The sequence below is a fragment of the Gemmatimonadales bacterium genome, assembly GCA_036500345.1.
Taxonomy (GTDB): Bacteria; Gemmatimonadota; Gemmatimonadetes; order Gemmatimonadales; family GWC2-71-9; genus Palsa-1233.
Genome location: DASYCE010000001.1, coordinates 57,003 through 109,789, shown reverse-complemented (window position 1 = coordinate 109,789; position 52,787 = coordinate 57,003). Strand labels below are relative to the sequence as shown.

35 protein-coding genes and 1 tRNA gene (1 of these 36 only partly in view) are annotated in these 52,787 nt (G+C 65.8%); 20 read left to right on the top strand and 16 right to left on the bottom strand.

Annotation, left to right across the window (positions count from 1 at the left end):
- From VGM20_00465 to VGM20_00440, 6 genes are all read left to right on the top strand, one after another.
- The coding region (locus tag VGM20_00465) for a hypothetical protein (protein ID HEY4099327.1) at window positions 1-1,974 on the top strand (1,974 nt) is incomplete at its 5' end.
- On the top strand, window positions 1,971-4,658 hold the full coding sequence (locus VGM20_00460; GenBank protein HEY4099326.1) for a protein kinase: 2,688 nt from the start codon (window positions 1,971-1,973) through the stop codon (window positions 4,656-4,658). The genes VGM20_00465 and VGM20_00460, both read left to right, overlap by 4 nt.
- On the top strand, window positions 4,655-7,318 hold the full coding sequence (locus tag VGM20_00455) for a protein kinase (protein ID HEY4099325.1): 2,664 nt from the start codon (window positions 4,655-4,657) through the stop codon (window positions 7,316-7,318). The genes VGM20_00460 and VGM20_00455 overlap by 4 nt, the downstream gene beginning before the upstream one ends.
- Window positions 7,319-7,403: 85 nt before the next feature.
- Window positions 7,404-10,019, top strand: coding sequence for a protein kinase (locus VGM20_00450; protein HEY4099324.1), 2,616 nt, complete (start codon window positions 7,404-7,406; stop codon window positions 10,017-10,019).
- Complete coding sequence (locus tag VGM20_00445; protein HEY4099323.1) at window positions 10,013-12,664, top strand: protein kinase; 2,652 nt, start codon at window positions 10,013-10,015, stop codon at window positions 12,662-12,664. The genes VGM20_00450 and VGM20_00445 overlap by 7 nt, the downstream gene beginning before the upstream one ends.
- Window positions 12,661-14,631 carry an oligopeptide transporter, OPT family gene (locus tag VGM20_00440; GenBank protein HEY4099322.1) on the top strand — a complete coding sequence of 657 codons (1,971 nt, stop codon included), beginning with the start codon at window positions 12,661-12,663 and terminating at the stop codon, window positions 14,629-14,631. Before VGM20_00445 ends, VGM20_00440 begins: the two co-directional genes overlap by 4 nt.
- Window positions 14,632-14,682: 51 nt before the next feature.
- Here VGM20_00440 and VGM20_00435 read toward each other — a convergent pair whose 3' ends face one another.
- The 4 genes from VGM20_00435 to VGM20_00420 all read right to left on the bottom strand — a co-directional run bounded on the left by VGM20_00435 (window position 14,683) and on the right by VGM20_00420 (window position 20,147).
- On the bottom strand, window positions 14,683-17,412 hold the full coding sequence (locus tag VGM20_00435) for an ABC transporter permease (protein ID HEY4099321.1): 2,730 nt from the start codon (window positions 17,410-17,412) through the stop codon (window positions 14,683-14,685).
- Window positions 17,405-17,737, bottom strand: a complete 333-nt coding sequence (locus tag VGM20_00430; GenBank protein HEY4099320.1) for a PadR family transcriptional regulator — start codon at window positions 17,735-17,737, stop codon at window positions 17,405-17,407. The genes VGM20_00435 and VGM20_00430 overlap by 8 nt, the downstream gene beginning before the upstream one ends.
- Before the next feature lie 84 nt (window positions 17,738-17,821).
- On the bottom strand, window positions 17,822-18,421 hold the full coding sequence (locus tag VGM20_00425) for a hypothetical protein (protein ID HEY4099319.1): 600 nt from the start codon (window positions 18,419-18,421) through the stop codon (window positions 17,822-17,824).
- 190 nt (window positions 18,422-18,611) lie between these two features.
- A complete protein-coding gene (locus VGM20_00420) occupies window positions 18,612-20,147 on the bottom strand; it encodes a GMC oxidoreductase (protein ID HEY4099318.1) in 1,536 nt (511 codons plus the stop codon).
- 65 nt (window positions 20,148-20,212) lie between these two features.
- Between VGM20_00420 and VGM20_00415 the strand changes: the two genes are divergently transcribed.
- Window positions 20,213-21,805 carry an alkaline phosphatase family protein gene (locus tag VGM20_00415; protein HEY4099317.1) on the top strand — a complete coding sequence of 531 codons (1,593 nt, stop codon included), beginning with the start codon at window positions 20,213-20,215 and terminating at the stop codon, window positions 21,803-21,805.
- Here VGM20_00415 and VGM20_00410 read toward each other — a convergent pair.
- Window positions 21,691-22,725: a glycosyltransferase gene (locus VGM20_00410; GenBank protein HEY4099316.1), complete on the bottom strand. Its 1,035-nt coding sequence runs from the start codon at window positions 22,723-22,725 to the stop codon at window positions 21,691-21,693. The two genes, VGM20_00415 and VGM20_00410, sit on opposite strands and share 115 nt — an antisense overlap.
- Before the next feature lie 236 nt (window positions 22,726-22,961).
- On the opposite strand from VGM20_00410, the gene dnaK reads away from it, so the two are divergent.
- Window positions 22,962-24,872, top strand: a complete 1,911-nt coding sequence (gene dnaK, locus VGM20_00405; protein ID HEY4099315.1) for a molecular chaperone DnaK — start codon at window positions 22,962-22,964, stop codon at window positions 24,870-24,872.
- A 124-nt stretch (window positions 24,873-24,996) separates the two neighbouring features.
- Window positions 24,997-26,616, top strand: a complete 1,620-nt coding sequence (locus VGM20_00400; protein HEY4099314.1) for a trypsin-like peptidase domain-containing protein — start codon at window positions 24,997-24,999, stop codon at window positions 26,614-26,616.
- A 95-nt stretch (window positions 26,617-26,711) separates the two neighbouring features.
- Here VGM20_00400 and VGM20_00395 read toward each other — a convergent pair whose 3' ends face one another.
- Window positions 26,712-27,005 carry a hypothetical protein gene (locus VGM20_00395; protein HEY4099313.1) on the bottom strand — a complete coding sequence of 98 codons (294 nt, stop codon included), beginning with the start codon at window positions 27,003-27,005 and terminating at the stop codon, window positions 26,712-26,714.
- 145 nt (window positions 27,006-27,150) lie between these two features.
- On the opposite strand from VGM20_00395, the gene VGM20_00390 reads away from it, so the two are divergent.
- Window positions 27,151-27,233, top strand: a tRNA-Leu gene (locus VGM20_00390).
- On the opposite strand, the gene VGM20_00385 is transcribed toward VGM20_00390, so the two are convergent.
- From VGM20_00385 to VGM20_00370, 4 genes are all read right to left on the bottom strand, one after another.
- On the bottom strand, window positions 27,234-28,631 hold the full coding sequence (locus tag VGM20_00385; protein HEY4099312.1) for a hypothetical protein: 1,398 nt from the start codon (window positions 28,629-28,631) through the stop codon (window positions 27,234-27,236).
- A gap of 107 nt (window positions 28,632-28,738) precedes the next feature.
- Window positions 28,739-30,019 carry a cation:dicarboxylase symporter family transporter gene (locus tag VGM20_00380; protein ID HEY4099311.1) on the bottom strand — a complete coding sequence of 427 codons (1,281 nt, stop codon included), beginning with the start codon at window positions 30,017-30,019 and terminating at the stop codon, window positions 28,739-28,741.
- Window positions 30,020-30,026: 7 nt separating this feature from the next.
- Window positions 30,027-30,785, bottom strand: a complete 759-nt coding sequence (locus VGM20_00375) for an SDR family oxidoreductase (GenBank protein HEY4099310.1) — start codon at window positions 30,783-30,785, stop codon at window positions 30,027-30,029.
- Between the two features lie 128 nt (window positions 30,786-30,913).
- Entirely contained in the window at window positions 30,914-31,285 is a 372-nt protein-coding gene (locus VGM20_00370) for a hypothetical protein (GenBank protein ID HEY4099309.1), read from the bottom strand.
- A gap of 73 nt (window positions 31,286-31,358) precedes the next feature.
- On the opposite strand from VGM20_00370, the gene VGM20_00365 reads away from it, so the two are divergent.
- Together VGM20_00365 and VGM20_00360 are read left to right on the top strand one after the other, a co-directional pair.
- Entirely contained in the window at window positions 31,359-32,714 is a 1,356-nt protein-coding gene (locus tag VGM20_00365; protein HEY4099308.1) for a multicopper oxidase family protein, read from the top strand.
- Between the two features lie 5 nt (window positions 32,715-32,719).
- The gene (locus VGM20_00360; GenBank protein HEY4099307.1) at window positions 32,720-33,661 is read left to right on the top strand and encodes a hypothetical protein; all 942 of its coding nucleotides are present in this window, start codon (window positions 32,720-32,722) and stop codon (window positions 33,659-33,661) included.
- An 87-nt stretch (window positions 33,662-33,748) separates the two neighbouring features.
- Here the strand turns inward: VGM20_00360 and VGM20_00355 are convergent, their stop codons facing one another.
- A complete protein-coding gene (locus tag VGM20_00355) occupies window positions 33,749-33,988 on the bottom strand; it encodes a hypothetical protein (protein ID HEY4099306.1) in 240 nt (79 codons plus the stop codon).
- 108 nt (window positions 33,989-34,096) lie between these two features.
- Between VGM20_00355 and VGM20_00350 the strand changes: the two genes are divergently transcribed.
- The 3 genes from VGM20_00350 (at window position 34,097) to VGM20_00340 (ending at window position 41,565) form a co-directional block, all read left to right on the top strand.
- Window positions 34,097-34,492 carry a hypothetical protein gene (locus tag VGM20_00350; protein HEY4099305.1) on the top strand — a complete coding sequence of 132 codons (396 nt, stop codon included), beginning with the start codon at window positions 34,097-34,099 and terminating at the stop codon, window positions 34,490-34,492.
- Window positions 34,493-34,625: 133 nt separating this feature from the next.
- Complete coding sequence (locus tag VGM20_00345) at window positions 34,626-38,018, top strand: hypothetical protein (GenBank protein ID HEY4099304.1); 3,393 nt, start codon at window positions 34,626-34,628, stop codon at window positions 38,016-38,018.
- A 151-nt stretch (window positions 38,019-38,169) separates the two neighbouring features.
- Window positions 38,170-41,565: a hypothetical protein gene (locus tag VGM20_00340; GenBank protein HEY4099303.1), complete on the top strand. Its 3,396-nt coding sequence runs from the start codon at window positions 38,170-38,172 to the stop codon at window positions 41,563-41,565.
- 10 nt (window positions 41,566-41,575) lie between these two features.
- Here the strand turns inward: VGM20_00340 and VGM20_00335 are convergent, their stop codons facing one another.
- Entirely contained in the window at window positions 41,576-41,794 is a 219-nt protein-coding gene (locus VGM20_00335) for a hypothetical protein (protein HEY4099302.1), read from the bottom strand.
- Between the two features lie 147 nt (window positions 41,795-41,941).
- Here VGM20_00335 and VGM20_00330 point away from each other — a divergent pair, with 147 nt between their 5' ends.
- Window positions 41,942-44,560 (top strand): glycoside hydrolase family 3 C-terminal domain-containing protein, encoded by a 2,619-nt coding sequence (locus tag VGM20_00330; protein ID HEY4099301.1) that lies wholly within the window; start codon window positions 41,942-41,944, stop codon window positions 44,558-44,560.
- A gap of 59 nt (window positions 44,561-44,619) precedes the next feature.
- Here VGM20_00330 and VGM20_00325 read toward each other — a convergent pair whose 3' ends face one another.
- From VGM20_00325 to VGM20_00310, 4 genes are all read right to left on the bottom strand, one after another.
- Window positions 44,620-46,392, bottom strand: a complete 1,773-nt coding sequence (locus VGM20_00325; protein HEY4099300.1) for a hypothetical protein — start codon at window positions 46,390-46,392, stop codon at window positions 44,620-44,622.
- A gap of 248 nt (window positions 46,393-46,640) precedes the next feature.
- Window positions 46,641-47,015, bottom strand: coding sequence for a hypothetical protein (locus VGM20_00320; protein HEY4099299.1), 375 nt, complete (start codon window positions 47,013-47,015; stop codon window positions 46,641-46,643).
- Window positions 47,016-47,109: 94 nt separating this feature from the next.
- Window positions 47,110-48,774 carry a M1 family metallopeptidase gene (locus VGM20_00315; GenBank protein HEY4099298.1) on the bottom strand — a complete coding sequence of 555 codons (1,665 nt, stop codon included), beginning with the start codon at window positions 48,772-48,774 and terminating at the stop codon, window positions 47,110-47,112.
- A gap of 77 nt (window positions 48,775-48,851) precedes the next feature.
- Complete coding sequence (locus VGM20_00310; protein HEY4099297.1) at window positions 48,852-49,241, bottom strand: response regulator; 390 nt, start codon at window positions 49,239-49,241, stop codon at window positions 48,852-48,854.
- Window positions 49,242-49,330: 89 nt separating this feature from the next.
- Between VGM20_00310 and tig the strand changes: the two genes are divergently transcribed.
- The 4 genes in view from tig to yihA are tightly spaced (at most 13 nt apart) and all read left to right on the top strand, a layout consistent with a single transcriptional unit that may run on beyond the window.
- A complete protein-coding gene (gene tig, locus VGM20_00305; protein HEY4099296.1) occupies window positions 49,331-50,587 on the top strand; it encodes a trigger factor in 1,257 nt (418 codons plus the stop codon).
- On the top strand, window positions 50,584-51,198 hold the full coding sequence (gene clpP, locus VGM20_00300) for an ATP-dependent Clp endopeptidase proteolytic subunit ClpP (GenBank protein HEY4099295.1): 615 nt from the start codon (window positions 50,584-50,586) through the stop codon (window positions 51,196-51,198). The genes tig and clpP overlap by 4 nt, the downstream gene beginning before the upstream one ends.
- A gap of 13 nt (window positions 51,199-51,211) precedes the next feature.
- Window positions 51,212-52,465 (top strand): ATP-dependent Clp protease ATP-binding subunit ClpX, encoded by a 1,254-nt coding sequence (gene clpX / locus VGM20_00295; GenBank protein ID HEY4099294.1) that lies wholly within the window; start codon window positions 51,212-51,214, stop codon window positions 52,463-52,465.
- On the top strand, window positions 52,462-52,787 hold the 5' portion of the coding sequence (gene yihA, locus VGM20_00290) for a ribosome biogenesis GTP-binding protein YihA/YsxC (protein HEY4099293.1). 280 nt of this gene lie beyond the right edge of the window; only the first 326 of its 606 coding nucleotides appear in the window; it begins with the start codon at window positions 52,462-52,464; its stop codon lies beyond the right edge, outside the window. Before clpX ends, yihA begins: the two co-directional genes overlap by 4 nt.

The following is a 52,787-nucleotide window of genomic DNA, read 5'->3' as shown; positions in this document are numbered from 1 at the left end:
AGCACGGCACAGGCGATCGTGGCGAAGGTGATGACCGAGAAGCCGGCGAGGATCATCGCGCGGCGCCCTCGTGTGCCGGAATACGTCGAAGACGCCGTGCTCACGGCGCTGGAGAAGCTCCCGGCCGACCGCTTCGCGAGTGCCGCCGAATTTGCCGCCGCGATTTCGAATCGCAGCGGGAAGACGATGAGCCCGCGCGGCGTGCTGTCACACCCTGCTTCGCGCGCGCCGTGGCTGTGGCTCGCCGCAGTCGTGATCGTCGGAGTTGCCGGACTCTTCGCCGGAAGCCGTCTCGGCGGCCATCGATCGAGTGCCGGACCGGGCGTGCTCGGGCGCGCAACGCATCTCACCTGGGACGCCGGCCTCGAAGTGGAGCCGGCGCTGTCACCCGACGGCCACTCGATCGCGTACGCGGCAGGGCCGGCCTCGCGCTTTCGCATCATGGTGCGCGATGTGGCCGGCGGCCGAGCGATCCCTCTCACCGACGACACCTCGGCGACGCAATCGCTTCCAACCTGGATGCCCGATGGTTCCCGCGTCGTCTACCTCTCCGGCGGAAGCGTCTTCAGCGCTCCCGCAGGAGGCGGTCCCGCGCGCCCGGAGCTTCCAGCGACACCAACGACACCGATCGCGTCGGTGACATTCTCGCCTGACGGGAAGCGGATGGCATTCGCGCGAGGCGATTCGCTGCTGGTACGCGAGGCAGACGGATCGGTGCACGGCCTCGCCCGAATGGCCGAGCCAACGCTGTGCAGCTGGTCACCGCGTGGCACACTGATCGCCTGCGCTTCGGGTGACGCGCTGTACGTACAGGATGGATCGGCGTTTGCCAACCTTTCGCCGGCGCGGATCGTGCTCTGTCGCGTGAGCGACCACCAACTGATCACCGTCACCGATTCGACAACGCTCAACACCAGTCCGGTCTGGTCGCCCGACGGCGCGTGGCTGTACTTCATTTCCAATCGGGACGGACCGCGCGACATCTACGCTGTCGCAGTGCGCGGCAACGGCCGCGTCGATGGTACACCGGTCCGGCTGAGCGCGGGGCTGGGAGCGCACACCATCGCCATCTCCCACGGCGGGGCTCAACTGGCGTACTCACTGTACGCCGCCCGCACCACCGCCTGGTCGATGCCGGTGCCAACGGGGCCGGGAGCGACGACCGCCAGCGCGGTGCGGATCACCAATGCCAACGAATACATCGAGCAACTGAATCCGTCGGACGATGGCAAATGGCTGTATTACGACTCGGACCTCACCGGGAATGACGACATCTTCCGCATTCCGGTGGCGGGCGGGAGTGCCGAACGACTGACGACCGATCCGGCGGACGATTTCTGGCCGGCTCCGTCGCACGATGGCAAGTCGTTCGCGTTCCATTCGTGGCGGTCAGGATCGCGTGACATCTTCGTCCAGCAGCTCGATGGGAGCGGTGTCGAACGGGTGACCCACTCTCCCATGCAGGAGGCGCAGCCGAACTGGGCCCCTGACGACCGTGCGATTGCGTTCGCCGACCTCGCGGCTTCCGGCGGAATCTGGATCGTCCGGCGCGGGCCCGATGGACACTGGGGCGAGCCGGTACATCGAGTTGACCACGGCATCAATCCGACCTGGTCACCCGACGGGCGCCTGCTGCTCTTCGGCATGGAACGGGCAGGCGGGAGCTTGCAGGTGGTGCCGGTCGATTCGGGGCCGGTGCGGACCGTCATGGATGTCGCGATTCCGGGCAACCCGCACGCCGATATTGCCCGATGGGCCGGCAGCAACCGGATCTTCTTCACAACTCACGATGCCAACGGGAATGCCTTCATCGATGCGATTGCAGCCGATGGAGGCGCCGTCCAGCAGCTGGTTCGCTTCGACCCGGAGCATACGTCGACGCGCGGGACGTTCGAAGTGCGCGGCGGCCGGATCTACTTCGCGTCGGACGAGCGGCAGAGCGATATCTGGCTGATGGAGATCCGGCGGCCGTGACCCAGCCCATCGAGCAGTTGAAACTCTCGCTCGCCGATCGCTACACGATCGACCGCGAACTCGGTCAGGGCGGAATGGCCACCGTCTATCTCGCGCACGACATCAAGCACGACCGCGATGTCGCGATCAAGGTGCTCCATCCCGACCTCGGCGCGGCACTCGGCGCCGAACGATTCCTGAGCGAGATCCGCACGACGGCACGGCTGCAACATCCGCACATCCTGCCGCTGCTTGATAGTGGCGATGCAGGCGGCCTGCTCTACTACGTGATGCCGTATGTCGCCGGCGAGACGCTGCGCGGCCGCCTGTCGCGGGAGCGCGTGCTGCCCATCCCCGACTCCGTGCGGATCGCGACCGAAGTCGCCGACGCGCTGAGCGCGGCGCACGCGCTCGGCATCATCCACCGCGACATCAAACCCGAGAACATCCTGCTCCAGGGTGGGCACGCCCTCGTCGCCGATTTCGGCATCGCGCTGGCGGTGCAACACGCCGGCGGCCAGCGGATGACACAGACCGGTCTCTCCCTCGGAACGCCGCAGTACATGTCGCCCGAGCAGGCGATGGGCGAGAAGACGATCGACGCGCGCAGCGACATCTACGCCCTCGGCGCGGTGACGTATGAGATGCTCGCCGGTGATCCGCCGTTCACCGGCTCGAGCGTGCAGGCGATCGTGGCGAAGGTGATGACCGAGAAGCCGACGCCGATCCACACGGTGCGCGACACAGTGCCTCCAGGGGTGGAAGACGCGGTGCTCACCGCGCTCGCGAAGCTCCCGGCCGATCGGTTTGCAACGGCGGCGGAGTTCAGCGCCGCGCTCGCGAGCACCGGGGCGAGGCCGTCGGCGACGCGGCGTCCATCGAGCGGGTCGATGTCGCCGCGCAATCCGACGATGATGCTGGCTGCGATTGCCGTGATTGCGCTGATCGTGGCAGCAGCGGGCTGGTTGCGTCCGGTGGCGCCGCGACAGCAGGTGACGCGCGTCGCGATGGCATTTCCGACGGGCGAAGAGCCGCACCCGCTCTACTACGGCTTTGCGGTTGCGGTGTCACCGGACGGTTCGCAGCTCGCCTACGTCGGTCCGGGAGCGACAGCGAACAAGACGCAGCTCTGGATCCGGCATCTTGACGCGCTGAACGGGACGCCCGTTCCCGGGACCACGGGCACCGGGTCAGTTGAATGGTCGCCCGACGGGCGCTCGATCCTGATCGGCGTGAGCGGCGGTACCGGCCTGCTCAGCTACGTCGTGACGGCGAACGGCGGACAGGTTGTACCCCTCGCAGGCGCCCGTGAGGCAACGTGGGGTGCGAGCGGAGCGATCTACTACGCCCCGCGCGGCGGCAAGGGCATCATTATCCGCCGGGAAGTAAGCGGGCGGCTCGACACGCTGCTCAAGCCGCGCGCCGACACGGGCTACTCCGCCCGTCCGCTCACGATCTTTCCTGACGAGAGCGGCATGCTCTATGTCCCGGAGCTGGCTTCTCCGGACGATACCACGCCACTCACCATCAAGGCGATCTCGTTCAGCACGGGCAAGAGCGCGGTCGTGGAGACCGGCGTGTTCGGGCGGGTCCTCCCGTCAGGTCAACTGCTGCGCGTGACCAGTGATGGCGACGTGTTCATCGAACCGTTTGACGTGAAGCGCCTGCAGGTCACCGGCCGCGGGACACTGGTGACGCGCGTCGCCCTCGGCAGCAACTCGGGTAATCGTGTCTACCCGCAACTCTCGGTCGGCAACGACGGGACGATGATCTATCTCACCGGCGCAGTGGGACGTCAACAGTTGATCTGGCTCGACGGAGATGGCCGCCGTGCCGGGGCCACTGACATCGCGGGGTTCCTGTGGGGCCTGTCGCTCTCGCCCGACGGGTCGCACGTGGCATTCTCCGAGGGCGAAGGGATGGTGAGGGGGCCGGCGTGGAATCAGAACGTGTGGGTCGAAGATCTCCGCACCGCGGCACGCACTCGCCTGACCGCGTCTGCCACCAACCTGCGTCCGACCTGGTCGAGTGATGGCAAGGACGTGCTGTGGGCTCGCATCGGAGGTCCCGAAAAGCAAAGCCTCGATGAGCGCCCGGCCGACGCCTCTGCACCCGAACGGATGATCCTGTCGCGCGCCCAGTTCGGTCACTCCGTGGGCGACGGCCGCTGGCTTCCGGATCACCACGCGCTCATGGTATCGACCTACGGCGACGAGGCAACCGCGCGTGACATCTACTCGATCGTCGCCGGAGGCGGTGCGGGTGCCGTGCCGCTCGTCGTGATGCCCGACAATCAGACCAGCGGCGTCCCGTCGCCAGACGGATCGATCTTCGCCTATCTCTCTGATGAAGGGGGAACGCCGGAGCTGTACGTGCAGCCGCTCACGTCGACGGGAGCGAGGCTCCGCATCTCGAACGGTGGCGCCAGCTCCGGTCGCTGGTCGCGTGACGGGCGGACGCTGTATTACTGGGACGAGCGCGGCAAGTTGCTGGCGGTGTCGATTCAATCGAAGCCGACACTGGCCGTGACAGGCACCCGCGAGATAAACGCGTCGGCGGTGCTGTCGACCGCTGGTGGATCGAATACGGGCCTGTACGACGTCGCCCCGGACGGCCGCATACTGATGGCCGAGGACGTGCGGGGGTCGTACGAGGTAATCCTGGTGCGCAACTGGCTGGCTGGTGTCGCGAAGGAGGCGCCGTGAGTGATTCGCGATTGCACCTTCAGTCGTCGCTCGGCGGCGCCTATACCATCGAGCGCGAACTTGGTCAGGGCGGGATGGCCACGGTCTATCTCGCGCACGACCTCAAGCACGACCGCGATGTCGCGATCAAGGTGCTCCATCCCGACCTCGGCGCGGCACTCGGCGCCGACCGGTTCCTGAGCGAGATCCGCACCACCGCACGGCTGCAGCATCCGCACATTCTGCCGCTGCTTGACAGTGGCGATGCGGGCGGCCTGCTGTATTACGTGATGCCGCTGGTGACCGGCGAGACGCTGCGTGCCCGGCTCGAGCGCGAACGCCAGCTTCCCGTGGACGCCGCCGTCGGCATCGCGCGGGAGGTCGCCGACGCGCTGGGGTATGCTCACTCGCACGGCGTGATCCACCGCGACATCAAGCCCGAGAACATCCTGCTCCAGGGAGGGCACGCCCTCGTCGCGGACTTCGGCATCGCGCTGGCCGTGCAGCAGGCGGGCGGCGCGCGGATGACGCAGACCGGCCTGTCGCTTGGGACGCCGCAGTACATGTCGCCCGAACAGGCGATGGGTGAGAAGCAGATCGATGCGCGGAGCGACATCTACGCGCTCGGCGCCGTCACCTACGAAATGCTGGTCGGCGAACCGCCGTTCACCGGACCGAGCGTCCAGGCGATCGTCGCGCGGCTGGTGACCGAGGAGCCCCGGCCGATCACGGTGCAGCGGAAAGCGGTTCCGCTGGAGGTCGAAGCAGCGGTGCTGCGGGCACTGGAAAAGATCCCCGCCGACCGGTTCGCGACGGCGTCCGAATTTGCCGACGCGCTGGCCGGGCGTGGAACAATGACCGGCACGAGCACCAGGCGCCTCGCCGTTGCTCCGCATGCGATCCCGTCGGAGCGGCGATTCATCGTGGCGAGCATCATCGCAGCGGTCGCGATCGTGCTCGCGGCGTGGGGGTGGTGGAGCGGGCATCGCTCGCCGAACGCGCCGATCGAGCGGCGCTACGTGTCGCTTGGCGACAGCGCCAAGCTCCAGATCGAAATCTCCATCGGCCCGCCACTCGGGCTGTCGTCGGATGGATCGATGCTCGCCTTCATCGGCGATACGGCGGGGCGCATCTGGCTCAAGCGTCGTGACGTGCTTGATCCGACACCGATCCCCGGGACCGAGCACGCCAGCGATCCGGTCTTCTCCCCGGACGATCAGTGGATTGCGTACATCGCCGGGCGCGAGCTGCGGAAGGTGGCGGTCGCCGGCGGCCCCAGCGTGACGCTGGCTGACTCCGCCGGCAGCGGGTACGGTATCGCGTGGCTCGAGGACGGCACCCTCGTGTACACAGACGCGTCGCTGCTGGGAATGCGGCGCGTGTCACAGAGTGGTGGCGCGGTGTCGGTCCTGCTGAACGACGCGGCATTGCAAGGGAATGCGCCAATGCTTCCGACGCCGCTGCCGGGGTCGCGCGGCGTGCTCTTTGTCGATTGTGCGTCGAACTGCGTGACGATGAGTCTCCATTTCTTCGATTTCAAGACCGGCAAGGAGCACCTTGTCGTCGACAACGCCTCCAGAGGATGGTATCTGCCGACCGGGCAGCTGTTTTATCTGCGCGCCGACGGCGTCGGCATCGTGGCGCCGTTCGATCTCGCCCATCAAACGGTGCGCGGCACCGGCAGGCCGGTGCTGCAAGGGGTCTCGGTGTTCGGCAACGGCGTCATGCTGGAACTCTCGCGATCCGGTACCGTGGTCTACGGCGTCGCCAACGCCAGCAGTGCGGTGTTGACGATGCACTATGCCGACGGCAAAGGGGCGGACCGTGTCGTCGATTCGACCTGGGCCGGCGAGTTCAATTCATTCGCGATCTCCCCGGATGGTCGGCGCGTGGCCGTGGGCGTCAGCACGCCCGGCGCGGGGCTGGATATCTGGATCAAGCAGCTACCCAGCGGTCCGTTCGCACGGCTCACGTTCAGCGGTCATGACCGCCGTCCAGCGTGGTCGCCCGACGGACGGCAGGTCGCCTTCATCCGCGACAGCGTCAATGGTGGCGACGTGTATGTGCGCGCTGCCGATGGCGGCGGCGGCGAGCGGCGGTTGACGCGCCTGAATCGGCCGCTGCAGGAAGTCACCTGGTCACACGACGGCCAGTGGCTGCTGGTCCGAACCGATAACTCGTCCGCCGGAAATGGTGACATTCTCGCGGTGCGCACCACGAGCGACTCGGCACCGGTGCCAGTCGCGGCAAGCCGGTTCACCGAGCTGCAGCCCGCCCTCTCGCCGGATGATCACTGGCTTGCCTATGTGTCCAACGACGCCGGCCGCAACGAGGTGTATGTCCGGCCGTTCCCCACCGGAGACGGCAGTCACTGGCAGGTATCGAACGGAGGCGGCGGATCACCGGTGTGGTCGCACGATGGGAAAACGATCTACTTCGTTGATGACCACTCCCGGCTGATCGCCGCGAGCGTGAATACGGCTCCGACGTTCGGCGTGACCGGTCTCACGCCGCTCTTCGACGCCACGCGCTTCGATTATGTCGGATATCACCAGGTGTTCGAGCTCACTGCAGAAGGAGACTTCGCCTTCCTCGACCGGCTCGGGTCAACCGCCGGTGCGAGCATGCCGCTGGTCGAGATCGACAACTGGTTTACCGAGTTGCGGCGGGTTGGGCACTGAGATGGATGGCCGAGGACGTCCCGGCCGAAGTAGCTTTGAGCACACCTTCCAGACCCAGCATTTCTTCCTTCCGACGGGGTGATCCCTGCCAGAAGCCGACGCACTCGACCGCCTGACCGCTGCGCTGTCCGATCGCTATGCCTTCGAGCGCGAACTCGGCGCCGGCGGGATGGCCACGGTCTATCTCGCGCACGACCTGAGGCACGACCGGAAGGTGGCGATCAAGGTCCTCCGACCTGAGCTCGCCGCCGTGATCGGTGCCGAGCGGTTCCTCAAGGAGATCAAGACCACCGCCAACCTGCAGCACCCGCACATTCTCGGACTGATCGACTCGGGGACCGCTGAAAGGCTGCTCTGGTATGCCATGCCGTACGTCGACGGCGAATCGCTGCGTGATCGGCTGATGCGGGAGAAACAGCTCCCGGTCGCCGACGCCGTCCGCATCGCTACCGAGACTGCAAGCGCGCTCGACTACGCCCACCGCCACGGCGTTATCCATCGCGACATCAAGCCCGAGAACATCCTGCTGCACGATGGAAGCGCGCTCGTCGCCGACTTCGGCATCGCGCTCGCCGCCAGCACCGCAGGCACCCGAATGACCGAGACCGGCATGTCCCTCGGCACGCCCCACTACATGTCCCCGGAACAGGCGATGGGTGAGCGCGAGATCACCGCGCGCAGTGATGTCTATGCGCTCGGTTGCATCACGTACGAGATGCTGGCGGGGGAACCACCGTTTACCGGTCCGACAGCGCAGGCGATCATCGCCCGCGTCATGACCGAAGAGCCGCGGTCGTTGACGCTGCAGCGAAAGACGATCCCGTTGCACGTCGAGGCGGCGGTCCAGCAAGCACTGCAGAAGCTTCCGGCCGATCGGTTCGCGAGCGCCGCGGAGTTCGCCAGCGCCCTTCACACGCCGATCACGGCGCCGAGCACCGCGGCGGCGCGGCCTGGTCGGCGGCGCCGGCATCTGGCGTGGCCCGCCGCGACCGCCGTCGCGGTGACGGCTGCGATCTGGTTCGCGCTGCATCGGAGCTCGCCGTCCGATCAACTTCAGCTGGCACGGCAGCTGACATTCGACGGCAACGTGACGATCGCTGCCATTTCGCCCGACGGGAACTCGCTGGCGTACGTCACCGACGACTGCCTCGGCCAGGCGTACACCTGCAACCTGACGCTCCGGGTACGCGATGTCGACGGCACCCAATCGGTCGCCGTCGAGAAGTCGTGGCGAGCGATCTCCGACGTGAAGTGGTCTCCGAATGGCGCGATGCTCGCCATACGCGGCTCGCCCGATTCGACCGACGAGGCGATCTATCTCACCGACAAGCTCGGCGGCTCACTCCGGCCGTTGCGCGTGCACGCGAGCGCCATGGCGTTCACCCATGACAGCCGCCTCCTGGCAGTTGCCACCGGCGCGGACCGCCAGACGCTTGCCCGGTACGACGTGGTGTCGCTTGGCCAGGTCGACAGCGTCGCCATTCCGCCGAGCTGGCACGTCGCTGACATGAGCTATTCGCCGACCGGCGATCGATTGATCGCGTACGTCTCCGCCACGAGCCGCAACGACGCACTCTACGCGCTGCTCACGCCGAAGGGCGACGTGATCGATAGCGTGCAGGCGACGGACGCGCGGTCGTACGTCCGGTGGGCCGGCGACGGCGCGGCGATCCTGCAATTCGAGTTCTCTCCAGGCATCGCAGACGATCTTTACCGGATTCCGATCGACGCACGTCATATCCATCCGGAGCGCCGTACGATTGCCCTGGGCCAGGCGCCGACGGGATACCGCGGTGCCCTCGATGTCGCGCCGACAGGGCGCGCCGTCATGGTCCTCGCGCAGACGAGTCAGCAATTGCTCCTCTTCCGCAGTGCCGGCGCACCGCCGGCGTGGCAATCACTCACCGATCGGACGGGCTACTTCGAACCGTGGTCGATCTCGCCCGACGGCCACTTCGTCGCTGTCACGGCAACCGACAACCTCAGCGACAATCTTGCCCTGCTGCCGCTCGACAGCGGCGTGGCGGCGAGAACCGTGACCGCCTCTCGCGGCGAGCACGAATTCCCGGAGATTTCTCCCGATGGAAAGCAGGTGGCATACGTCTCGTGGGTGCAGATTCCCGGACGTCTGGTGGTCATTGATGCCAACGGCGGGAGCGAGCGCCAGATTCTTCCGGGGACCAGCACCAACTTCGCATGGCTGGCCGCCGATTCGATCGTCGCAATGCGTGCCGATACGTTCATCGTCGTCGACACCACCGGCAAGGAGATCCACCGGATGGTCATACCCGGCGCACCATCTGCGGGGCAGACGACCGAACGCCTTGTGAAGGATCCAGCCAGCCAACGCGTGGCGTACTGGTCGGACGTCACGTCGGCGGTGGTCGTTGCCGATCTTGCACGCGGGACCGCTCGCACCATCGCGCACCATCAGACACCGTTGCTCCCGGTCGGCTGGAATCACGACGGCTCGGTCTACGCCTACGACATCGAAGATCCGGCCGAAGCGTTATCGGGTCAGCGACACCGCCGACTGGTGCGCATTCCACCCGACAGCGCGAAGCTCGTTCCGGTGGTCGATCTGCCTGCCGAGTGCGTCACCGTTGTAGTTGATACCGACGCCCGCCACATCATCTGCAACGTGCACCGTATCAAGCCGGATGTCTGGCTCGCCGACAAGGCGGGACGATCGAGATGGTAGACTCCACTTCGACTGCGCTCAGCGGAGCCCTCGCCGACCGCTACACCATCGAGCGCGAACTCGGCGCCGGCGGGATGGCGACGGTCTATCTCGCGCACGACATCAAGCACGATCGCAAGGTCGCGATCAAGGTGTTGCGACCCGAACTCGCCGCCGTCATCGGCGCCGAGCGGTTCCTGTCGGAGATCAAGACGACGGCGAACCTGCAACATCCGCACATCCTGTCGCTGTTCGATTCGGGGACGGTCGATGGAACCGTCTTCTACGTCATGCCGTTCGTCGACGGCGAATCGCTGCGTGATCGCCTCGCCCGCGAGAAGCAGCTGCCCATCGCCGATGCGGTGCGGATCGCGAGCGAAACCGCCGACGCGCTGCAGTACGCTCACCAGCACGGCGTGATCCACCGAGACATCAAGCCGGAGAATATCCTGCTGCACGGCGGGCACGCGCTGGTCGCCGACTTCGGCATCGCGCTCGCCGCGTCGAAGACCGGTGGCGCCCGGATGACCGAAACCGGGATGTCCCTCGGCACGCCACAGTACATGTCGCCCGAGCAGGCGATGGGCGAGCGCGAGCTCGACGCCCGCACCGACGTCTACGCCCTCGGCTGCACCACCTACGAGATGCTCACCGGCGAGCCGCCGTTCACCGGCCCCACCGCGCAGGCGATCGTGGCAAAGGTGATGACTGCCGAGCCGGTCGATGCGGCAACGCTGCGGAAGAGCATCCCCGCGGATGTCGCCGACGCGGTACACACCGCGATGCAGAAGCTCCCCGCCGATCGCTTCGCGTCTGCGGCGGAATTCGCAGCGGCACTGCAGGGACAGGGCGGCCCGCAGCGCACCACCACGATGCGAGCGGCAGCCCGGCCGGCTGCCCGGCCAGGAGGATTGGTGGCCGCGCTCGCTGGGGCCGTGGTCGTTCTCGCTGCGCTCCTGCTCTGGCAGCGTGGTCGCTCGCCCGCGGCAATCTCGGTCGGTTCCGTGCGATTCGTTGTCACTGGGGACAGCATCGGCCGGCCGGTCGCTTCGCAGTCGTGGCCGGCGATCGTATCGCCCGACGGCAAGGAACTGTTGTACGCCGGTGCGACCGGCGATGGCAGCTACGCCTTGTTCCTTCGGCCGGTGGACGATCTCGCCGCCCACATGATCCCGGGAACGGAGCACGCGCTGCAGCCGGTCTTCTCTCCCGATGGTCGCTGGATTGCGTTCGAAGCCGACGGAAAGATCAAGAAGGTGTCGCTCGACGGCGGCGCGGCGGTGGCACTCGGATCCGACAACGCCGGCGACGGGATGGCGTGGACGTCGCGCGGGATCGTCGTCGCGACCGGGGATCACGGACTCAAGCTCCTGCCGGTTTCGGGGGGAGCATTCCAGCCGCTGACCCGCGTCACCGACACCGCGCGCGACACGCACATCTGGCCCATCGTCCTCGACGACGGCACCACCCTGCTCTTCTCGGTCTGGCACGGCGGCAATGCCGCGAATACTCCGATCGAGGAAGCCTCCGTCACCAATGGAGTAACGCGTCCCGTCGGCGTGAACGGTGTGCGCGCGCTGGGCATGGTGGGCAACGTGCTGATCTACCTGCAGCTCGACGGCAACGTGATGGCGGTGCCGCTCGATCGCCGGAGCTGGCACGCATCCGGGACGCCGGTTCCGCTCCTCGACTCGATCCCGATCTGCCAGACGTGCAATGGCGACGCACCGATCACCCTCAACACTCGTGGCGACGTCGCCTACATGCGGGGCGCCGAGCACTTCACGCTCTGGTGGAGCGGAGCGGACGGGCCCGTCCGCCAGATCGTTCCTGATCCCCGGTTCTACCTCCATCCACGTCTCTCGCCCGACGGCAAGCGCATCGCGGTCGAGATCACCAACGCCGGCCTGCACGACATCTGGGTCCTCGACGTGGCGACGGCCACGCTGACGCGGATGACGCATTCGGGAAACAATACCCAGCCCGAGTGGACAGCCGACGGATCGCATCTCGTCTTCCTGCAGACCACGGACAGCACTGCCGGTGCGGCCGTGGCCGAACAGCCGACGAATTTTCTTGGCGATGCAACGGTCATTGCCCCGAGCGTGCCCGAGCGTACTGATGCCATTCCAACGCCCGACGGGCACAGTATCCTCACCTTTGATCGTGCCAGTCTTGTGACCCGGCTGGTGATTCACCGCATTGGCGACAGTATCGCCGCCACCTGGGATGCCGTTCACGGCCAGGTATTCGACGGCCAGTTTTCGCCGGACGGCCATTTCTTCGCGTACATCTCGGACGAATCTGGTGCGTTCGAGGCGTACCTGCGCACCTGGCCCGATTCGAGCGCAAAGGTGCAGGTGTCGTCGGGCGGCGCCGCGGAGATGCGGTGGAGTCCCGATGGCCGCACCCTGTACTATGTGTCGGGCAACAAGCTGATCGGCGCCACCATCACGACGACGCCTGCGCTGGCGGTCACCTCGCGCAAGGATGCGGCAACCGGCCTCTTCTCCGTCGGTGCGTACAGCTCCGCCAATTTCGATGTCGGTCACGACGGTAATCAGTTTCTCACGCTCCGCCCCGCGGATCGCAATCTTGGATTGGTGGTCGGGTTGCACTGGGATGCATCGGTGCGCGCCCGCCTTGCCGGAAACGGATCGCCATGACGACGAAGCCTCGCGAACTGACCGTGCGCGCCCTGGTTCTCGGTGCGCTGATCACCACCGGCTTCACCGCCGCCAACGTGTACCTCGGCCTCAAGGTCGGACTGACCTTCGCGTCGTCGATCCCCGCGGCGGTTATCTCGATGGCGGTCCTCAGCGCATTCAAGGATTCGTCGATCCTCGAGAACAACATCGTGCAGACGGTCGCGTCAGCAGCGGGAACGCTCTCGGCGATCATCTTCGTCCTGCCGGGACTGGTGATCGTCGGCTGGTGGACCGGCTTCCCGTTCTGGCAGTCGTTCCTGATCTGCGTCAGCGGTGGCGTCCTCGGCGTGCTCTTCACCATTCCGCTGCGCCGCGCGCTGGTGACCACATCGGATCTTCCCTATCCCGAAGGCGTTGCCGCAGCCGAAGTGCTCAAGGTCGGCTCGGGCACGCGCGGCGAAGTCGAGGACGCGAGTGGCGAAGCGCGCGAAGGGTTGAAGGCGGTGATTCTCGGGTCGATCGCATCGGGCGGGCTCGCCGTCCTGACTGCGACGCGTATTGCTGCAGCCGAAGTCACCGGTTTCGTGGCACTTGGCGGCGGCGCATCGACCGGATACGACGTGGCGTGGTCGCTCGCGCTCCTCGGCGCGGGGCACCTCGTCGGGCTTTCGGTCGGTGTCGCGATGCTGGTGGGTCAGATCATTTCCTGGGTGATCGCCGTGCCGATTCTCACGGCGCATCAGCCCGCTGCGGCCGGGATGACGCTCGCCGCGCACACGATGAGCACCTGGAGTCATCAGGTCCGCTTCCTCGGCGCCGGCACGATCGGCATCGCCGCGATCTATACCTTGCTCACGCTCGCGAAGCCGGTAGTCGGCGGACTGGTGAGCACGCTGGCGGCATCGCGCACCACAGCCACCGGCGACGACAGCGATCGGGATCTTTCGCCATCGTGGATCATCCTGCTGGCGGTCATCTGCCTTGCGATAGCCGGCGTGCTGTCGTACACCTTCGCGAAATCGACCAACCTCGCGCCGAGCGCCGGACGGCTGACGTTGATCGCAGTGCCGCTCGTCTTCCTGATCGGGTTCATCATTGCCGGGGTCTGCGGCTACATGGCAGGGCTGATCGGTGCATCGAATTCACCGATCTCCGGCGTCGGCATTCTTTCCATCGTGGTATGCGCATCGCTCTTCGTCGTAGCGGTGCATCCAACTGACGTCACGCGACCTGCGCTGATCGCGTTCTCGCTCTTCATTACGGCGATCGTCTTCGCGTGCGCAACGATCTCGAACGACAATCTCCAGGACCTCAAGACCGGCCAGCTCGTCGGTGCGTCGCCGATGCGCCAGCAGATCGCGTTGATCGTCGGCGTCGGCGCGGGCGCGGCGGTGATCCCGTCGGTGCTCAACCTGCTCGCCAAGGCGTACGGCTTTGCGGGAGCGGCCAACGTCGGCGTCGTGGCACCGAATCCCCTCCCCGCTCCGCAGGCGACGCTGATCTCCGCGCTGGCGCAGGGAGTGATCGGCGGACATCTCGACTGGACGATGATCGGGATCGGCGCGCTGGTGGGCGTCGGCCTGATCATCCTCGACTCCCTCCTTGGCACGATGAAGAAGCTGCGGATCCCCCCGCTCGCCGTGGGGATCGGGATCTATCTCCCGATGTCGGCGACGTTCGCGGTGATCATCGGCGCATTCATCTCGCACTGGTTTGTGCGAAAGGCGCAGCAGACACCCGATCCCGGTCGCACCGAACGGCTCGGCACGCTGGTGGCGTCGGGGTTGATCGTCGGCGAGAGCATCTGGGGCGTGGTCAACGCGGGACTGATCGTGGCGACGTCGAAGGACGCGCCGATCGGGCTCGTTCCCGAGACATTCGCCGCCGCGCCGTGGCTCGGCGTGATCGGATTCATCGGTCTCGTCGTGTGGCTGTACCGCTGGATGCTCCAGCGCGGGCGCGCGGCACCGGCACCGTCGCGATAGTCCCGCCGCGTCGCCGGTCGTGAATCGACCGGCGATTTCACAAGACGATTGCTATTCCGCTCGCAGCGCGAGGTTGGGGTCGACCCGCGTCGCTCGGCGAGCCGGCGCAATACACGCGAGCACCGCTGCCAGCACGACGACTCCGACGGCAGCGCCGAGCGCCGCGAGATTGTGGGCGTCGACATCATAGAGCAAGCTCTGCAACACGCGGCCACCAACCCACGCAGCAACCAATCCTGCCAGCGCACCGATCGCCACCGGTGCCACCGCCTGCCGCGCGATCAGTCCGCGAATTGTTCCGGCCTGGGCACCGAGCGCCAACCGGATCGCCAGTTCCTTCCGGCGTTGTGCCACGCTGTGCGCCACGAGCGCGTACGTCCCGATCACGGCGAGCATCAGTGCCAGCCCGGCGAAGATCATCAGCAGGGTGAACTGGTAGCGCTGCGGTGCAGTGGCCGCCGATCGCAGCGATCCGAGCGGCTCGATCGCCGAGATCGGCGCGTTAGGCGCCAGCTTCCAGATTGCCGCGCGGAGCGGTCCCGCAATTTCGTTAATCGGCAGTGTGGTCCGCAGCACCAGCGAGAATGACGGCGGCTCGTACTCCCAGTACGGCTGGTAGGCCACCGCCGGCGCCGCCGACGTCAGCGTACCGTCGAGCGCATCGGCCGCCACGCCGACGATGGTCGGACTCTGGCCATTGAACGCAATCGCCTCTCCCACCAGCGTGCGCGGATCGCGCCCCGGCCAGATCAGGCGGGCGGCTGCTGCGGAGATGATCACCGACTCGTGCATCGTCGCTTCGACAGAGTCGTTCTTCGGCGGCCACCCCGCCGGCCGGTCGGCCTCACCGAGATTGCGTCCGGCGATCAGCGGGATCTGCATGGCGGAGAAGTAGTCTCCGCCGACGAAGCGGACATTGACGGTCGGTTGCTGTGCGCGCGGATACTGCTTGCCGGGAATTCCCGCGCCGTCAATCCACGTCTCGCCTTCGAGCGGCAGATGCGATGTAAGGCCGACGGCGCGCACACCTGGGATCGCCGCAATGGCCGGGATCAGTTGCTGGAAGATCTGGTCACGTGCGGTGTCGTCATAACTGTTGATCACCACTCGCGCGACGACGCCATGTTCGGTCGAAAAGCCCGCAGGCCGGTCCATCAGCCTGTAGAGGGAGACGCCGAGCAGTCCGGCGACGGCGATCAGCAGCGTCGTGAGTGTCGCCTGGATGGCGATCAATCCCTGGCGCGACCGCACACCCGCCACTCCGGCGGTGGTCGCTGTACTCGCCCCCTTGAGCGATTCCTGCGGGTGGCCACGCCCGACGCGCAGCGCCGGAATCAGCGCCGTCAGCAATCCCGCCACCGCCGACATCAGCAATCCCACCAGCAGCACGCGCCAGTCGACGTGGACCTGATCGAGTCTCGGGATATCCTGCGGCGCAAGCGCGAGAAGACTCCTGATCCCGGCGGCGGCGCACGCGACGCCCAGCACGCCGCCGATCACGCCAAGGAAGAGCCCTTCGCTCAGGACCTGACGGGCGAGCCGTCCAGGCTCGGCGCCAAGTGCGATGCGGATCGCCCAGTCGCGGCGCCGATCGACCACCTGGGTGACCCACAATCCTCCCAGATTGACGCTGATGATCAGCAGCACGGCGGCGACCGCGCCGAGGAGCAGCCAGAGTTCCTGCCGCGACGCGCTGGTGGCGTAGTCGAGGATGGGAGTGATCTGGCCCTGCAGCATCATTCCGGGCGCCGCGTCGGGGGCATCGACTGCGAGGTGCCCCTGAATCACGTCGAGTTGGGCCGACGCCTGGGTGATGCTCACCCCCGGCTTCAGCCGTCCGATCGCGGTGAAGTTGAAATTCGACCAGGCACGCGTGAGATCGCCGCCAGAGGTCGGCCCGAATTCAAACGTCTGGAAGAATTCGGTCGGCTTGCCGGCGGTGGTCATCCCCAGCTCGCTGCCGCCGATGCGGAACGTGGCGGGGAGGACGCCGATGATCCGCACGGCACTTCCCGGCGCGCCCACCGTGCGACCGATCACGCCGGGGTCGGCGCCGAAGGTCGATCGCCAGAGCGCATCGGTGATGACCGTCGGCCGTGTACCGTCGTTCGCGTCGGCGGGGACGAAGAATCGTCCCAACTCGGGGGTCGCTTGCAACACGCCGAAGAAGTTCGGCGTCACGCGGACTCCGGTGAGCACCCGCGGGTCACCCTGTCCGGCGAGGGTGAACGAGGCGCTCTGCAGCGCCGCAATTCCCTCGAAATCGTCGGCGCGTTGCCGCCACGAGAGAATCGCCGACGGCGTGTCGAGGAACATGAACTTGTTGACGCCCGGACTCTGCGGCGAGCGTTCGCCGACGAGGACGAGCTGCTCCGGGTGCGGGAACGGCAGCGGCTTGAGCAGCACGCCGTTCACCACCGAGAAGATTGCGGTGGTGGCGCCGACGCCGACCGCCAGCATCAGCACCACCAGCGCACGAAATGCGACAATCCGGCGGCGGGTGTTCATTCTCCACCACTCCCGTGTGACAGGTGGCATATCGCTGTGCCGCGCCTGCGCTCCGAGCGCGATGCGACGCGTGCGCCCCAGTTCGCGGAGCGAGCGTGCGTCGAAGCGCGCCAGCAGTTGACGCTCCGCCTCGTCGGGACCGACGTGGCGGGCGAGCTCGTCGAACTCCGCGTCGAGGTGCGGCGCCAGCTCATCGATCAACTCCGCTTCATGCTGCGGGGCGAGTCCGAGCTCCGGTGCGCGCTGCCGCAGCATGGTGCGCCAGTCAGGCATTGCCGAGACCGGCGATGCTGGTCACCGCGGCGACAAAGGCGTTCCAGTGTTCGCGCTGCGCTTCGAGCGCACGCCGACCGGCGGCGGTGATGCGGTAGTACCGGCGGCGGCGCTCGCCGGGCTTCTCGACCCACCGCCCGCCGATCCAGCCGCGCGCTTCCATCCGGTAGAGGAGCGGATAGAGCGACGCGACATGAAAGGTCAGGACACCTTGAGATCGGGAGGCGATAAGCTTGCTCAGCTCATAACCGTGGCGCGGCTCATGTTCGAGGAGCGAGAGGATCAGGAACTCGGCGCTCCCCTTCTTGATCTCCGGTGTCAGCATCGCGTGGGGTCCCTATATGTGTGACTCCAACATATGGGAGTCGCGTTGGACCATGCAAGGGGGACGCGGGTGCCCGCAGATCCCTTACAAAGCCGCCAGCGCGGGGAAATGGCGGCGAGAACGGACCTGACAGGGGATAAGTCGGGGTCGAATCGAGATGCAAAGAGCTTTCTGCGGGATGAAGTGAGGGCGAATGGCCGTGAAGAGACCTTTCAGCGGGATGAAGTGCGCCCGAATCGCCATGCAATGAGCGTGAAGCGGAATGAGAAGCTCGCGAATCGGGATGAAGTCGGCGCGAACGGCCATGCAAAGGGCTTTCAGCGGGATGAAGTGCGCCCGAATCGCCATGCAATGAGCGTGAATCGGAATGAGAAGCTCGCGAATCGAGATGAAGTCGGCGCGAACGGCCATGCAAAGAGCTTGCATTGAAATGAGAAGCGCTTGAATCGGGATGAAGTCAGCGCGAACGGCCATGCAATGAGCGTGACGCGGAATGAGAAGCTCGCGAATCGAGATGAAGTCGGCCCGAACGGCCATGCAAAGGGCTTTCGGCGGGATGAAGTGCGCCCGAATCGCCATGCAATGAGCGTGAAGCGGAATGAGAAGCTCGCGAATCGAGATGAAGTCGGCGCGAATGGCCATGCAAAGGGCTTTCAGCGGGATGAAGTGCGCGCGAATCGCCATGCAATGAGCGTGAAGCGAAATGAGAAGCTCGCGAATCGCGATGAAGTCGGGTCGAACGGGCGTGCAAAGGGCTTTCAAGCCAACGAGAAGGTCGCGATGCAGCCGAAGTCGGACGCGATTGAGGATGAGAAGGACGCGATCGGGGATGAGAAGGTCGCGAATCGCCGTGAGAAGCTCTTTGGAGCCGCTTTCAGCCCTTCAGATGTTCGGCGAGCCGTAGCGCCAGGGCGACCACCGTCAGCGTCGGATTCGCGACCCCTGCCGTCGGAAAGACTGATGCCCCAAGCAGATAGAGCCCGTCTTCGCCGTGCACCCGCAGGTTCGCGTCGACCACCCCCTCCGCTGGATCGTCATGCATTCGCGTCGTCCCGGCGTGATGATGCGCCTGGGGCTCGATCGGCCGGTCAGGATGCTCGGTGGTGCGCCCTGCCCCGGCCCGCTCCAGTTCCCGCGCAATCGCCGCCCGGATCCGCACCCGATGCGCCTCGTCGCGCTCCCGCCAATTCCAATGCAACGCCGCACGGCGGAGCCCGAAGCGATCGACATCGTTCGCGAGTACGACGCGATTGTCTCGGTGTGGAAGCTGCTCCAGGTCGATGAGAAGCCGGTAGTGCGCCCCGCGCATCTTCCCCGCCGACCCGCTGATCCCGCGGACCACGTTGCCGATCACCCGCCGCGCTCCCCGGAACGGCACCAGCCGGCGCGCCATGCCGCGAGACGCCGGCCTCGACAGAATCGCCGGATCCGCCGGAGCCTGCAGCCGAACACTCGCGTTGGGAAGCTGCAATTCGCGCAGGAGATCGGGCGCCAGCGCGATCCGTCCCATCACCGCGGGAGCGCCGTCAACCGGATGCGGCTGGTAGAACGAGCTGTCGCCCTCCAGCGCGGGTTCCTTCGAATGCAATTCGAGCGAATGGTCGATCGGGTGCTCCATGAAGCCGCGGCCGACCCAGTCGGCGCACGGCCGCGCGTTGGTCGCCGAGAGGAGGAGCAGTCTCGCGTTCTCGATGGCCCCTGCGGCGAGGACGAAGCGTGACGCGGTCACCATTCCGGTCGTTCCGGAGAGCGTGCTCCATCGCATCGCGGTGACTGGTCCGGTATCGCTCGCGCGAACCAATCCAGTCACTGTCGCGCCGTGCAGCAGCTGGACCGATGTCGACGCCGCAATCAGGGACCTGCGCGCGTCTCGCAACGCCGACGCGGTGCCGTACTGATAGACTGCTGTGTGGAGTCCGCTGTCGCGAAACGGCAGCAGCGCGGCGTCGCCGGCCCAGCGCTCCGCCGTGTACTCGAACGGACCTAGGCCGCAGATCGCCTGCGCGTCGCTGTAGTATCGCGTGAGATAGTCCCGCGCGAACGGCCAGCCGCTCCATTCCCATGCGCGGCGTTCGAAGTCGATCTCGTCGAGCGGGAGGTACTTGGCCCCCGGCTCCCCGCCTACTCCGGTGTTCCATCGATGCGTCGTCCCGCCGATGCCACGCGCCCGGGTATTCCGGAGCTCGCCGTAGTCGCCAATCGAGTCGGCATCGTTCAGCGCATCCGTCTCCGCATCGATGGTGTGCTGCCCGCTCTCCACGAGCACCACGCGCAGACCGCTGTCGATGAGTGCAGCAGCAAGGACCAATCCCGCGGCACCTGCGCCGACAATGCAGAGGTCGGCGTCGATCGTCGATCGGTCCGGCATGGTGCGCGCGTCGACTTCCATCAATCCCCCCTTTCGCGGCAACAGTTCGTCGGATCTCCGCCCATATTGCACCAGGCAGTCCGGCGGGAACACCCTGGGAGCATGCGATGCCCGATACACAACGGCTGATGGTTCTCGCCATCGACGCTGCGTCTCCCGCGCTCCTCAAGCGGTGGACAGCCGATGGCACTCTCCCCAATCTCGCCCGGCTCGAGGCTCGCGGCCTGCGCGGCGATCTGGCTGCAATCTGGCCGTTTCACACCGGTTCCACCTGGCCGTCGTTCTACACCGGCTGCAATCCCGCGCAGCATGGGATCTACTGGCTGCAGCAGCTGCAGACCGGGAGTTATCGGACGCGAGCGATGGGCGCCGCGGAATTCGGACGGCGAAAGGCGCTCTGGGAAACGCTGAGCGACGCCGGACACGACGTCCTGGTGCTCGATGTCCCGCTCTCGCGACTTTCACCGGCACTGCGCGGGCGGCAGGTCGTCGAGTGGTGCAGCCACGATGCGATCTTCGGCCTGCAGACCATGCCGTCAGAGCTCGCGACGCGCATTCTCACCACGATCGGCAACCACCCTGCCCCCGCGCCGTGCGACGCCGCGCATCGCACGCTCGCCGAATACCAGCACTTCGCCGGCGAGCTGGTGCACGGCGCCACGTCGCGCGCGCGACTGACACGAATGCTGATGGCGGATGCGCCGTGGGATTTCGCGATCCAGGTTTTCAACGAGGCGCACTGCGCCGGTCATCAACTCTGGCACTTCCACGATCCTCATCACCCCGCGTTCGATCCGGCGGTCGAAGCTGTCAGCGGCGACCTGCTTCGATCGGCGTATGTGGCGATCGACGCCGCGATCGGCGCCGTCGTCGCGGATGCGCGCCCGGACACCACCATCGTCGTCGTCACGCTGCATGGGATGTCGCACTACACCGGATATAGCCGGCTTCTTCCCGCGATCCTCACCGGTCTCGGCGCGAGCACGCCGCGCGGAAGCGAGCAGCCGGCGGCGTCGTTGACGATCGGAGAGCGATTCACGCGCGCCGTACGTACGATTTACCACCTGATCCCCGAGTCGATCCGCCGGCCGTTCTACGAGTTCCGCGCGGAGGTGGGGACGCGAGTGCTCAACCGGGACACGCCGCTGCCGATCGATCCGAAGCGGTCGCGCTGCTTTCATGCCGACATGGGGCCGCTGGTGGGCGGGATCCGGCTCAACCTGATCGGCCGCGAACCACTCGGCACGCTCGCTCGCGGCAGCGAAGCAGATGCTTTCTCCGACGAACTGACCGCGCAACTTCTCGAACTCGTCGACCCCGACACGAAGCAACCGATCGTGCGCCGAGTCCTTCGCACCCGCGAACTCTTCGACGGCGAGTATCTCGAGGACCTTCCCGATCTGCTGGTGGAGTGGGATCTGTCGCGTCCGGTCGGATCGAGTGCCGTTGGCGACGGCGCCGCATCGACGATCCAGGCGTTTTCGCCTCGCGTCGGACTGCTCACGCTGGCCAACGCCTACTGCCGTACCGGCGAACACACGCCGGAGGGAATGTTCATCGCGTGCGGACCCGGAATCGCCCCAGGTCAGCTCGATCGCATCGTCTTGACGCTCGACCTGGCGCCGACGTTCTCCGCATTGCTCGGCGTCGAGATGACGGGCGTCGACGGAAGCGTGATCCCCGAACTGCTCGGCCGCTGATCAGCATCGGTCGCGCTCCGGAGGCGAAGGATGAGCCTCATCGCCTTCGGAACGTGGCGCAGCAGAATCGGAGTGAAGCGCAACGGATAGCGGCAGAGGAGGCGCGCCGAGAGGAGCGCCGCCCGCCAGGCCTTCCGTTCGAGCGTGTAGCGGTGGAGCAGGTCGAGAAGCGGCAACCAGACGTAGCGGTAATGGATGTCGCTCCATCCCGCCCTGAGCGCGCGCCGCATGGCACGATCGGCACCAATTCGTCGCGCCTGTCGCGTGTACACCTCGCCGACGGCAGCGAGCATCCGCAGGTGATTGCTCGACATGTTCGCGTTGTGCAGCCGATAGTCGGCGACTGTCTCGCCATGACAACGGATCTCGCTCACCCATGCGATGGCGAGATACGCGTCGTAGTCCTCACCGCAGCGAAGGTCCTCCGCGAAACCGCCAACCGTGAGGAGCGTCGATCGCCGCCACATCACCCCGACCGGCGGGCCGACGATGTTGGTGCGGAGGAGGTCGATGTACCGCTCGGTGTCGGAGATGCGGCCTGCGTCAAATCGCATCCGGGTTCCGGATGCATCGATCACATGGCGAAGGCCCCAGACGAGACCGCAACGCGGGCTCGATTCGAGCGCCGCAGCCCCTGAAGCGATGGCGTTGGGGAGCAACCGGTCGTCGGCGTCGAGAAAAATGAGAAATTCGCCGCGGGTGCGCGTCAGTCCCGCGTTCCGTGCAGCCGAGAGGCCGCGGTTCTCCTGCCGGACGTAGATGATCCGGTCGCGGTAGGGCGCGATCACCTGTTCGAGGAGCGCGGTGTCTGGCGCTCCGTCGTTGACGACGACAACGTCGGCGGCCGGCACGGTCTGCCGGAAGACGCTTTCGAGCGCGTCGGCGATGAAATGCGCCTGGGCGTAACAGGGAATCACCACTGAAACGAGTGGCTGCGTTCCCGGCCGAGGGGGGATGGGGGTCGGTTGATCCATGAGAGAGCGGCGCGGTCCGGCCGCAGGGCAAAGGTATCCGCGAACGGCTCCCGGGACCATTGGAGGGGAGAGTTTGTGCCATTCTGGCGGAATCTTGCGGCCTGAGCGTTGCTTTAGACCCGCGCGATCGTCTCCATCAGGCCAAATCGGCCATTCCGGGGACCTCAAGGAGAATCAAACTCATGGCATCGAAGATCATCGGGATCGACCTCGGCACCACCAACTCCGTCGTCGCAGTCATGGAGGGGGGCGACCCCGTCGTGATCCCCAACGCCGAAGGGGGCCGAACGACCCCGTCGGTCGTGGCATTCACCAAGGACGGCGACCGCCTCGTCGGGCAGGTGGCGAAGCGGCAGGCTGTCACCAATCCGAAGCAGACCGTCTTCTCGATCAAGCGCTTCATGGGGCGCCGGATGAACGAGATCACCGAGGAGACGAAGCGCGTTCCATACAAGGTCGAGGCCGGCCAGAACGGGCTCGCCTCGGTCGAGATCGCGGGGAAGAAGTACACCCCGCCCGAGATCTCGGCGATGATCCTCCAGAAGATGAAGCAGACCGCCGAGGACTATCTCGGCGCGACGGTCGACAAGGCGGTGATCACCGTTCCGGCGTATTTCAACGACGCCCAGCGCCAGGCGACCAAGGATGCCGGGAAGATCGCCGGCCTCGAAGTGCTGCGGATCATCAACGAGCCGACGGCGGCGGCACTCGCCTACGGCCTCGAGAAGAAGAAGGACGAAAAGATCGCGGTCTTCGATCTCGGCGGCGGGACGTACGACATCTCGGTGCTCGAACTCGCCGAAGGGGTCTTCGAGGTCAAGTCGACCAACGGCGACACCCACCTGGGCGGCGACGATTTTGATGAGCGGCTGATCGAATGGCTGGTCACCGAGTTCAAGCGCGACCAGGGGATCGACCTGTCCAAGGATCCGATGGCGTTGCAGCGCCTCAAGGAAGCCGCGGAAAAGGCGAAGATGGAGCTGTCGAGCACCTCGCAGACCGACATCAACCTGCCGTTCATCACGGCCGATCAGTCGGGGCCGAAGCACCTCAACCTGAGCCTCAGCCGGGCGAAGTTCGAGCAGCTGTGCGACGACCTGATCAAGCGGACGATTCCGCCGATGGAGCAGGCGCTCAAGGATGCCGGGATCAAGCCGGGCGAAATCGACGAAGTGATTCTCGTCGGCGGGTCGACGCGCATTCCGAAGATCCAGGAGATCGTCAAGGAGTTCTTCGGCAAGGAGCCGAATCGCTCGGTCAATCCCGACGAAGTCGTCGCGATCGGTGCGGCGATCCAGGGCGGTGTTCTGGCCGGCGAGGTCAAGGATGTCCTCCTCCTCGACGTAACGCCGCTGTCACTCGGGATCGAGACGCTGGGTGGCGTCACGACGGTCCTCATTCCGCGGAACACGACGATCCCGACCAAGAAGTCGGAGGTCTTCTCGACGGCCGAGGACAATCAGACGACGGTCGAGATCCACGTGCTGCAGGGCGAGCGGCAGATGGCGCAGGACAACCGGACAATCGGCAAGTTCCAGCTCACGGGGATTCCGCCGGCACAGCGCGGGATGCCTCAGGTCGAGGTGACGTTCGACATCGACGCCAACGGGATCCTGCACGTCTCGGCGAAGGACAAGACGACCGGGAAGGAACAGAAGATCCGGATCGAGGCGTCGAGCGGGCTGTCAGATGCCGATATCGACAAGATGGTCAAGCAGGCCGAGTCCAACGCCAAGGCCGATTCGGACCGGCGGCAGGAGATCGAGACGCGGAACCAGCTCGACGGGCTGGTCTACAAGGTCGAGAAGGATTCGAAGGAGTGGGTCGATCGCCTGGCGGCGGATGCCAAGGAGCGGCTCGACAAGGCGGTGCAGGCGGGGAAGGATGCCCTGCGGACCGGCGACTCCGCAGCAATCCGGACCGCGCTGGATGAACTGAACGTGGCGTACTCCGCCGCGGGCGCGTCGCTCTATCAAAATGCGTCGGCAAGCGGCTCCGAACCGCCTCCGGGTGGGGAGGGGACGCAATCGGCGCCTCCGAAGGACGACGCGGTCGAGGCGGACTACGAGATAGTGGACGAGGAAAAGAAGTGACACGCCGCTGATTGCGGCGCGACCGGAACGATTCCTCACGCATCAACGTATTATTCGAGTCGTCAGGCCGGGCGTCGCACGACGCCCGGTGATGCACCCGAAACCCTGAATCGGAAAAGGAATCATGTCCACGCGTTCGCGAAATTGGATCAAGTTTGGCGCCCTCGTGGCGCTCGCGTTTGTGCTCGGCCTCTTCTTCGCCGGGCTTCTTGATTTCCCTCGCACCGGCCTCGCCCAGGAACGCGCTGCTCACACTCCGATCGTCAAGGTCGATGCCCCGCGGATTCCGGCGGCGCGCGCCCTGGTTGATCTGAGCGATGCGTACGCGGCGGTTGTCGATGCGGTGCGCCCGTCCGTTGTCTACATCCAGTCAGAATCGCCGATGAGCGCGGACGACCAGTCAGAGATAATGAGCCAGCTTCCCCCGGGCTTTCAGCAGCTGGTTCCTCGCGGACAGCTGCAGCAGCGTCGCCGGCAGGACCAGCCACCCGAGCTGGAGCACAGCAGCGGGTCGGGATTCATCGTGTCGAGCGACGGATACATCCTCACCAACAACCATGTGATCGAAGGCGCGAGCAAGGTGACGGTTCGCCTGCTCGACGGCCGTGAATACACCGCCAAGATCGTCGGCACCGACAAGGACACCGACATCGGCGTCCTCAAGATCGACGCCTCGGGGCTCACCCCGGCGGCGCTCGGTTCGTCGGATGCGACGCGCGTCGGCGAGTGGGTGCTGGCGATCGGTAACCCGCTTGGCGGCGACCTCACCTTCACCGTGACGCAGGGAATCGTCAGCGCCAAGGGCCGCGCCAATCTCGCCCTCGGCGATTTCGACAACGGCAAGCTGATCCAGGACTACATCCAGACCGACGCGGTGATCAACAAGGGGAATTCCGGCGGCCCGCTGGTGAACGTCCGCGGCGAAGTGATCGGGATCAACGCCGCGATCGCGTCGCAGACCGGCTACTACACCGGCTACGCCTTTGCGGTACCGATCGATCTCGCACGCAAGGTGATGGACCAGCTCGTCACCCGCGGCCGCGTCGAGCGCGCAGGGCTGGGTGTGTACGTCCATGATGCCAACGGCGAGGACGCCGATTACCTCGGCCTCCCGTCGATCTCCGGCGTGCGGATCGAGTCGTACTCGGGCTCTGATTCGCCGGCGAAGGCCGCGGGGATCGTACCGGGTGACGTGATCGTCTCGATCGACGGCCAGCCGGTGCACTACACGTCGCAGTTGCAGCAGATCGTCGGCTTCCGCCGTCCGGGCGACGTGGTCAAGGTCGAGCTCTATCGCAAGGACGGCAAGCACAGCGTCTCGGTCAAGCTGACGAGCGTTGACCAGCCGACCAACGTGGCGGATGCGTCGGCGTCGCCCGATTCGCCGAAGACCACCGAGGTCACCGCGAGCAAGAGCATGCTCGGCCTGGTGACCGAACCCCTCACCGCTGCAACGGCCGAGCAGGATGGTCTGCCGAACACGGTCCGCGGGCTGCTGATCGACAGCGTGGTGGATGGCTCGGTGGCGTCAACGCACACGATCTGCAGTGCCGAAGATGTCCAGCAGCAGCAATGCGGCACGGCCGACGTGATCACGGCGATCGAAGGGAAGCCGGTCAGGAACGAGGCCGACCTCAAGGCGGCGCTGAACGGCGCAGTCCACAATATTGTCACGCTGGAATTGACGAGCGTGGGTCCGGACAAGAAGCCGACCACCCGAATCGATCGGTTCCGTATCCACTGATCGCCGCTGCACGATCGAATGAAGAGCGCCCGCCAGTGATGCACTGGCGGGCGCTCTGTTTCCGGCGAGCGAACAACGGATCGCGAACCAGGCAACTACTGCGGCATCGCGATTCCCTGCTTCTTCGCCGTCTTCCCCCACCAGCTCCAACCCCAGCCAACGCTCTTGCCGCTGATGAAGATCACCGGGCTCATCTTGCGCCACGGAATCGAGTCGGTTCCGGCGACGTCGCTCCGGGAATAGAACTGCACGTCCCAGGTCCTGCCGGCGGTGAGGTAGCTGAGATTGCGATGCGGCGCCGAGCCGATGACCGAGGCTGCGGAATCCTTCGAGATGCCGAGCGCGAGCTTGTCGAGACGGGCGTCGCCACACGCGGTGAGCAGCGTCACAGCTGCAATTGCCGGAGCGATCCATCTACGAGAGACCTGCATCGTCATTGATCCACGTGGTTGAGTCGGGGGAAAAGATAGCGCGGCAGGAGGCCGATCGCCGCGAGACCGGCGGCGGGGCCCGGCGCTAACTTCCTGCCGACCGGCGAACGTGGCGGAATGGTATACGCACCAGCCTTAGGAGCTGGCGGGGGAGACCCCATCCGGGTTCAAGTCCCGGCGTTCGCATCAGCTGCCGTGCCTGGTGAGCAGCACCTTCTTGACCCACCCCTCCGCGGCCGAGCCCTGCACGTGGGCGAAGCCGTTCTGATCATCGCCGAGGTAGACGAGTTCGTCGCCCTTCTTGAGCGTCGTCGCGACGGCGGCGCTGTCGTTCGATTCCTTGAGCAGCTTGATGTTGTCGATCTTCGGCGTGAGGACGTCGCCGGCTGCGAAGACCGGGCCTGTGGCGGGTGGCGTCGCGACTGTCGGCGCAGTGCCTGAGACCGCCGGATTCGCGACGGGTGCGGCCGTACCGCCAGTCGGCTGCGCGATGGAGTTGCTCTGAGCCGGGGCACCGCGCCCGCCGGTCGCGACGGTGCCGCGTCCCTGAGCGCCAGGGGTCCCGGGCGCGAAGCACCCGCTGGTTGCCTGTCCTGTCGGAAGGGCTCGCGCCTTGAACGCCACGCCGAAGTCGACGACCTGCGGCCCCTTCGTCCCGGGAATTGTCGCCTGCGCGAAACGGATGGTCGCTCCGCCGGCGACTGCGGTCTCGGAGACGTCGGCGACGCGGAACGATCCCTGGCTCGGATTGCCGGGTCGAGCGGCTCCCGAGGGTGGGAAGGTCAGAGTGATCTGGGTCGTGGGAAACTTGTAATCGCGCTCGCTCGCCGATGGTGCAACGGTCGGACTCGGTGCGCCACCGCCGCGGCCGGGCGAGCCAGTGCCGGCACTGTCTCCGGCTCCGCTCCCATTGCCCGTCGCACCACTGCCGCCGCGTCCACCTCCGGCGCCGGCACCTCGCCCGCCACCTCGCGCCCCACCGGCGTTCGGCGTCGCAGCGCCGCGAACCGGTGCTCCACTCGCGGCTCCGCCGTCGCTGGCGCCATTGCCGCGGCCGGCGCCGGCAGTCGGTCCGGTGCCAGTTGCGTTGCCGGCTCCGCGCCCGGCTGAGCCCGCGGGAGCTGCTCCCCGACCAGCCGTGCTGCTTTGACCGGGGCCACCTCCGACGGACGCGCCGCCGCCTCGACCGCCGGCGCTCGGCGGCGCGTTCGAGATCGCGAAGGTGACCTGCCACGGCAGGAGCCCGCGCGCATCGCAGAGGATGATCTGCCGCCCGGCCGCCGTGGTCGCCACGAAGGCCGACCCGGAATAGCGCGCCAGCTGCACCTGCTTCGTGCCGTCGCTCGAGACCCACGGGGAGAGGACGGCGCTGAACGATCCGTCGGCGACGTTCTCTTCGGCGGCGTTTTCGACGGCGCTGTTGACCTGCCGATTGACCTCCTGCGACACAGCCTTCGACCCTGCATTCGCCGCATCCTGGGCCGCCTTGCGTGCCCGATCGAGCACGGACTGCGCGGGCAGGTGGCCGGGAACCGCGATCGCGGTCGTGGCGAGGATCAACAATGCTGGGCGGGCGGTCGACATTCGGATGCCTGGGGATGTGGAGGGGCTGCCGCTGGGCGGAATCCAGGCGGCGAGTGCCATGATGCTACCTCTATCCCATACGTCCGCAAGCAGCGGGAGCCGTCATGTCACGATGGTGCGCGTTGCGATGACACCGGGCTCGGAGTGTTTGCGGGGGGCGCTTCGTATCTCGCGACAATCGTGGTCGCGACGATATCGCCAGTGGCGTTGAGCACGGTGGCGAAGAGGTCGGGGATCGCGTCGACGGCGATCAGGATGCCGATCCCCGCGACCGGCAGTCCGATCGCGGAGAAGAGGGGTGCCAGCATCAGGAAGGCTCCGCGCGGAACGCCCGGTGCTGCCATCGCGAGGAAGACCCCGGCGAGCCCCACCGTCACGAGGTCGCGGCTGTGCAGGGGAATGCCGTAGAAGTGTGCCACGAAGAGGGTCCCGATCGGCCACGACACCGGTGCCGCAATCTTGAAAATCGAAACGGCGAGTGGCAGGACGAATCCGGTCACGCGATCCGGTATTGCGAGCTCGCCCTCGGCCCCTTCGACCAGCGCGGGCAACGATGCCAGCGACGACGAGGACGAGAACGCGATCAGTTGCGCCGGAAGCGCCGCCCGGCCGAACCGGGTGATCGACACGCGCGCCGCGATCGCCACCGCGGGATAGAGGAGGAGGATCATCACGACGGTGATCAGCGAGTAGGCGACGACGTAGAAGCCGAGCGCGCCGGCGACTCCGGCGCCGCCCTGGGCGGCGAGCGGGAGCATCAGCGCGAAGATGCCGATCGGCGCGAGCGCCACCACCCAGCGCACCATCACCAGCATCGCGTCGCTCAGTGCGCGGAAGAATCCCAGCAGCGTTCGATGGGCGTCGCCGCCGAGTTTCGCGATCGCGAGGGCGAGGAGGAGGGTGAAAACGATCAGCGGCAGCATCGCGCCCTGTGCCGCCGCCGCGATCGGATTGACCGGAATCAACGTCTCCAGCCAGCCGATGAAGGTCGGTGGCGGGCCGCTCGTGGCGATCTGACCGGCAGCTTCGGCAGCGCCCGCCGGTATCGCCAGCGGTGTCCCGGAAGATGCCGGCCACCATGAGAAGACCAGTGCCGAGAGCGGGACGGCGACCACGGCGACGCCGAGGAGGAGTGCGAGGAAGGTGAGGAGGGTGCGGCGGCCGATCCGTCCAATGGTGCGAACATCCGATACCGACGCCACGCCGGTCACCAGCAGCGCGATGACGAGGGGAATCACCGTCATCCGGATGGCGTTGATCCAGAGAACGCCAATTGGCGCGATGATCGTCACGACATCGGCGAGATGCGGATTGTGTGACGCGGCGATCGCGATCCCGCAGGCGAGTCCAGCGCCAAGACCGACGAGAACTCGGGTCCCTTCCTTCATGGCATCCTCACATCATCAGGTCGCCGCCGTTGATGTCGAAGGAGACGCCGGTGAGATATCCGGCGGCCTCCGACGCAACGAAGACGATGAGGTCGGCAACCTCGAGTGCGGTGCCGAGGCGTGGAATCGGAAAGGAGCGAGCGAGGCGCTCAAGCTGTTCGGCGGTGGCACTCTCGCGAGTGAGCTCGGTATCGATCATCCCGGGACAGATCGCGTTCACCGTGATGCCGAAGAGACCAAGCTCCTTCGCCGCCGCTCGCGTAAGGCCGAGGAGGCCGGTCTTCGTCGCGGTGTAATGCGCGCCGCCGAGGGTGCTCACCATACGCCCCGCGGTGGACGACATGTTGATCACACGGCCGTACTGCTGCTGCTTCATCGCCGGGAGGACGGCACGGGTCAGCAGGAACGGTGCGGTGAGATTCGCCTCGACCGCCTGACGCCATTCGGCGGCGCTGATCTGTTCGAAGCGGGTGGTAAGCGGCAGGGCGGCGTTGTTGACCAGGATGTCGATGCGACCGAAACGGTCGAGGGTGCGCGCGGCGATGTCGGCGGGGACGCCATCGACGGTGACATCACCGGGCACTGCGAGCGCGCGAGATCCGAGTTCGCGCGCCAGTGCATCGGCGCGGGCGGCGTCGCGCACGTTGACCGCCACGGACGCTCCGCGCGCGAGGAGGCGGGCCGCGGCGGCATGGCCGAGGCCGCGCGCAGCGCCGGTCACGATCGCGACGCGACCAGCAAAGTCCTGCGGAATGTCATCGGTCATTGAGCGCCGTGAGACGAGGCCTGGAGCAGGTCGATGCGCACGGCGAAGTATACGGATGAAACGAACACCGCACCACGGCGTGCCGTGGTGCGGTGCAGCGGATCAACAATCCGCGGTGATCGATCGAGTCAGGGGTGCGGTCGCGCTCGGCGATAGTCACCGGCGTTTGGCATCTGCTTCCGGTTGAAGCGGTTGTCCTTCCAGCTGTTTTCGTGCGGCGGGAAGAAGTATCCCTTGTTGGTGTGATAGACCGTCACCGGGCGACTTCCCCGAATCTGCGATGGGTAGTAGGCGCCGTTGTAATCGTAGACGACGGTCGGCGACCAGCCGAGGTAATCGGTGTGCCAGTCACCCCAGTAATCGGGGTAGTACCCGTAGACGTCGACTGGCGAGCCGTACCCGGCGCTCACGCCAACGGACGTGCGATATCCCGGGCCGCAAGCCGGCAAGGCGAAGAGCGCGGCAGCGAGCGGGATTGCAAGCAAAGATGAACGTCGCATAATTCGACTCCGTGAACGGGACTTCAGCGGGTGGGACGCCTCAGCCCGCATGGCAACCACACCGGGTGGATCAGTGAATCGCCGGATGTTTGTCTCCGCGTGTGGCGCGGCGGCGCTCTCGTCTCGCCGCGGCGCGGTTCCGGGCGATCTGTCGTGGATGCTGCGAGCCCCCGATCATACCCTCCGTATTGCACCGCTCGAGCTCGAGCTCGCTCCGGGAAAGCGGGTCCGCACCACCGCCTACAACGGATCGGTGCCGGGACCGCTGCTGCGGCTGCGCGAAGGGGTCCCCGTCACGATCGCGGTGACCAATGACAGCGCGCAGGAAGAGTTCGTGCATTGGCATGGGCTGAAGATTCCGCCGGTCGCGGATGGCGCGCTTCAGGAAGGATCTCTTCCGATCCCGCCGCACGGCGGAACATTGCAATACGAGTTCACGCCGAAGCCCGCCGGATTCCGCTGGTATCACTCGCACGCGTTTGCCGGACGCGATCTCTCGCGTTCGACATACAGCGGGCAGTTCGGTTTTCTCTACATCGACCCGTCGAACGATCCGGGCGCATTCGACCAGGAGCATTTCCTCGCCCTCCATGATTGGGCGCCGTATCTCACCGGCGGCGATGACGGATTCGAGAGCGTGGCGTACCGCTACAGCTCGATCAACGACAAGCTCCTGGGCCACGGAGAGCCGCTCCGCGTACGCGAAGGCGAGCGGGTGCTCCTTCACCTGCTCAACGCGAGTGCGACCGACTCGCACTGGATCGCGCTCGCCGGCCACCAGCTCACCGTGGTGGCAATGGACGGCAATCCGGTACCGACGCAGCAGACGCTCGATGTCGTGCGGATCGATCCGGGTGAACGGATCGACGCCGTCGTGGCGATGACGAATCCGGGGGTCTGGATTCTCGGTGAAGCGACGGAGGAAGTGCGCAGCGCCGGCATGGGGATTGTGGTGGAATACGCGGGACGAACCGGTGCGCCGAAGTGGCTCCCGGCCGCGAACAAGGTTCGCTGGAGCTACACCCTGTTCGGCAGCACCACGCCGGCAGAACTCGCCGCGGCAACGCCGGTGCCGCTCGTCTTCCAATCGGTCTTCCACGGGCACGGCGCGTTCGAGGGATGGTCGATCAACGGCAAGTCGTTCCCGCGCACCGACACCATCCGGCTGACGCGTGGCGAGCGATATCGCCTGATGTTCGACAATCGGTGCGCGGAGGACCATCCGTTGCATCTGCACCGGCACACGATGGAGCTCGTCTCGGCGGATGGGAAGCGCACGTCGGGGCTCCTCAAGGACGTGATCGTGGTCCCGGCGTATTCCAAGGTCGAGGCAGACGTTGTCGCCGACGATCCCGGCAAGGCGCTCTTCCATTGTCACCTGCAGGACCACATGGATTCCGGGTTCATGACGCTGTTCGACTACGCCTGACGCCGATGCGAGCAGCCACCTTCGTCCAGCGCGCGATCGGGGGTGGCATCGCGTTGATGCTCGCGGCCTCGATGCCGTGCGCGGCGCGGGCGCAGGCGCCATGGGAGATCGAGGTGTACGCCGCCGCCACCGCACCGCGGCGGTCCCTGATGATCGAGCTGCACAGCAACTACAACATCAGCGGACCGTCGGCGCTGGGGTCGTGCGGCGGCCCTCCCGTCGTTGACGATGAACGCGCGGCGACCGCCCCGGGTGTGAGCCGATCGAGCGCACCAGCATGCGCTCCCCCGCCCTTCTTCTCGATCGTTCCGCCGCAATCCGGGATCGCCTCCACAACGCAGGCCGCCGCACAACCAGCCGTGATCCATTCGTGGCATGAAACGGTGGAACTCGTCGCGGGAGTCGGCGACTGGGCCGAGCTCGGCGCCTACGTTTTTTCGAGCGCGGACGACAGTGGCGGCTTCCATGTCGCCGGTGGAAGTTTCCGCGCCAAAGCACGGATTCCAGTCCGTTGGCGGTGGCCGGTCGGTCTGGCGCTTTCGTCGGAGATCGAGCACGAACGCTCGATATTCTCCGCAGATACATGGAGCTGGGAGATCCGTCCGGTGATCGACAAGGCGCTCGGCCGATGGTATCTGAGCGTGAACCCGACAGTGGTCCGCACCCTCGTCGGGCCGGGGACCGGCAACGGATTGCAGTTCTCGCCGAGCGCGAAGGCGTCCTTCGATTTCACGCGCGGAATCAGTGCGGGGCTCGAGTACTATGCATCTCTCGGTGAGCTCGGCGCATTTCCACCGACCAACAGCCAGCTGCAACAGGTCTTCGCCGCGGTCGACCTGCACTCATCGCCGTTGTGGGAAGTGAACGCCGGCGTGGGGTTTGGCATCACGCCGCCGACCAATCAGCTGATGGCGAAGGTGCTCATCGGCCGGCGTATCGTCTGGTAGGGTGATGACGGCGCCCAGGGGCGACTTGGAGCCGTTGCAACTCGGGACTCGATCCTCCGATCTCAGTACCGTGTGCCAGATGGTGAATTAGGATACGTCCCCAATCACATGAAAAACTTCATCTGGGTTCTCGCAGTTGGTGCGCTCCTTCCCGCCGCCGCTTCGGCGCAGGGGCGCGGAAACGACAAAAATCACGATCAGCAGCATGGCCAGCAGCAGCAGCATGGCCAACAGGGTCAGCGCGGCCAGCAGCCAGCCAGGCCGCAGCAGCCTGCCAAGGCGCAGCCGCCGCAGCAGCCGGTCGGCAACGGCTTCATCCCGCAGCACGGTCCCCCGGCGCGGAGCCGGCCAGCCGCTCCCCAGACACCGCCTCCACCGCCTCCGCGGGGCACAGCGCCGGTACAACAGAGCGCTCCGCAGCGTGGAGCGGCGCCGGTGCAGAACAACAACCCGCAGCGTGGCGGCCGCACCTACCGAGACGAACCGAACCACCCCGAGGTACCTCACGTCCACGACAACAGCACGTGGATCGGGCACAGCAGCGGGCGGAACGACCCGCATTACCGTCTCGACCGCCCGTGGGAGCACGGCCATTTCGAAGCGGGGATCGGGCCGTCGCACGTCTGGCGGCTGCATGGCGGGTCGCGTGACCGGTTCAGCATCGGGAATTACTTCTTCTCGGTTGCGCCATACGACTATGACTATTGCAGCGACTGGCTGTGGGACACCGACGACATCGTGATCTACCTCGATCCGGATCACCCAGGGTACTACCTCGCCTACAACGTTCGCCTTGGAACGTATTGCCACGTCCTCTTCCTCGGGTCGTGACGGCGGGCTGATCCAGACTGTCGTTTAGCTGACGACAACAAAGGGGGCGCGAATCAGCAATGATTTCGCGCCCCTGTCGTTACATACCTGCGCGCAGTATGCTTCATCATTCCCTTACAAATGGAATCGTCGCATGGCCACGCGCTTCACCGTTCGTTGGCTCCCCGCGGCCGGGGCAGCCCTTCTTGGCGCGCTCTCCGTTGCCGCAGCACCGCGGCCGAGCCGCGCCCCAATGCCTGCGCAACTCCTCGCCGGGCTCAAATGGCGTAACGTCGGACCTTTCCGCGGCGGTCGCGTCGCGACGGTGGCCGGCGCGGTTGGCCAGCCCGGTGTCTTCTATATGGGCGCGGTCCTCGGCGGCGTGTGGAAGACGACCAGCGCTGGCGCCACGTGGTATCCGGTCTTCGACAGCATCAAGGATGTCTCGTCGATCGGGGCGGTCGAGGTTGCGCCGTCGGATCCGAACATCGTCTACGTCGGCACCGGAAGCACCGGTGATGGCAACGGGATGTACAAGTCGACCGACGCGGGGAAAACGTGGGTGCACCTCCCCGGGCTGGAGGATAGCCACCAGATCCCGGCGATCCTCGTCGATCCGAAGAATCCCGACCTCGTGATGGCGAGCGTCCTTGGCGCGCGGACACCGAGCGACAAGCGTGGATTGTACCGCAGCACCGACGGCGGCAAGAGCTGGACGAAGACGCTGTACGTCGACGAGAACACCGGTGCGCAGAGCATCGCCTGGGCCGAGGACCATCCCAACGTCATGCTGGCGAGCACCATTGCGCGGGGTGGCCGCGGCACCGGCAGCGCTGCGACCGCGGGAAACCCGGCGGCTACGACCGGGACGGGACTCTACAAGTCGACCGACGAAGGCGTGACCTGGAAGGAGATCACCGGCGGCGGGTTGCCGGCGCTTACCGGGCGGCTCACCGTCGCCGTGGCGATGAACACCAACGCCCAGCGCATGTTCATCGTCGGGCCGACCACTCTCGGCCTGTGGCGTTCCGACGATGGCGGTACCACGTGGCGGCGGATGGCTGCGGATGATCCGCGGATCGCCAACGGGCAGGCCAACTACACCTCCGGCGTCTTCGTCAACAGCAAGAATCCGGACATCGTCTACACGCTCAATACCGGAGCGTTCGTCTCGCGCGACGGCGGGAAGACCTTCACCGGATTCAAGGGCGCGCCGGGTGGCGACGACCCGCAGGTGATGTGGATCGATCCGACCGACGGGAACCGGATGATTCTCGGGTACGATCAGGGGGCCACGATTTCGCAGGACGGCGGGCTCGCCTGGAGCACCTGGTACAATCAGCCGACGGCGCAGATCTATCACATCGGCGTCGACAACTCGTGGCCGTACTGGATCTACGGAAGCCAGCAGGATGCCTGCGCCGTTGCGGTGAGAAGCCGTGGCGAGCTCGGCGCCGTGACGATGCTCGACTGGTATCCGACACCGGCGTACGAAGACGGGTTTGTCGCACCGGACCCACTCAATCCGAACATCATCTACATGGCGGGTTCGACCAACGGCATCGTGAAGGTGACCAAGCCGACGTACCAGTGGGTCGATGTCTCGCCCAATGTTGATTCGTCGCTCGACCTGCGGCGCAGCGCCGAGAACGCGATGATCTTCTCGCGGACCAATCCGCACGAACTCCTCCTCGGCTTCCAGTATCTCTACTCCACAACCGATGGCGCCGTGAACTGGAAGCGGATTTCGCCGGATCTCGGCGTCCCGGCGGCTGGCACGACGGTGGCCAACGGGCCGGCGCGCGGTGCAGCTCCGGCGGCCGGCGCGAATGCCGCGGCTGGTGCGCGCGGTGGTCGCGCGGGACGCGGAGGCGCCGGTGGTCCGGCGGTTGGCGGAACGATCACCGGAATTTCGACGTCGAATGTGGCGCCGGGGGTGATCTGGGTCGGCACCAGCAACGGGCTCGTCAAGGTGACGCGCAATCACGGCGTCACCTGGGAGAGCACGGCACCGCTTCCCGATCAACCCGCGGCGGCGGCTCCCGGAGCACCCCCCGCGCGAGGGGGCGGCGTGTCGGCGATCGACGCGTCGTATCAGGATCCCGCGACGGTGTACGTCGCCGTCAATCGCGGCATCGGCGAGAACACGCCGCTCTTCTATCGCACGCACGATTACGGCAAGACCTGGACGAAGATCACCAACGGCATGCCGAGCGGCGAGGTGAGCGGCAGCTTTTCGCGGGTGATTCGCGCCGATCCGAAGAAGGCGGGGCTGCTCTACGCCGGAACGGAAAGCGCGATGTACGTCTCGTTTGACGACGGCGACAACTGGCAGTCGCTGATGCTCAATCTTCCCAACACGTCGTACCGCGATATCGTGGTCAAGGACAACGACCTCGTGGTGGCGACGTACGGCCGGAGCGTCTGGATCCTCGACGACGTCTCGCCGCTGCGGCAGATGACTCCGGACCTGGCCACCGAAGCTGTGCACATCTTCAAGCCGGGCGACGCGGTACGTGTCCGGCGCAACATCAACACCGGCACACCGTTCCCGCCCGAGATGCCGCATGGCGACAACCCGCCGGAGGGCGCGGTCATCTACTACAACCTTGCGTCACCGGCGCAGCACATTGCGATGACGGTGCTCGACGCGGCAGGTCACGAGGTCCGGCACTATTCGAGCGACCCGATTCCAGCGATTCCAGAACCGCCGCCGCCGGTCCCCGATGCATGGATCTTCGTCCCGCAACCGATGCCGACGTCGGCCGGGATGCACCGGATCAACTGGGATCTCCGCTACGACATGCCGCCGGCGTTCATTCATTACCTGGCGCACGTCACCGGTGCGGTGCTGCACGACACACACTGGGGCGGCGAAGGGCCGCTGGTGATTCCGGGGGTGTATACCCTCAAATTCGATGTCGACGGGAAGACGTTCACGCAGACGGTGACCGTCAAGAATGATCCGAAGTCGACAGCGACGCAGGCCGATCTCGTGGCGCTGCACGACCTGCAGATGAAGCTCTACCAGGGGACGAAGACGTCGTGGGACGGCTTCCAGCAGATCGCCGCGATGCGTTCGTCGCTGGCAGAGATCGAGAAGTCGAATCCGCCGCCGGAGGTGTCATCGGCGGTGAAGGCGCTCGACGACAAGCTGGTGGCGCTCGGCGGGCCGACGAAGTTCGTCGCTGCCGGTCGCGGCGGTGGTGGTGGCGGCCCTCGCGCGCCGACGTTCTCACAGATCAATGGGGTCGAAGCGGAAGAAGGAGCGGTCCTGGTCTCGACGAACGGACAGCTCAAGGTGCTCGACATGTCCGACATTCCGCCCAACCCGACGAAGATCCATGCATGGCAGAACGTCTGCAGCGACATGCGGACGGTGCTGACGGAGTGGCACGACATCAATACCAGGGATCTCGTGTCGCTCAACGCCATCCTCGCGAAGAACAACACCCGGCCGATCAGTGCAGCGTCGCCGGTGATTGCGGAGCCGGTCTGCGTCGCGGCAGCGGCGCCGGCTGGCCGTGGCGGGAAGCCGGGGAAGTAGTCGCACCCGCATGCCATTGAAGCACGTGGTTGCCGCGCTGACCATCACGGTCGGCGCGGTGACCCGCGGCTGTGCGTCGGCGCGCGCGCTGTTCGCGGCGATGACGTGCTGATATTGTTGGACGCTCCCAACTCATGACTCGAGGTACGTGATGTTGTCCCGCACATCCCGCTCGCGCTGGCTCGCCGGCACCGGTCTCCTCCTCCTCGCTGGATTGACGATCGGCGCCGCGTCTCCGATTGAACCGAATCTCCTCGCCGGACTTCGCTGGCGGAACATCGGTCCGTTCCGCGGCGGGCGCATCGCCGCGGTCACTGGCGCGATCGGTCAGCCCGGAACGTTCTACATCGGCTTGCCGCTCGGCGGCGTGTGGAAGACGACCAGCGCCGGGATGACGTGGTATCCGGTCTTCGATTCGGTGAAGGAAGTATCGTCGGTGGGCGCGGTGCAGGTCGCACCGTCCGACCCGAACGTGATCTACGTCGGCACGGGCGACCTGATCACCGGCGGCGGGATCAATGAGGGGAACGGCGTCTACAAGTCGACCGATGCCGGCAAGACGTGGACTCATCTCGGGCTCGACGAGACGAAGCAGATCCCGTCGATCCTGGTCGACCCGAAGGACCCCAATATCGTGATGGTGGCGGCCCAGGGAAACATTCGCACGCCGAGCGAGAACCGCGGGCTCTATCGCAGCACCGATGGCGGCAAGAGCTGGAACAAGACGCTCTATGTCGACAGCACGACCGGGATCCAGGAAATCACCTGGGCGTATGACAATCCGAAGGTGATGCTGGCGACGACGGTGCGGCACTACAACGCGCCGGCCGGTCGAGGCGCGGGTGGTGGTGCGGCGTTCGGCGGTGGTCGCGGTCGAGGCGCCGGCGGGTGTGCAGCGGCAGGACCGACAGGCACCGAGGTCTACAAGTCGACCGACGAGGGTGTCACCTGGCATCAGCTCACGATCAAGCTGACCGCCCCGGCGGGGTGCCCGTCGCCGTCGATGACCGGACGGACATCGATCGCGATCGCGATGAACACCAATTCGCAGCGGATGTTCGTCATCGGCAACTTCGGCCTCTATCGCTCCGATGACGGCGGGACGACGTGGAAGCAGATGGCGGCGAACGATCGCCGGATCGCGAACGGGCAGAACGGCTACAACTGCGGCGTCTACGTCGATCCGACGAACCCCGACATCGTCTACACGATCAACACCTCGAGCTTCAAGTCGGTCGACGGCGGCAACACCTTCGTCGGCTTCAAGGGCGCTCCCGGCGGCGATGATCCGCAGCAGATGTGGATTGATCCCACCAACGGCAAGCGGATGCTCCTCGGCGTCGATCAGGGCGCCACGGTTTCGCTGGACGGCGGGGCAACGTGGAGTTCGTGGTACAATCAGGAGACCGAGCAGGTCTACCACATCTCGGTCGACAATTCGTATCCGTACTGGGTCTACGCGACGCAGCAGGACGCCGGCGCGGTGCGCGCGCGCTCGCGCGGCGATCTCGGCGAGATCACACCGTTCGACTGGTATCCGGTTGCCGGCTACGAGTTCGGATCGATCGTCGCCGACCCGCTCAATCCCAACATCGTCTATTCGGGTGGGCCGTCGAGCGGCATCGTGAAGATCACCTATCCAAGTGGTCAGTGGATCAACGTGTCGCCCAACGTCAATCCCGCCGAGGGATTGCGGAAAGTCGGCAACCAGCCGCTGGCGTGGTCGGAGTCCAATCCGCACGAACTGCTCACCGGCTTCCAGTATCTCATGTCGACCACCGACGGCGGGATGCACTGGAAGAAGCTGTCGCCCGACCTCGGCTACCCGAAGGGTTACACGCCGCCCGATAGCGGTGCAGCTGGCCGAGGCGGGCGAGGCGGACGTGGAGGACGCGGCGGAGGTGCCGGCGGTCCCGCAGGCGGATCGATCGAATCGTTCGCGACTTCAAGCGTCGCGCCGGGGGTGATCTGGGTCGGCACCAACAACGGCCTGATCAAGGTTACCAAGGATCACGGCGCGACCTGGACCGACGTATCGATCCCGGGAGTCGAAAACGCCACTGGGCAGGATATCTCCGCCATTGACGCGTCGCACCAGGACCCGGCGACTGCGTACGTCGCGATTGATACCCACGGCGCGCGCGACATGACGCCGTACTTCTACCGCACCCACGATTACGGCAAGACGTGGACGAAGATCATCACTGGAATGCGGAACGATCAGCCGAGCGGATCGTTCGCCCGGGTGATCCGCGCCGACACGAGGAAGGCGGGACTGCTGTTCGCCGGCACGGAGAGCTCGGTGTATGTCTCGTTCGACGATGGCGATAACTGGCAGTCGCTGATGCTCAACCTGCCGAACACGTCGTACCGCGACATGGTGATCAAGGACAACGACCTGGTGGTCGGCACGTATGGGAGGTCGTTCTGGGTGCTCGACGACATCTCACCGCTGCGCCAGATCACGCCGACGACGGCGTCGGAATCGGCCCACCTCTTCAAGCCGGGTGATGCAGTGCGGGTGCGCCGGAACGTCAACGGCGACACGCCGTTCCCGCCGGAGATTCCGCACGCGGAGAATCCGCCGCTCGGCGCAGTGGTCTATTACTACCTCGGGTCGAAGCCGTCGGGTGACATCACGCTCGATATCATCGATGCGGGTGGACAGGTGGTCCGGCACATGTCGAGTGCTGCGATCGCGCCGCTCAACGAACCGCCCCCGGTCCTGCCGAGCTTCTGGCTCGAGAAGCCGGAGCCGATGCCGACGGAGATTGGCACCAACCGGATCAATTGGAACATCCGGTACGACAATCCGCCGGCGTTCTCGCACAACTACGAGATCAACGCCAACCCCGGCGAAACCCCGGCGTCGCCGGAAGGTCCGCTCGCTCTTCCGGGAGTCTACACGGCGAAGCTGACGGTCGATGGCAAGTCCTACACGCAGACATTCAGCGTGCGCAACGATCCGCGTTCACCGGCATCGGCGGCGGATCTCCGGGCCCAGCACGATCTCCAGCTCAAGCTGTATGACGGCGCACGCGAAGCGTGGGATGGCTACCAGGACGTGACGGCGATGCGGGCGGCGGTGGCCGAAGTCGACCATGCCAATCCGGCGCCGGACGTGGCGACGGCGGCGAAGACGTTCGATTCGATGCTCGTGGTGGTCGGTGGTACTGCGGCGCCGGGCGGTCGCGCCGGGGTACGGCCCAACGCCACGGCGCCGGCCGGGATCGCACCGACACCGACATTCGCCGCGCTAGTCGGGACGATGGATCGGCAGCTGACTGGTCTCGACAATGGTGACATGGCACCGAATGCGCCGACCCTCGCCACCTTTGCACCGGCATGCGCCGACCTCAAGGCGGCGGTGACGCGGTGGCAGTCGGTCAGCAGCAAGGACCTCAACGCGCTGAATGCCAAATTGGCTGCAGCGCACATGAATCCGGTTCCGGCGCCGACTCACAAGTTGGCCGCGCCGGTCTGCACGGTGGCCCCCGCGGCTGCACGTGCCGCGGGCGGCCGTGGCGCCAGCAAGCCGGGGATCTAGCGCCGTTCAGTTAGTGCCGCTGCCACGCCGGCTCCTTGCCGGCGTCGTAGTCCCGGCAGGCCTTGGCGAGCCCTTCGAGTGCTTCCGCTGTAGTTTCGAACAGCGCCTGCGCCCGGGGCTCGCCGAGTTTTCCGACATCATCACGCGCGTGGCGCGCTGTTTCAGTGAGCATATCGCGGAGCTGCGCGACCTGCTGCCGCGGATCTGAAGCCGGCTGAGTACTCGACATGGATCCCTCCTCGATCGTCGCGTCGGACAGGGGTCCCGACGGAACCATGCCTCGATGGGACGCCTCAACTTCATTGCGAAGCACCCGACGCCGAGCCTGACGGAAGCACCTTCCCGGCATCATGTGCCATGTTGCTGCAGTCGATTGATGACGATCATCGGCGCAATCATCCTCATCGTCCTGGGCGGTCGTCACGCCCAGGCGCAGGACGCCGGTCCGGCAGTCCATTCACCGCCGTTCGCCGAACGGGCCCGCGACCTCGTGGCGCAGATGACGCTTGAGGAGAAGGTCTCGCAGATGAAGGACGTCGCCGCGGCGATCCCCCGCCTCGGCATCCCCGCCTACAACTGGTGGAACGAGGCGCTCCACGGCGTGGCGCGCTCCGGCCTCGCTACCGTTTTCCCGCAGGCGATCGGCCTCGCCGCGACGTGGAACGATTCGCTGGTCCATCAGATGGCAACGGTCGTCTCCGATGAGGCGCGGGCGAAGTACAACGAGGCGCTCCGCCACGACAGCCGCGAGCGATATCAGGGGCTCACCTTCTGGTCGCCGAACATCAACATCTTCCGTGACCCGCGCTGGGGGCGCGGGCAGGAGACGTACGGCGAGGATCCCTTCCTCAGCGGCCGCATCGCGGTGCAGTTCATCCGCGGGATGCAGGGTGACGACCCGACGTATCTCAAGACCATCTCCACGGTGAAGCACTTCGCCGTGCACAGCGGGCCCGAACCGTCGCGGCACACCTTCGACGCCCAGATCAGCGAGCGCGATCTTCGCGAGACCTATCTGCCGCAATTCCGCGCCGGGATCGAGAGCGGCGGCGCGTGGTCGCTGATGTGCGCTTACAATCGTCTCGGAGGGTCGCCGGCGTGCGGAAGCGATCTCCTGCTCAAGACCGTGCTGCGCGGCGACTGGCATTTCCCGGGATACGTGGTCTCGGATTGCGGCGCGATCGACGACATCTACGAGCGTCACAAGGTCTCCGCCAATGCTGCGGCAGCATCAGCGCTGGCGGTCACGGCGGGGACCGATCTCGAATGCGGCGACTCGTACAATTCGCTGGTCAACGCCGTGCACTCGGGTCTGCTCACGGAATCGACGATCGATTCCTCCGTCACCCGGCTCTTCACCGCGCGGATGAAGCTCGGCATGTTCGATCCACCCGACAGCGTGCCATGGTCGAAGGTCCCCTACAGCGATGTCGATTCACCGGCGCACAAGGCGCTCGCGCGGGAGGTCGCGCGGCAGTCGATCGTGCTCCTCAGGAACCAGGATCATCTCCTTCCGCTCGGGAAGACGATCCGCAGCATCGCCGTGATCGGTCCGAACGCCGATGATCCGGAGGTGCAGATGGGGAATTACAATGGATCGTCGTCTGACACCATCACGCCACTCCAGGGGATCCGCGCCGCCGTCTCGCGTCATACGACCGTTCGATATGCGCGCGGCTCCGCATTGGCAGATGGACTCCCCGCATTTGATCCAGTCCCGTCGACGGTGCTGGCGACGCCGCATGGCCACCGCGGACTCACCGCGGACATCTACGCATCGCGGACGATGGACGGGAAACCGCTCTTCACGCGTACCGATTCCGCGGTCGATGCCAACTGGCACGACGGCGCCCCGCGTACCGGGATGAACGCCGACGACTTCGGCGTGCGGTGGAGTGGGACGTTCGAGCCTCCGGTGACCGGCATCTATCACCTCGCGCTGCGCGGAACGGTCCGCTTTCAGCTGCGTCTCGACGATTCGGTAGTGGTCCGTTCGGGTTTTGGACAACGCAATGTCGAATCCGCGACGCCGAGGCTTGCGTCATCGGCGGCAATCGAACTTGCTGCGGGGAAGAACTACAGGATCGCGATCGAGGCTGCGGAGTCATACGGCGCAGCCGACGTGCAACTCCTCTGGCAGCCGCCGGCCGAGTATCTCGAGGCGCAGAGCGTTGCAGTGGCACGCGATGCCGACGCGGTCGTCATGGTTCTCGGCCTCAGCAACGCGCTCGAAGGCGAGGAGATGCGCGTCCAGGTCGATGGATTCACCGGCGGCGACCGCACCCGCATCGACCTCCCCGACGCCCAGCAACAGCTGCTGCGCCGGGTCATGGCGCTCGGCAAGCCGACAGTCCTCGTGCTGCTGAACGGCAGCGCCGTCGCGGTCAACTGGGCCGCGGCACACGTGCCGGCGATCATCGAAGGGTGGTACCCGGGCGAAGCCGGCGGCGCCGCGATCGCCGACGTGCTCTTCGGCGATTACAACCCCGCGGGACGCCTCCCGGTCACCTTCTACCGCAACGTGGCGGATCTTCCGCCGTTTGACGATTACAACATGGCGGGACGGACCTATCGGTTCTTCGACGGGCCGGCGCTCTTTCCTTTCGGATTCGGATTGAGCTACACGACCTTCGCGTACGATTCGCTCCGAGTGAGTAGCGACTCCCTTGCCTTCGATGCCACCGATACGGTGCGCGTCAATGTGACCAACACGGGCTCACGCGCTGGTGACGAAGTCGTCCAGCTGTACGTGCAGCATCTCGGATCGTCGGTTCCACGTCCCCGCGAGGATTTGCGCGGGTTTCAGCGAGTGTCGCTGACGCCGGGCCAAACGAAGACGGTGGCGTTTTCGCTCCCGGCCTCAGCGCTGGCGTACTGGAACAGCGCCACGCAGGGGTGGAGCGTCGAATCGGAACCGGTGCGCCTCGAAGTGGGCGCGTCGTCGGCCGACATCCGGCTCGATCGAGTCATCCGGGTCGGAGCCGCAAAGAAATAGCGCGCCCACGAAGTCGGTGGACGCGCTGTTTCACTCTTCGCGCCTTCCTGCGGCGCCGGCTACTGCCCCGGTGGGAGCCTGAATACCGAAAGCTGCGGTGCCAGCGCCGAGGAGAGCGCATTCCCTCCTGGACCGGCGAACCGGATCGCCACGGTGGTATCCGTTGGCGCGGTATCGACCCGCCAGAATGACATCGCTCCCGGTTCCATCACGAAGGTCGTCGTGTCGGCGTGGATACCGAAGAGCACCAGCGGCATCGCCAGGGGCACCTGCGAACTCGGCCCGGACGTCGCGAAGAGGCGCGCCCAGAGCTGGTGCAGGTTGCGCGTCACGAACCGGTCGGCCGGCGGCGCGGTCATGCGTGGAAGTCCGGGCAGCGAATCGGTATAGAGCGCCATCCCGAAATCTCCGAACGAACTTCGGAATGGATTGCCGGTCGCCGCGGTGATCGCCGCGAGGCCGTCGGATGGCCCGGTCTCGAGCAGGTGGTAGACCTGGGTGCCAAACCGGTCGGCGAGGTATCGCACCATCGTCCAGTCACCGCCCCGCCAGGAGAATCCATTTTCCGAATCGTTGTGCAGCGTGAGCGAGACCGAGTCGGGAAGGAGGGCGTAATCGTATGAATCGTAGAAGAAACCCTGGATGAATCCCTGGGATGAATCCGGGAAGAGTTGCGTTGCGTCAGTGCGGCATGCCGGGGGCGGGCATTTCTGTTCGTAGTAGAGCGAGCCGAGCTCTTCGGCAACGATGCTCATCCCTTCATCGAGCCAGCTCGATTGCGCCGCCTGATGATTCACCACCACGTGCTGCGAGAAATTGATCAGGTGCTGAAGCTCGTGCAGGAAGGTGGCCGGAATGTTGGAACCGACGTCGTCCACGGTGTGCGCGCAGGACACGGTGCCGTTCGGATCGGGGACGATCGAGTAGAAGACTTCGCCCTGATTCGAATTCGGGTCGCCGGAGTTGTTGAAGTCCTCCGAGTCGAAAAACCCCGCCACGAACCCTTCGGTGCTGCACGTTGATGCCGGCGTGTCGGCGTTCACCAAGGGCGACATCAGCATGATGATGTGCCCATTGCCGTCGACATCCGACGGCTGGCCAAAGGCGTTCACGTCGATGTCATAGAGCGTCTGGTCGAAGAGCTGGCCGAACGCCTGCAGCTGGCTGGAGGTGAACCCGTTGGCCGGCGCGCTGACGTCGATGTACAGATAGATGTTGGACCCGATGTACGCGAGCTGCGCTGTCGCCGTCGAGAAGGAATTGGCATTGAAGTTGGAAAGGACCCGGAAGGTGCGGGTGCTACCCAGTGTCGGCGGCGCGATCTCATGAGCGAGCGGGCGCGCGGACATCCGCGGATAGCTGACGCTCGCCGCGTGGCCGATCACCGCGCGCTCGAACGCCGCCTGGTTTTCCATCGGCCGCTTCGGCGGCAACGTCCCGCGCGACAGAAACGCCGTGGTGCTTGCCGATCGCATCGCGGCCACCCGCTGCGCCGTCAGGTTGGCCGTCGCGAGGGTGCCGGTCTCGAGTGTGTAAGGGATGTTCTGATTGGCAACCAGGTTGGTCGCGAACTGTGCCACGACCACATAACTGGCACCGTTACCGGCCAGCGATACCGTCGACCCGCCGTTGCTGCAGTCGAGCAGGACGCTCTGCGCGACGCCAAGATTGACTGTTCCCGGCGAGCACGGATTGTTGACGAACGGTCCGCTCGGGACGCCGGTGTTCCCCGGGGAGGTGCTGCTGCACGCCGCGAGGAAGGCGGCGCCGGCAGCTGCTGCGAGCCACCACGAGCGGCGCGCGGCGCGGGAGGCGAAGGACGCTGGGATCATGTTCGTAAGGACGGAGCGCTTCCGGCCAAGGTTAACTGCCCTCGGCCGGCGGAGTCCGACGCTGGTCACTTCAGGGGCGTATCTCATGAGTTGAACCATACCCGGATGCGACGGGGGGTGCCATTGAGAATCCGGCGCCAGAAGCCGGCGAGAAAGTGTACCGTCAAATATCGAACCGAAAGAGCCGACCGCGCGTGGCCGGTTCGATCAACGACTTCCGGGAGCCGACCAAGCGCCTCCCGCGCCGATCAACGGCGCTGACCGATCTCCCTGAGCCGGGATGCGGTGTCGATGAGCCGAGCCCTGAACGCTGCCACCGATTCGTGGTCGCCGCGCCTTGGGAGGACGAAATCGGGAGATTCCGGCTCGGTCGTCACGCCGTGCGGCCCCTCATCGATCATCAGGTCGCCGCCGCGCGATTCCACCGCCTCTTCGAACGCCTCGATCGCGTCGAGAAGGTCCCCGATCTCGTCGCTCGTCTCGGTGCCGGTGAGCCGGACGCCGAGTGCCTGCAACCGCGATGCACCAGCCGCCCTCGCCCGGTCCTGCTCCTCGGTCCGCCGGGGATTGAGCAGGACATCCATCGGGTCGTCGCTGAGGAATCTCGTGAAGTCACGCAACATCGTCCGCCTCCTCGCGAAAGTTGAATCGCGTGCCGCTGTCGAGGAGACGGTTGACGTCACGGCATCGTACACCGATCGCGAGGACCGATGCGGTTCACTCCGTTCCGGTTCCCGAGCCCACGTCGTGCGCCTTCACGTAGAAATTCTCGTCGACGGTGAACGGTGTTCCCGACGGCAGCGCAATCGGCGAATCCTTCCAGTCGGGCGTCGGATGGATCCACGAATAGCCGTTGCCGTTCAACGTCACGCGAACCGGCATGTCGAAGCCGGGGACGACGTCGACCCACCGGTAGGAGAGCTTGTTCCCCGCGATCCTGTATTCGAGCGTCGGAATCCTGGTGGTCGTGAGGTACTGATCGAAGACCTTGTCGAAATTCTTCCCCGCGAGCTTGTTGAATTCTTCCTCGAACGGCCGGGTCGACGCGGTCTGGTGCCAGAAATGGTGCTGCAAGCCGCGCAACACGTCGCGCCACTTGTCGTCGTTGTCGACGAGGTGGCGGATGGTGTGCAGCATGTTGCCGCCCTTGTAGTACACGTCGCCGGACCCTTCGACATGCATTCCCGAGTCGGGGATGATCGGCGAGTCATTCCGTACCAGGGAACGGGTGCCGATCACGTACTTCGCCCCGGCGTCCTTCCCCTGCTGACATTCGGTGTAGAGGTTCTCGGCGTAGTTCGCGAACGATTCGTGGATCCACATGTCGCTTGACGCGTTGCCGGTGATGTTGTTCCCCCACCATTCGTGCGCGCTTTCGTGCACGATGATGAAGTCCCACTTCAGACCGATGCCGGTCTTCGAGAGGTCGCGGCCGGAGTAGCCGTTCTTGTACTTGTTGCCGTAGGCCACGCCGCTCTGGTGCTCCATGCCGAGGTGCGGCGCTTCGACCAGCTTGTACCCGTCAGCATACCAGGGATACGGCCCGAACCAGTGCTCGAAGCACGACAGCATCGACTTCGCCTGCTGGAACTGCACCTTGGCAGTGTCGAGATGGAAGCTCAGCGGCCAGAAATCGAGCGTGAGATTCCCCGCCTCGCCCTTGAAGACATCGCTGAAATGGGCGTAGCCACCGGCGTTCACTTCCACGTCGTAGTTGTTGATCGGCTCGGTGACAAACCACTCGTACGTCGTGGTGCCGTCGCCGTTCCTGCGGGTGCTCCGCAGACGGCCGTTCGAGACATCCTGCATCGGATCGGGAACGGTGATGGCGATTCGCTGCGAATCGGGTTCGTCGGAGGCGATGTCCTTGTCGGGCCACCAGACCGACGCGCCGAGCCCCTCGTTCGCCGTCGCGACCCAGAGCCGGCCGAGCGAGTCGTGCTGCCAGATGAAGCCGCCGTCCCACGGCGGCCGGCGAGCGGCGACCGGCTTGCCGTGGTAGTACGCCGTCACCGTCCGCGTCGTCCCCTTCCGCTGCGGCGAGGTGAGCGTCACGAAGAAGGCGTTGCCGTCGCGGCGCGAGGTCAGCGTCTTCCCGTCCTGGACGACGCTGTCCATCTCGAGCGGCAGCTGCAGGTCGATCTGCATCTCCTGGGCGGGCGCCAGGACCTTGTAGGTGATCCCGTTCCAGCCGTGGATCGATGAATCGGCCGGGGAGACATAGGTATGGAGGTCGTAGAAAGTCGCATCCCACCACGAGCGGCCGGGGCCGTTGGCGGCGCGGAGAGTGTCGGCATGGGTGAACCCGCGGCGTGGCTGCTGCGCCACGGCCTGTGACGCGGCAGCAACGACAAAGGTGACGGCGAACAGAGCACGGCGCATGAAGAAGGCTCTCGAACGGGGATGGTTGGGGTTGGCGACAAGTGTAACGCCACGATTCACTCGCGGCGGGTGCAAACTCAGCTTCCGGTGGTGTCGGTGGGCCGGAGGAGCGCCACGCGGATCGCGTCGATCACCAGCCGAGGATCATCGAGCTTGCCGAGGAGCGGCACACCGAGCTGCTCAATCGGTACGTGGATTCGAGGGTCGCGGTTGGCGCCACTCAGGAAGACCACGCGGTTGCGGAGGTTGGGGGCTCGCTCGCTCAGGTGCTGGTAGAACTGCAGCCCGCTCATGCCGGGCATGAGGACATCGCTGACGACCGCGTCGGGAGCGCCGTCGCTGCGCAGCAGGTCGAGCGCCTGAAAGGCCGACTCGGCCTCGATGACGGTGTGGCCCGCCCGCTCGAACGCAAGCCGGAGCACGCGCCGGACTGACGCGTCGTCGTCGACAACCATGATGCGGGCCACAACGCAATAGAGCGCAATAGCCGGTAAACGAAAAGACCTTGTCGCCAGAGGGGCGCGAGGAGACCCGGAAATCGCTATTTTTTCAGGTTATGACAGGAATCACATACGAAACGAAAGCGGAAGACGTCGCATCCCGGGCGCTGCAAGTGACCGTCGATGCCGACCGCCTTGCCGCCAGCGAGCTCCGGGCAGTCCGCGAATATGCCCGCAAGGCGCGGCTCCCCGGCTTCCGCAAGGGACACGCCCCCGAACCGGTGATCCGGCGGCGCTTCGAACAGGAGATCCGCCAGTTCGTCCTCGAGGATGCGCTCCGCGAAAGCTGGGATACGATCCTCAAGGAGACCGAGGTCAGGCCGATCACCGAGCCACAGGTTCGGAACGTCTCCTTCGAGACCGGCAAGCCCCTCACCTTCGAGCTCCTGATCGAGGTGCGCCCGGAGATCACCCTCGCCACGACCGGCGGGTTCGCCCTCGCCCGCACCGTGCCGCCGGTCAGCGAGGCTGCGATCGACGAACAACTCCAGCGGCTGCGCGAGGAGCGCGGGAGCTGGAACCCGTTGAGCGGCGTGCGGCCCAAGCCCGGGAACCTCGTCTCTGTGACAGTGACGACGCTGGAAGAAGGGACCGAGCCGACCCCGGGCCAGCCGCACGACCTCATCCTGGGCCAAGGCCAGGCGATTCCCGAACTCGAAGAACGGATCATGGAACTGCAACCTGGCGAGACGGTCGATGCCGACGTTCGCTTCCCGGACGACCATACCGATGCCTCGCGCCGTGGCCAGCAGCGTCGCGTTCGGGTGACGTTGCACGAGGTGAAGGAGCAGGCTCTGCCGCCGCTCGATGATGCCCTGGCCCGCGAGCTCGGCGATTTTGATTCGCTCGCCGTCCTGCGGGAGCGGGTCGCGGACGATCTTCGAGCCGAAGCGGGCCGCCACGCCGACGAGGAGGTGCGGTCGGCACTGGTGCGCCAACTCGCCGAGGCAAACAACGTCCCGGCGCCGAACGTGATGGTCCACCGGTTGATGCATGCGTATGCCGAGTCGTACCGGATCGATCAGTCGCAGCTTGAAACGTTCGAACAGTCGTTCCATCCGATTGCAGAGGCGCAGGTCAAGCGGGAATTGGTGCTCGATGCGGTCGCGACGGCCCAGAACCTGCGTGCCACTGAGGCGGATATTGATACCCGCGTCGCCGCGATGGCAGCCGCTCGCGGGATGGAACCCGGCCAGCTCTACGCATCGTTGCAGCAGCATCATCGCCTGGCGGAAGTCGAGCGATCGATCACCGAGGAGAAGGTCTTCACCTGGCTCCTCCAGCAGTCCACCGTGACCGAGGAATCGGCGTGACCCACGCCTCCGTTTATCCGCCGTATATCATCGAGCGCTCCAGTCGGGGCGAGCGCACCTACGACATCTTTTCGCGGCTGCTCATGGACCGGATTGTGTTCATGGGTGCCGGGATCAATGACGACGTCGCGAACATCATCATCGCCCAGCTGCTCTTTCTCGAGGCCGACAATCCCGAGAAGGACATCTACCTGTACATCAACTCGCCGGGCGGGGTGGTGTCGAGCGGGATGGCGATCTACGACACGATGCAGCACCTGCGGGCACCGATCAACACGATCTGCATGGGGATGGCCGCGTCGATGGGGTCGTTTCTCCTCGCGGCGGGGACCAAGGGGAAGCGGGCCGCGCTGCCGCACTCCCGGATCATGATGCACCAGCCGTCGGGCGGCGCGCAGGGGACCGCGGCCGACATCGAGATCCAGGCGCGCGAGATTCTCTACCTTCGCGGCAAGATGCACGAGCTCTACGCCAAGCACACCGGGCAACCGGTGGAACAGATCGAACGCGACATGGAGCGCGACCGCTTCATGAGCGCCAACGAAGCAGTGGAGTACGGCCTCGTCGACACGGTATTCATGCCGCGCAAGGCTGTCACGATCGCGAGTTAGGGGCAATCGACCGATGTCCAACGACAAACACCTGCGTTGCTCGTTCTGCGGCAAGAGCAAGGATTCGGTCCGGAAATTCATCTCCGGTCCGTCGGTCTATATCTGCAATGAATGCATCACGCTCTGCAACGAGATCCTGGCCGAGGACGAAGAGCGCGAAGCGACAGAAGGGCAGCGCCCCGTTCCGTCGCCGCAGGAGATCAAGGACACGCTCGACCAGTATGTCGTCGGCCAGGAGCGCGCCAAGCGTTCACTCGCCGTGGCGGTCTACAATCACTACAAGCGGATCAACTCCGGTCCGCGCGACAGCAGCGAAGTCGAGCTGGAGAAGTCCAACATCCTGCTCCTCGGCCCGACCGGGACCGGAAAGACGCTGCTCGCCCAGACGCTGGCGCGGATCCTCGACGTTCCCTTCACCATCGCCGACGCGACGACGCTGACCGAGGCGGGATACGTCGGCGAGGATGTCGAGAACATCCTGGTGCGGCTGCTGCAGGCCGGCGATTTCAACGTCAACGAGTGCGAGCGCGGGATCGTCTATATCGACGAGATCGACAAGATCGCTCGCAAGTCGGAGAACCCGAGCATCACCCGCGATGTCTCGGGCGAAGGGGTGCAGCAGGCGCTGCTCAAGATCCTGGAGGGAACGGTTGCGTCGGTGCCGCCGCAGGGTGGCCGGAAGCATCCGCAACAGGAATACATCCAGATCAACACCCGCGACATCCTCTTCATCTGCGGCGGCGCCTTCGACGGCCTCGAGAAGATCATCGAGACGCGGATGGGGCGGTCGCGGATCGGCTTTGCATCGACCGAACCCGCAGTGACGTCGACTGCGGTCTTCGACGAGAAGCATCCGTACAGCTGCGCCGAGCCGGATGACCTCCTTCGGTTCGGGCTGATCCCCGAACTGGTGGGACGGTTGCCGGTGCTGGTGGCGCTCGAGTCGCTCGACGAAGACGCCCTGGTGCGGATTCTCGTCGAGCCGAAGAATGCGCTCACCAAGCAGTACCGGAAGCTCTTCGATCTCGAAGGGGTCGGCCTGACCTTCGATCCCGAGGCGCTGCGCGCCGCGGCACGCAAGGCGATCACGCGGCAGACCGGTGCTCGCGGGCTCCGCGCCATTCTTGAGCAGATGATGACCGATATCATGTTCGATCTTCCGAGCCGGCAGGACGTGCGCGAAGTCATCATCACACCTGAAGCGGTGACCCAGGGGACCTCGCCGATCGTCGTCACCGAACGCGCCCGTCAGAAGAAAGAGGCGTGACCGGCCCGCTCGCGACCGTCCCGATCGAGTTCATCGGGTCGTTTCCGGATCCCAACCATCCGCTCGATCCATCAGCGCCTGAATTCGCGCTGATCGGGCGCTCCAATGTCGGCAAGTCTTCTCTGCTCAACGCACTGGTGGGACGCAGGGCGCTGGCCCGGGTGAGCAGCACTCCCGGCAAGACGCAGCTGCTCAACATCTACCGCCTTCCCGCACTCTATCTGATCGATCTCCCCGGCTACGGCTTCGCCCAGGCGAGCCAGGCAGCCCGGCGCGAGTACCGCGTCCTCCTCGAACGACTGCTGAAGGAGCGGAAATCGCT

Excerpts from the sequence above, each read along its gene's own strand:
- VGM20_00445 (HEY4099323.1), top strand. The coding sequence starts at position 10,013 with ATGGTAGACTCCACTTCGACTGCGCTCAGCGGAGCCCTCGCCGACCGC.
- VGM20_00440 (HEY4099322.1), top strand. The coding sequence starts at position 12,661 with ATGACGACGAAGCCTCGCGAACTGACCGTGCGCGCCCTGGTTCTCGGT.
- VGM20_00435 (HEY4099321.1), bottom strand. The coding sequence starts at position 17,412 with ATGCCTGACTGGCGCACCATGCTGCGGCAGCGCGCACCGGAGCTCGGA.
- VGM20_00430 (HEY4099320.1), bottom strand. The coding sequence starts at position 17,737 with ATGCTGACACCGGAGATCAAGAAGGGGAGCGCCGAGTTCCTGATCCTC.
- VGM20_00425 (HEY4099319.1), bottom strand. The coding sequence starts at position 18,421 with ATGGCGATTCGCGCGCACTTCATCCCGCTGAAAGCCCTTTGCATGGCC.
- VGM20_00415 (HEY4099317.1), top strand. The coding sequence starts at position 20,213 with ATGCCCGATACACAACGGCTGATGGTTCTCGCCATCGACGCTGCGTCT.
- dnaK (HEY4099315.1), top strand. The coding sequence starts at position 22,962 with ATGGCATCGAAGATCATCGGGATCGACCTCGGCACCACCAACTCCGTC.
- VGM20_00400 (HEY4099314.1), top strand. The coding sequence starts at position 24,997 with ATGTCCACGCGTTCGCGAAATTGGATCAAGTTTGGCGCCCTCGTGGCG.
- VGM20_00385 (HEY4099312.1), bottom strand. The coding sequence starts at position 28,631 with ATGTCGACCGCCCGCCCAGCATTGTTGATCCTCGCCACGACCGCGATC.
- VGM20_00380 (HEY4099311.1), bottom strand. The coding sequence starts at position 30,019 with ATGAAGGAAGGGACCCGAGTTCTCGTCGGTCTTGGCGCTGGACTCGCC.
- VGM20_00375 (HEY4099310.1), bottom strand. The coding sequence starts at position 30,785 with ATGACCGATGACATTCCGCAGGACTTTGCTGGTCGCGTCGCGATCGTG.
- VGM20_00370 (HEY4099309.1), bottom strand. The coding sequence starts at position 31,285 with ATGCGACGTTCATCTTTGCTTGCAATCCCGCTCGCTGCCGCGCTCTTC.
- VGM20_00360 (HEY4099307.1), top strand. The coding sequence starts at position 32,720 with ATGCGAGCAGCCACCTTCGTCCAGCGCGCGATCGGGGGTGGCATCGCG.
- VGM20_00345 (HEY4099304.1), top strand. The coding sequence starts at position 34,626 with ATGGCCACGCGCTTCACCGTTCGTTGGCTCCCCGCGGCCGGGGCAGCC.
- VGM20_00340 (HEY4099303.1), top strand. The coding sequence starts at position 38,170 with ATGTTGTCCCGCACATCCCGCTCGCGCTGGCTCGCCGGCACCGGTCTC.
- VGM20_00335 (HEY4099302.1), bottom strand. The coding sequence starts at position 41,794 with ATGTCGAGTACTCAGCCGGCTTCAGATCCGCGGCAGCAGGTCGCGCAG.
- VGM20_00330 (HEY4099301.1), top strand. The coding sequence starts at position 41,942 with ATGACGATCATCGGCGCAATCATCCTCATCGTCCTGGGCGGTCGTCAC.
- VGM20_00325 (HEY4099300.1), bottom strand. The coding sequence starts at position 46,392 with ATGATCCCAGCGTCCTTCGCCTCCCGCGCCGCGCGCCGCTCGTGGTGG.
- VGM20_00320 (HEY4099299.1), bottom strand. The coding sequence starts at position 47,015 with ATGTTGCGTGACTTCACGAGATTCCTCAGCGACGACCCGATGGATGTC.
- VGM20_00315 (HEY4099298.1), bottom strand. The coding sequence starts at position 48,774 with ATGCGCCGTGCTCTGTTCGCCGTCACCTTTGTCGTTGCTGCCGCGTCA.
- tig (HEY4099296.1), top strand. The coding sequence starts at position 49,331 with ATGACAGGAATCACATACGAAACGAAAGCGGAAGACGTCGCATCCCGG.
- clpX (HEY4099294.1), top strand. The coding sequence starts at position 51,212 with ATGTCCAACGACAAACACCTGCGTTGCTCGTTCTGCGGCAAGAGCAAG.